The following is a 56335-nucleotide window of genomic DNA, read 5'->3' on the forward strand; positions in this document are numbered from 1 at the left end:
CGGCGGCGGCAGCGGCAACCGTGGCCGGTGTGGCCGCGGCAGCAGCCGGCATTGCAGCGCCCGCCGCAGCGGCCGTGCCGACCGGGATCGCCTCCGCGGCCCACGGCCTCGGGGCGCATGACGCCAGTGCGCCGCTCACCGGCGATCCGGCGCCGGTGTACGACGACAACGCACCGATCGTGCTCGACGCGTTCAATCCGACAGCCCCCGCTGTTCATGCACCGGTCGCCGATACGGGCGCCGTGACGCTCGACGCCGCCGCACCGCCTGCGTTGTCGAATACCGGCATCGACGATGCCGCGTTCCCGCATCACGCCAATGACGAGATCCGGCACACCGACGATGCCGCTGCCGCACCGGCATCGGGCATCTCGCCCGCGCCGGCGTTCGACGCGCCCATCGACCTCGCGCCGTGGGAGGACCTCGCCAGCCAACCGGTTCCCGCGTTCGACGCATCCGCCTGGAACCCGGTCGCCGAGTCATCGACCGATGTGACGGGATCGGAACCGGCCCATGCCGCCTTCGCGCAACCGAGGAGCGAGGCGGTTCACGACCTCGCCGCGAGCAACCCGCCGGCACCCATCGATGTCGACGACAAGTACGCCGCACAACCGGCTCCTGCAATCGATCGCACGGCATCGGCCAGCGTGCCGCAGGGCATCGCCGACGTGAAGCCCGCCGGGAACATCGCGCCGTTCGCGGCCCTCCCCTCTTCGCCGACCGCCGAAACGACGCCGCGCGCAAGTGCCGAAAGCAGGCCGTTTGCGGCGGCGGCACCGGCACCGGCCGCATCGGGAGCCGCCAAGCCAGACACGATGGAACCTGCGGCACCGGCGACAGCATGGACGTGGACGCCTTCGACGGCGCAACCGGCCACGACGAATACGCCTGTCACCGCGGAGTTGCCGAAATCGCCGGTCGCCGCTCAACCGTTTGCCGCCGCGCAAACGACTTCGGCAAGCACTGCGTCGCCGCTCGTCGGCGCCGCGCGCGGTTCGACCGTGCAAGCGCCTGCATCCGCCTCGGGCATTGCGCCTGTCGCCGTTACCGCCTCGTCAGAGGGTGTGATCAACACGGCATCCGGTTCGCTGGCTCGACCGGCTGCGTCGACCGTTGCAGCCGTTCCGTCGGCATCTCCGATCGACATAACCGGCACTGCGTCGACCTCGCTTTCGCAGCCGCTCGCTTCGACATCGAACGCTGCATCCGTCGCGTCGGCATCCCCGATCGGCGTGACCGGCGCTACGTCGGCCTCGATTTCGCTGCCGGCCACGTCGGCATCGAACGCCGAATCCGTCGCACCGGCATCCACCGTCGGCATGACCGGCGCCACGTCGGCTCCGCTTTCGCAGCCCGCCGCTTCGACATCGAACGCTGCATCCGTCGCGCCGGCATCTCCGATCGGCGTGACCGGCGCTACGTCGACCTCGATTTCGCAGCCAGCCACGTCGGCATCGACCGTTGCGGACACGACTTACGGTTCGTTCCCCCGCGCATCAACACCCGCATCGCCCGTTGCGCCCGTTGCGCCCGTTGCGCCCGCCGTGACACCGTCGACGGCCAGCCCGACGGCCTCGGCATCCGGTTCGAGCGCGCCGGCGATCGCTACCACGACGCCTGTGAATATCGTGTCCGGCTCGGTCGCTGCTCCGTCCGCCGCGCCTGCCCCGACGCATCCGACCACCCCATCAGCCTCGTCGACCGGTACGACGTTCGGCACTTTCGCCCCCTCCGGCACAATCGCATCGCAGCCGGCCGCAGGCCTGCCCGTGCCGCCGGCCCCTGCCGCCACGACGGCAACGTCCTCCGGCGCAGCCGCCCCGATCACCGCCGCCGCGGCGCATCCCGCGCAACCGATCTCCGGCTCGCCCGTCGCTCCGGCCGGCTCGCTGACGTCCTTCGGCGCAACCACCGCGGCGCTGGCTCCGTCGATCGCTTCCGCACCTGCGGCCATCGAAGCCACGACGTTCGCCCCCCCGGCCACCCCAGCCTCGTCGCCGGCAAGCTGGCCCGTGTCGAATGTCTCTGCGGCACCGTCAGCCGCATCACCCGTGGCACCGCCGCAACCCGCAGCAACGATCCCCGGCGCGAGCCTGTCCGCACCGGCGGCAGTCACGACCGTACCGGCGATCCCCACTGCCCCGGCAACCGAACCGGCCGCACCTGCCGCAGCCGGCTCCCCGGCCCCCGACACCCCCGCGCGGCAGCCGCGCCCGAACGCATTCGAATTCCACGCACCCGCGTCGTTCAGCGTCGAACTGCCGACGCTCGACCTGCTCGAGCCCGCGTCCGCGTCCGGCGACATCGAAACGATCACCGACGAACACCTCGCGCAAACAGCGCAGGTGATCGAACAGCGGCTGCAGGAATTCAAGGTGCCGGTGACGGTGGTCGGCGCGTCCGCCGGCCCCGTGATCACGCGCTTCGAGATCGAACCCGCGCTCGGCGTGCGCGGCAGCCAGATCGTCGGGCTGATGAAGGACCTGTCGCGCGGCCTCGGCCTCACGTCGATCCGCGTCGTCGAAACGATTCCCGGCAAGACCTGCATGGGCCTCGAACTGCCGAACGCAAAGCGCCAGATGATCCGCCTGTCGGAAATCCTCGAGTCGCGCCAGTACCAGCACTCGGCGTCGCAACTGACGATCGCGATGGGCAAGGACATCACCGGCCACCCGGTCGTCACCGATCTCGCGAAGGCGCCGCACATGCTCGTCGCGGGTACGACAGGCTCGGGCAAGTCGGTCGCGATCAACGCGATGATCCTGTCGCTGCTGTACAAGGCGACACCCGAGGACGTGCGGCTGATCATGATCGACCCGAAGATGCTGGAGCTGTCGGTCTACGAAGGGATCCCGCACCTGCTCGCGCCGGTCGTCACCGACATGAAGCTCGCGGCGAACGCACTGAACTGGTGCGTCGGCGAGATGGAAAAACGCTATCGGCTGATGTCGGCCGTCGGCGTGCGCAACCTCGCGGGCTTCAACCAGAAGATCCGCGACGCGGAAGCGAAGGAAAAGAAGATCGGCAACCCGTTCTCGCTGACGCCCGAGGATCCGGAGCCGCTGTCGACGCTGCCGCTGATCGTCGTCGTGATCGACGAGCTGGCCGACCTGATGATGGTCGCCGGCAAGAAGATCGAGGAACTGATCGCCCGCCTCGCGCAGAAGGCGCGTGCGGCCGGCATCCACCTGATCCTCGCGACGCAGCGTCCGTCCGTCGACGTGATCACGGGCCTGATCAAGGCGAACATCCCGACGCGCGTCGCGTTCCAGGTGTCATCGAAGATCGACTCGCGCACGATTCTCGACCAGATGGGCGCCGAATCGCTGCTCGGGATGGGCGACATGCTGTTCCTGCCACCGGGCACCGGTTACCCGCAGCGCGTGCACGGCGCGTTCGTCGCGGACGAAGAAGTGCACCGTGTCGTCGAGTACCTGAAGCAGTTCGGCGAGCCGCAGTACGAGGAAGGGATCCTCGACGGCCCGGCCGCCGACGGCACGACGCAGGACCTGTTCGGCGATGCGCCCGACGCGGAAGCCGATCCGCTGTACGACGAAGCCGTCGCGTTCGTCGTGCGCACGCGGCGCGCGTCGATCTCGTCGGTGCAGCGGCAGTTGCGCATCGGCTACAACCGCGCCGCGCGCCTCGTCGAGCAGATGGAGGCGGCCGGGCTCGTGTCGGCGATGGGCATCAACGGCAGCCGCGAGGTGCTCGTGCCGGCCGCGGCCGACTGAACGCGGCGGCCGGGCGGCCGCCGTCAACCGATACGGGCGCGCCGGGAAACCGGCCGCCCCGAAAAACGAAGGGCGCTGCATCGGCAGCGCCCTTTTTCATTTACAGCGCCGGCACCAGCTTGAAGTCGACCGGCTTGCCGACCGCCACCTTCTGCGGATTCGGGCCGAGCTGCCCCGTTTCGACATTGCGGCTGAACACGTAGAACGTGTCGCTGTCCTGGTTGCCGACGATCAGCCACTTGCCGGTCGGATCGATCAGGAACTCGCGCGGCGTCTTGCCGAGGCTCGACTGGCGGCCGACCTGCTTCAACCGGCCGTCGGCCTGGTTCACCGCGTAGATCACCAGGTCGTTCGCGTCGCCGCGGTTGCTCACGTACAGGAAACGGCCGTCCGGCGACAGGTGGATCGCGCCGCCGCCGACCTTGCCCTTGAAGCCCGGCACGGTCATCGGCACGGTCTCGACCGGCGTCAGCTTGCCGTCGTGGTAGCCGAACACCTCGACCGACGCGTTGAGCTCGCTCGTCACGTACGCGTACCGGCCGTCGGCGCCGAACACCATGTGACGCGGGCCCGAGCCCGCCTTCACCGGCGTGTAGCGCGTGTCGGTCGGGCTGATCAGCCCGCGGCTGCCGTCCACCGTGTAGCGGTAGCCGTAGATCTTGTCCGCGCCGAGATCCTGCACGAACAGGTAACGGCCGTCCGGCGAAAACACCGTCGAATGCACGTGCGCACCGTCCTGGCGGCCCTTCACGGGCCCCGTGCCTTCATGGTGCACGGTCAGCGCGGCCTGGCCGACCGCGCCGTCGTCGCGCAGCGGAAACACCGCGAAGCTGCCGCCCGGATCCTTCGCGACCGAGTAGTTGGCGGTCACGAGGTACTTGCCGTCGGGCGACAGCGCGAGATAGCAAGGATCGTTCCCTTCCGCCGACACGCGGTCGATGAAGCTCAGCGCGCCCGTCTTCGCGTCGAAGCGGAATGCGCTGATGCCGCCGCGCGTCGTCGCCGGCCCGTCGTCGCCGGGCAGTTCGTTGACCGCGTAGACGGTGCGACCGTCGCGGCTTGGCAACAGGTACGACGGATTCACGGTCTTCGCCGACGACACGGGCGCGACGCTGCCGGTTTTCGTATCGAAGCGGTAAACATAGATGCCGTCGCTGCCGCCCCCCGTATAGGTGCCGACGAGCAGGTTGTAGACGCCGTCGGCCGGGGCGGGCGATTGCTGCGCAAATGCGTGGGTCGCGGAAAGGGAGAGCACGATCGCGAAACCTTTCATCCAGTGAGCGAGCCTAAGCGGGAACCCTCGTGTCGAAGCGCGTGCGTCACGCTCGCGTAAACGGTTGGGCATTGAATCCTCCTTGCATCGAGTCGCTTCAAGTGTTGAGATAGGACGAAACGCCGGCCGTTCATGCGCTCCGCCGCCCGGCCGAGTATACGGGGCGCGGTGCCAGCGCGTGAAGCCTTGGCCGGCGCCGTCCGCATTGTGAACTCGAATACCCAAGGATCGCCTGCCCATGCCTGCCCTGATCGAAGACTACGCCCTCGTCGGCGACGGCCACACCGCCGCGCTGATCGCTAAAGACGGCTCCGTCGACTGGCTGTGCTGGCCCCGCTTCGATTCGGGCGCCTGTTTCGCGGCGCTACTCGGCACCCCCGAGCACGGCCGCTGGCTGCTCGCGCCGGCCGCCGACGCCGCGATCACGCACACGACGCGCCGCTATCGCGGCGACACGCTGATTCTCGAAACCGACTACGAAAGCGCCGACGGCGCCGTCACCGTGGTCGACTTCATGCCGCCCGGCAACGGCTGGTCCGAACTGGTGCGGATCGTGGTCGGCCGCCACGGCACGATGAAGATGCGCATGGAGCTCGTGTTGCGCTTCGACTACGGCTTCTCGATCCCTTGGGTCACGCAGTTGACCCGCGAGGACGGCATGAAGGCGATCGCGGGCCCCGACACCGTCGTGCTGCGCACGCCGGTGCCGCTCACCGGCCAAAATCTTCATACGCTCGCGGAATTCACGGTGAGCGCGGACGAACGCGTGCCGTTCTCGCTCAGCTATGCGGCATCGCACCTGCGGCTGCCGCCCGCGCGCGATCCGCTGTCGATGCTCGCGCGCACCGAGAACTACTGGCTCGAATGGTCGGGCCGCTGCCAGGTGCAGGGCCGCTACGCGGCCGCCGTGCGCCGCTCGCTGATCACGCTGAAGGCGCTCGCATACGAGCCGACCGGCGGCATCGTCGCCGCGCCGACCACGTCGCTGCCCGAGAAGATCGGCGGCAACCGCAACTGGGACTACCGCTACTGCTGGCTGCGCGACGCGACGATCACGCTGCTCGCGCTGATGCGCGGCGGCTACTACGACGAGGCGCGCGCGTGGCGCACGTGGCTGGGCCGCGTGATGGCCGGCTCGCCCGAGCAGATCCAGATCATGTACGGGATCGCCGGCGAACGCCGGCTGCCGGAAATGGAGCTCGACTGGCTGCCCGGCTACCAGGACTCGCAGCCGGTGCGCATCGGCAACGGCGCCGCGAACCAGCTCCAGCTCGACGTGTTCGGCGAGGTGATGGCCGCGCTGCACCTCGCGCGGGTGGGCGGCCTGCAGGCCGACGACACGGTCTGGTCCGTGCAGTGCGCGCTGCTCGACCATCTCGAGAAGATCTGGCAGGAACCCGACGAAGGCATCTGGGAAACGCGCGGCGGCCGCCGCCATTTCACGTTCTCGAAGGTGATGGCGTGGGTCGCGTTCGACCGCGCGATCAAGTCGGCGGAAATGTTCCGGCTGCCCGGCTCGCTCGACCGCTGGCGCGCGCTGCGCGACCAGATCCATGCCGACGTGTGCACCAACGCGTGGCATGAAAGCAAACAGGCGTTTGCACAGAGCTACGGCAGCGACGAGCTCGACGCCAGCGTGCTGCTGATGCCGCTGCTCGGCTTCCTGCCGCCGGAAGATCCGCGCATCGTCGGCACGGTCGAGGCGATCGAGCGGGAATTGCTGCACGACGGGCTCGTGATGCGCTACCGCACGACCGACTACGACGACGGCCTGCCGCCCGGCGAAGGCACGTTTCTCGCATGCAGCTTCTGGCTGGTCGACAACTATGCGCTGCTTGGCCGGATCGACGACGCGCATCGCCTGTTCAGCCGGCTGCTCGCGCTGTCGAACGACCTCGGGCTGCTCGCGGAGGAGTACGATCCGGTGGACGGGCGGCTCGTCGGCAACTTCCCGCAGGCGTTCTCGCACGTGGCGCTCGTGCATACCGCGATGAACCTGATGCACCACGAGGACGCGATGGCGCGCGCCGCCGGCCAGCCCGCGCCGGCCGTGGCGACGGGGCGCTGAACGGGGGCGCGAGCGGCTAGGTCAGAGAACGTCAAATCGCAAAACTTTGATGAAAAATCGGGGAAATGTTGCATTGCACCACCCATCGTTGTCCGATATGATCGACGCGATTGTCCGGCTGCAATGCAACATGGCCGGTCGCTGACCCACACGGCACGCCGCGACGCCCCACGCCGCCCTTGCGCACCGTCCCCCACGCGGGAGTAGTCTGCATGCTTTACCAACTGCACGAATTCCAGCGGGCCATGCTGAGCCCGCTCACGGCCTGGGCCCAGGCCGCTTCCAAGTCGTTCGCCAACCCGTCCAGTCCGTTCTCGCTGATGCCCGGTGCGCCGCGGATGGCCGCCGCGTACGAACTGATGTACCGGCTCGGCAAGGATTACGAGAAGCCCGAATTCAACCTTCATCAGATCGTCAAGGACGGCCACAACATCCCGATCGTCGAGCAGACGATCATCGAGAAGCCGTTCTGCCGGCTGCTGCGCTTCAAGCGCTATTCGGACGATGCCGATGCCGTCACGCAGCTGAAGGACGAGCCGGTCGTGCTGGTCTGCGCGCCGCTGTCGGGCCACCACTCGACGCTGCTGCGCGACACCGTGCGCACGCTGCTGCAGGATCACAAGGTCTACATCACCGACTGGATCGACGCGCGGATGGTGCCGGTCGAGACCGGCCCGTTCCACCTGCACGACTACATCGCGTACATCCAGGAATTCATCCGCCATATCGGTGCGCGCAACCTGCACGTGATCTCGGTATGCCAGCCGACGGTGCCGGTGCTCGCGGCGATCTCGCTGATGGCGAGCCGCGGCGAGGACACGCCGCTCACGATGACGATGATGGGCGGCCCGATCGACGCGCGCCGCAGCCCGACGTCGGTGAATTCGCTCGCGACGCAGCACTCGACCGCGTGGTTCGAGAACAACGTGATCCACACGGTGCCCGCGAACTATCCGGGCGAAGGCCGCCAGGTGTATCCGGGCTTCCTGCAGCACACGGGCTTCGTCGCGATGAACCCGGAGCGGCACGCGCAATCGCACTGGGATTTCTACCAGAGCCTGCTGCGCGGCGACGAGGACGACGCCGAAGCGCACCGCCGCTTCTATGACGAATACAACGCGGTGCTCGACATGGCCGCCGAGTATTACCTCGAGACGATCCGCGTCGTGTTCCAGGAATTCCGCCTGGCGGAAGGCACGTGGGATGTCGAAGGCGAGCGCGTGCGCCCGCAGGACATCCAGCACACCGCGCTGATGACGATCGAGGGCGAACTCGACGACATCTCGGGCAGCGGCCAGACGCACGTCGCGCACGAGCTGTGCACGGGCATCCCGCAGGACCAGCGCCGCAGCCTGACCGCCGAGAAGTGCGGTCACTACGGGATTTTCTCGGGCCGCCGCTGGCGCACGATCATCTATCCGCAGCTGCGCGATTTCATCCGCGAGCATGCACCGGAGCCGAAGCACGGTGCGACGAAGGATGTCCCGGAAGCGCCGGCCACCAAGACGCTCTCCGCCGTGCCGGCCGCCGACGCACCGGCCGAAACGACGCGCGCCACGACAGCGAAGCGCGCGAAGGCGCCGGCGAAGGCCGCCGCCCCCGCCAAGGCCGCACCGGCCGCGAAACGCGCCGCCGCCAGCCCGCGCGCAAAAGCCGTGCGCACGCGCAAGGCCGCCTGACGCACCGCGTTCCGACGAAAAAACGCCGCCGTTGCCTGCGCACGGCGGCGTTTTTACATCGGGCGCCCGCTTCGGCGCGGTCAGCGCATCAGCGCCGCAGCAGATACGCGAGCAGCACCTCGGTGTTCATCCGGACCATCTCCGCGCGCTCGTCGGCGTCGGTGAAATCGCGGCCGAGTGTCGCGGCGAGCGTGAAGCGGTTCGACACGATGTAGTAGCCGAGCCCCGACAGCGTCACGTAGAAGCGCAGCGGATCGACGTCGGTGCGGAACAGCCCGGCCTTCTGGCCGCGCGTCAGCACGTTGCCGAGCTTCGCGACGATCGGCGACATCATCTCGCGGATCCGCGTCGACTTGTGCAGGTAGCGCGCTTCGTGCAGGTTCTCGTTGTTAATGAGCCTGAGCAGTTCCGGATGGTCGCGGTAGTAGTCCCAAACGAAATGCGCGAGCCGCGTGACGGCTTCGACCGGCGCGACGCCGTCGAGATCGAGCTCGCGCTCGACCTCGGTCAACGCGGAGAACGCGTGTTCGAGCACCGCCGTGAACAGCTGTTCCTTGCTGCCGAAATAGTAATAGAGCATGCGCTCGTTGGTTTCGGCCCGGCGCGCGATCTGGTCGACGCGCGCGCCGAACAGCCCTCCACTCGCGAACTCTTCGGCTGCCGCCATCAGGATGCGGCGGCGCGTACCTTCAGGATCTCTTTTGATTTTTGGCTGATTCATGGTGGCGTTTTGCTATGTGAGCCGCTTGATCCGGACCGGCACCCCCACCGCCTTGGCGCCGGCCGCCCTGGAACGGGCGCGCCGCGGGCGGCCGCCCTCCTGCTGAGCCCCTGCAAAAAAGCGGTTCGATTATGCGCACAGACGGCGTCCAGCGCAATGCGGGAAATCGGCGATAATCGAGCTTTGGCAAACCTTTCCGGCCGCGCCCGACGCGGCCGAGAGCCATTCGGCGCCGCTGCGCCCGTTGTCACCGTGACCGATTCCAAAACACTCGCAGATCGCATCGAAGATCTGCTTCCCCAGACGCAATGCACGAAGTGCGGCTATAACGGCTGTCGCCCGTACGCCGAGGCGATCGCCGCCGGCGACGCGAACTACAACCAGTGCCCGCCCGGCGGCGCCGAAGGCATCGTGCGCCTGTCGAGCCTGCTCGGCAAACCGGTGATTCCGCTGAACCCCGTCAACGGCAGCGAGCATCCGCGCGCGGTCGCCTTCATCGACGAAAACCTGTGCATCGGCTGCACGCTGTGCATGCAGGCGTGCCCGGTCGACGCGATCGTCGGCGCGCCGAAGCAGATGCACACGATCATCGAGTCGCAGTGCACCGGTTGCGATCTGTGCGTGCCGCCCTGCCCGGTCGACTGTATCGCGATGCTGCCGGTGACCGGCGAACGCACCGGCTGGGACGCGTGGTCGCAGGAGCAGGCCGACGCCGCACGCGAGCACCATGACCTGCGGCTCGCGCGCCAGCGCCGCGAACGCGAGGCCGCCGAAGCGCGCGCGGCCGCACGCCGCGCGGCCAGTGCCGCGAAACCGGCTGCGGCACAAGCGGAAACGCCATCCTCCGCACCGGCCGCCGCACCTGCGGACGACGCCGAAGCGAAGAAGCGCGCGATCATCGCCGCCGCGCTCGAACGGGCGCGCAAGAAGAAGGAAGAGCTGTCCGGGCAAGGCGCCGGGCCGAAAAACACCGAAGGCGTGAGCGCGGCCGTCCAGGCGCAGATCGACGCGGCCGAGGCACGCCGCAAGCGGCTCGCCGAACAGCAGGCCCAACGCGACGCCGAGGCGGCCGCCGCGAGCGGCAACGACGAAGAGAACGACGCAGGCAACGACGGCCCGCCCGCACCGCCCGACCAGAACGCTCCATGAACGCCAGCAAACGACGCGCGATCTACGAAACGCTGCAGAGCCTCAATCCGCATCCGACCACCGAGCTCGAATACTCGACGCCGTTCGAGTTGCTGATCGCCGTGATGCTGTCCGCGCAGGCGACCGACGTGTCGGTCAACAAGGCAATGCGGAAGATGTTTCCGGTCGCGAACACCCCGCGGCAAATCGTCGCACTCGGCGAAGAAGGCGTCACCGAGTACATCAAAACGATCGGCCTGTACCGGACCAAGGCGAAGAACGTGGTCGCGACGTGCCGGATCCTGCTGGACCGCTACGACGGCGAGGTGCCGGCCGATCGCGAAGCGCTCGAAGGGCTGCCGGGTGTGGGCCGCAAGACCGCGAACGTCGTGCTGAACACTGCGTTCGGCCAGCCGACGATCGCGGTCGACACGCATATCTTCCGCGTCGCGAACCGCACCGGGCTCGCGCCGGGCAAGGACGTGCGCGCCGTCGAGGCCGCGCTCGAGAAGTTCACGCCGAAGGAATTCCTGCAGGATGCGCATCACTGGCTGATCCTGCACGGGCGCTACGTGTGCAAGGCCCGCAGGCCCGAATGCTGGCACTGCGCAATCGAACCGCTGTGCGAATTCCGGCCGAAGACGCCCCCGCCGAACGAGTGACGCGCCACCGCGGCCGGGCGGCCGGGCGGCCGGGCGCACGATGCACGCCGCGCCCGCCGTTGGTCGGCCGTCTAACCGCAGCCGCAGCCACAATAGCGCGTCGCCACCCGCGCCATCGCCCCGTTTTCCCCTTCCCGACTACGCGTTGGACGTCGCCGTCGCGTCGTCTGCCGCCGCGCCGCCCGCGCGTACCAGCGCCAGTACGGCAGCCAGAATCGCGACGCCGCCCGCCCACTGCAGCGGCGACAGCGCTTCGCCGAACAGCAGCGCCGCAAGCGCGACCGTCACGACCGGTTCGAGCGTCGACAGCATCGACGTGCGCGCGGCCCCGAGCCGTTCGAGCCCGGCAAAGAACGCGAGCATCGCCGCCACCGTCGACACCAGCGCGATCGCGAGCATCGACGCCCAGCCGCCGGCCGTCGCGGGCCAGCGCGGCGGCGCGCCGAACGCGGCGGTCCGCACGACGGCGATCGCCACGAGCGTCGCGGTTGCCGACAGGCAGATGATCGCGGTGGTCGCGAGCGGATCGACGCCGCGCGTCGCCTTCGTGCCGCCGACGATGTACAGCGAATAGATCACCGCGGCGGCCAGCGCGAGCGCGATCCCGAGCGGCTCGCCATGCCCGCCGCCGACCATCAGCGCCGAACCCGCGACGCACAGCACGAGCGCGACGGCCTTCGCGCGCGTGAGGCGCTCGCCGAGCCACCACGCGGCCAGCAGCGTGACGAAGGCCGGATACAGGTACAGCAGCAGCGCGACGAGGCTCGCCTGCGCGTGCTGCAGCGCGCTGAAATAGCAGAACGACTGCCCGACGTAGCCGAGCGCGCCCATCGCCACGAGCGGCGCGAGCGCGCGCCCGCGCGGCCACGCGACACGGCGATGCCGTGCGATTGCGGCGAGCACCGCGCCGCCGATCGCGAAGCGTACGATCAACAGCCCGAGCACGTCGACGCCGGCCGCATACGCGTAGCGGCCGAAGATCGCCATCGCGCCGAACGCGGCGGCGGACAGCGCGACATAGAGCGTGCCCTGCAGGGCGGCGGACGACGTGTGGGTGGTGGCGGTCATGATGGAACGGGGACGATCGGCGTGGCGCCGGAAATCGTCGGAGTGTAACGGCGCGGCGGCGGCGAGCCTAGCCCGCGCTTACCCGTTCCCGGTTGTAGGCTCAGGGTTCGGGCAACCGGCCGCCGTGCGGCTGCGCATCTGCTCGCCCGGCGGGCCGCCGCGCAACCCGCTCCCGCCCGCCGCCAGCGCCGTCCGCCGACCCGGCGTACAATGCGCGACGCGGCATCACGCCGTCCGAATCACGACGTTTCCCCACCATGTTCAATCCAAGCCGCGACGAAGTGCGTCGCTTTTTCACCGAGACCTGGCGCAAGCAGCGCGCCGGCGAGATCCTGACGCCGCTGGAAGCGATCGCAGCCGACTGGATCGTCGAGCATCCCGAATACCACGACGAACTCGCCGACGCCGATGGCGCGACCGCGCGCGAGTACACGCCCGAGGAAGGCCGCACGAACCCGTTCCTGCACCTGTCGATGCATCTCGCGATCAGCGAGCAGTTGTCGATCGACCAGCCGCCCGGCATCCGCGCCGCGCACGACAAGCTCGCGGCCAAGCTCGACTCGACCCACGACGCGCAGCACGTGATCATGGAATGCCTCGGCGAGACGATCTGGGAAGCCCAGCGCACGAACACGCCGCCCGATACCGACGCGTACCTGCAGCGCATCCTGCGTCGCGCATCGCGCGATTGAGCGCCGCGGCGCCGGCCCTTGGGCGCCGGCGCGCGGACAAAAAAATACCCCGCCTCGGCGGGGTATTTTTGCTGCGCGAGCCCGTCGGGCCCGTCGCGCTTACTTCTTGAACACGAGATCGGTTTCTTTCAGCGACTCGATGTAGGCCGCGATGTCCTTCATGTCGCTGACCGACAGGCTCTGCACCTGCGCCTGCATGATCGCGTTGTTGCGACCGAGCAGCGGATTCGTCAGGCCCATCTGGTACTGGCGCATCGCCCACACGAGGTAGTCGGCGTGCTGGCCGGCGAGGCGCGGATATTCGGCGTTGATCGGCTTGTTCATCTGCGCGCCGTGGCAGGCGGCGCAGTTGTGCGATTCGACCAGTTCCTTGCCCTTCGTGATGTCCGCCGCGTGCGCGGTACCGATCGCGAGGCCGGCCGCCAGTGCAACCGCCGCCGTCTTGAATGCGTTGTTCATGAATGCTCCTGTCCCGCCGGTCAGATCGGCGGCGCGCGCTTTACTTGTAGGGATTGTCCTTCGTGTCGGCCTTCTGGACGGCGTAGTACGCCGCCAGATCCGCGATGTCCTGGTCCGTCAGCGAACCGGCGATCGCATTCATCGACGGGAAGTGACGATCCTTCTTGCGATAGGCCTTCAGCGCGTTCTCGAGATATTGCTGGTTCTGGCCGCCGAGGACAGGCACCCGGTAGACCTCCGGGTACGCCGCGCGGTAGTCCTGGATGCCGTGGCAACCGATGCACATGGCGGCCTTGCTCGCCCCGTCCTTCGGGTTGCCGACCACACCGGCCGCCTGCGCGCTGCCCGCGAGCGCCACGAGCGCTGCGACAACGACGTGTTTGCCGACGAATTTGTTCATAGCTCTTGTAACCTAGCTTGAGGGGAAACTGGCGCCGAAGCGGCAACGGCCCGCGCCGTTATGCTTATCAGGTCGCCACGCAGGCCAAAAAAAACGGCCAGATTGTACCGCGTCGGCGGGGAACGCGTCCACAAGGCACCCCGGTTCTCCCCGCCACAGCCCCGCAACGATACGCGGGCGTGGCCCAACCGGACAGCCCTTCTGACTTATACTGGGTTTTTTTCCCCGATTGAGAAGAGCGCCGCCATGCGTTTCGAAGGGTCCTCGCACTACGTCGCCACCGACGATCTGAAGCTCGCGGTCAATGCCGCGCTGACGCTGCAACGCCCGCTGCTGATCAAGGGCGAGCCCGGCACCGGCAAGACCATGCTCGCCGAGGAAGTGGCCGCCGCGCTCGACATGCCGCTGCTGCAATGGCACATCAAGTCGACCACGAAGGCGCAGCAGGGCCTGTACGAATACGACGCCGTGTCGCGGCTGCGCGATTCGCAGCTCGGCGACGAGCGCGTGAAGGACATCTCGAACTACATCGTCAAGGGCGTGCTGTGGCAGGCGTTCGATGCCGAGCACCCGAGCGTGCTGCTGATCGACGAGATCGACAAGGCCGACATCGAATTCCCGAACGACCTGCTGCGCGAGCTCGACCGGATGGAATTCCACGTGTATGAAACACGGGAAACGGTCCGCGCGAAGCACCGCCCGCTCGTCATCATCACGTCGAACAACGAGAAGGAGCTGCCCGACGCGTTCCTGCGCCGCTGCTTCTTCCACTACATCCAGTTTCCCGACCCGGCGACGATGCAGAAGATCGTCGCGGTCCATTTCCCGGACATCCGCGAGGAGCTGCTGCGCGCGGCGCTCGAGAGCTTCTTCGAATTGCGCGGCGTGTCGGGCCTGAAGAAGAAGCCGTCGACGTCCGAGCTGCTCGACTGGCTGAAGCTGCTGCTCGCGGAGAACATCCCGGCCGACCAGCTGCGCGGCGTGGATGCGAAGCAGATCGTCCCGCCGCTCGCGGGCGCGCTGCTGAAGAACGAGCAGGACCTGAGCCTGCTCGAACGGCTCGTCTACATGAACCGGCACAACCGGTAATCCTCTCTCACCCGCGAAGGCCCGGCCATGCTGCTCAATTTCTTCTACGCGCTGCGCGCAGCCAAGCTGCCCGTCTCGGTGAAGGAATACCTGACGCTGCTCGAATCGCTGAAGGCCGGGCTGATCTCGCCGTCGATCGACGCGTTCTACTTCCTCGCGCGGATGACGCTCGTCAAGGACGAGCAGTACTTCGACAAGTTCGACCAGGCGTTCGGCGCGTATTTCCACGGCGTGTCCGCGCTGCCGTCCGAAGCGTTCGACATTCCGCTCGACTGGCTCGAGAAGCGCCTCGAGCGCGAGCTGTCGCCCGAGGAAAAGGCGCAGATCGAGGCGATGGGCGGCCTCGACAAGCTGATGGAGCGCCTGAAGGCACTGCTCGACGAGCAGAAGGAGCGCCACGAAGGCGGCAACAAGTGGATCGGCACCGGCGGCACGTCGCCGTTCGGGCACGGCGGCTACAACCCGGAAGGCGTGCGCATCGGCGGCCCGTCGAACGGCAACCGCACCGCGGTGAAGGTGTGGGAAGCACGCGCGTATCGCGACTACGACGATTCCGTCGAGATCGGCACGCGCAACATCAAGGTCGCGCTGCGGCGGCTGCGCCGCTTCGCGCGCGAAGGCGCCGCCGAGGAGCTCGACCTGCCCGGCACGATCCGCAGCACCGCCGCGAACGCGGGCTGGCTCGACCTGCGGATGGTGCCCGAGCGCCACAACAACGTGAAGGTGCTGATGCTGCTCGACGTCGGCGGCTCGATGGATGATCACATCAAGCGCACCGAAGAGCTGTTCTCCGCCGCGAAGGCCGAATTCAAGCACCTGGAGTTCTTCTACTTCCACAACTGCGTGTACGACCACCTGTGGAAGAACAACCGCCGCCGCCACTCGGAACGCACCGCGACGTGGGACGTGCTGCACAAGTTCACGCCCGACTACAAGCTGATCTTCGTCGGCGATGCAACGATGAGCCCATACGAAGTGCTGCAGCCTGGCGGCTCGGTCGAATACAACAACCCGGAAGCCGGCGCCGTATGGCTGCGCCGCCTCGCCGACCAGTTCCCCCATCATGCATGGCTGAACCCCGAGCCCGAGCGGCTATGGGAGTATCGCCAGTCCGTCTCGATCATTCGCGACGTGCTAGGCCATCGCATGTATCCGCTCACGCTCGCGGGCCTCGAAACCGCGATGCGCGCACTCAGCAAGTAACGACACCCACCAAGACACGAAGGCCGCGTCCGAGCGGCCTCCCCCCCGGAGATAGCATGAACCCCTCGCCCACCGCGAGCGCCAGCCGCGCCGGCGGCCGCCGCTTCTTTGCCGATACGTCCGTGTCCGCGCTCGTCGCCGGCTTCGTCGCGATGATGACCGGCTATACGAGCTCGCTCGTGCTGATGTTCCAGGCCGGCCGCGCCGCCCACCTCACCGACGCGCAGATCTCGTCGTGGATCTGGGCGCTGTCGATCGGCATGGCGCTGACGACGATCGGCCTGTCGCTGCGCTTTCGCGCGCCCGTCGTCGTCGCGTGGTCGACGCCCGGCGCCGCGCTGCTGATCGCATCGCTGCCCGGCGTGCCCTACCCCGAGGCGATCGGTGCGTTCGTCGTCTGCGCGGTGCTGCTGACGGCCGTCGGCGTGAGCGGCCTGTTCGACACGCTGATGCGCAAGATTCCGGCCGGCATCGCAGCCGCGTTGCTCGCGGGCATCCTGTTCGAGATCGGCATCGAGATCTTCCGCGCCGCGCAGTTCCAGACGGCGCTCGTGCTCGCGATGTTCTTCACGTACCTGATCGTCAAGCGGCTCGCGCCGCGCTATGCGATCGTCACGACGCTGATCGTCGGCACGGTAGTCGCCGGCGGTCTCGGCCTGCTCGACTTCAGCGGCTTTCACATCGCGTTCGCGAAGCCCGTATTCACGATGCCCGCGTTCTCGATCGCGTCGATCGTCAGCATCGGCATTCCGCTGTTCGTCGTCGCGATGGCGTCGCAGAACGTGCCGGGCATCGCGGTGCTGCGCGCGGACGGCTATCAGACCCCGTCGTCGCCGCTGATCTCGACCACCGGCCTCGCGTCGCTGCTGCTCGCGCCGTTCGGCTCGCACGGCGTCAACCTCGCGGCAATCACGGCCGCGATCTGCACCGGCCCGGAAGCGCACGAGGATCGCGCGAAGCGCTACACGGCCGCCGTGTGGTGCGGCACGTTCTATCTGGTCGCGGGGATCTTCGGCGCGACGATCGCCGCGCTGTTCGCGGCGCTGCCGAAGGCGCTCGTCGTGTCGGTCGCCGCGCTCGCGCTGTTCGGCTCGATCATGAGCGGCCTCGCGAACGCGATGCAGGACGTGAAGCAGCGCGAAGCCGCGCTCGTCACGTTCATGGTCACCGCGTCGGGCCTCACGCTGCTGTCGATCGGCTCGGCATTCTGGGGGCTCGTCGCGGGGATCGTCACGCAGGTGATCCTGAACGCGCGCCGCCCCGCGTGACGCGGCGCGGCCCCCGCCGCCGCGGCGCTCGGACACGCCAGAACGTGCCCGACACGAATCGGGCCTAGAATAGCGGATCGGAGGCGGTGCCCGGCGCCGCCTCGCTTCGCCGCCGCGTTCGCGCGGCCCGTGAGAACCCGGCGCCTTGCGCCCTTCTTCCGAATCGCCATGACTACCGCACTCGACCAGCTGAAGCAGTACACGACCGTCGTCGCCGACACGGGCGATTTCCAGCAGCTTGCGCAATACCAGCCGCAGGACGCGACCACGAACCCGTCGCTGATCCTGAAGGCCGTCCAGAAGGATGCGTACAAGCCGATCCTCGAGAAAACCGTCCGCGATCATCGCAACGAAAGTACCGATTTCATCATCGACCGCCTGCTGATCGCATTCGGCACCGAGATCCTGAAGCTGATCCCGGGCCGCGTGTCGACCGAGGTCGACGCACGCCTGTCGTTCGACACGCAGCGCTCGATCGACAAGGGCCGCGAGCTCATCAAGCTGTACGAAGCAGCCGGCATCGGCCGCGAGCGCATCCTGATCAAGCTCGCATCGACGTGGGAAGGCATCCGCGCGGCCGAAGTGCTGCAGAAGGAAGGGATCAAGTGCAACATGACCCTGCTTTTCTCGCTCGTGCAGGCCGCCGCATGCGCGGAAGCCGGCGCGCAGCTGATCTCGCCGTTCGTCGGCCGCATCTACGACTGGTACAAGAAGCAGGCCGGCGCGGAGTGGAATGAAGAGAAGGACGGTGGCGCGAACGATCCGGGCGTGCAGTCGGTGCGCCGCATCTACACGTACTACAAGACGTTCGGCTACACGACCGAAGTGATGGGCGCGAGCTTCCGCACGACCAGCCAGATCACCGAACTCGCCGGCTGCGACCTGCTGACGATCAGTCCCGATTTGCTGCAGAAGCTGCAGGACAGCAACGAGACGGTCACGCGCAAGCTGTCGCCGGAAGCGCTGCAGGACAAGCCCGCCGCGCGTGTCGCAATCGACGAGGCCGCATTCCGCTTCCAGCTGAACGACGACGCGATGGCGACCGAAAAGCTCGCCGAAGGCATCCGCGTATTCGCCGCCGATGCGGTGAAGCTCGAGAAGCTGATCGACTCGCTGCGCTGAGCCGCTGAGCCGCTGAGCCGCAACAAGCGTCAGCGGCTGTCAGCAACACTGGCAACAGCCGTCAGCACGCACGCCGCATACGGCCGCGAACGTCATGTTCGCGGCCGTTTTTATTTTTCATTCCATCGTCAAGCACGCGCACTACAATCCACGTCACGGGTGCGTCGGCCGCCTCCCGAGGCCCCCTTTCCCAGTCAGTCTCGCACGACGCCGAACCCGCGCGAATGCGCAGGCCGGCTCCCCACTCCAGGAGACAACGATGCAAGTCCAACCGTACCTGACGTTCTACGGTCGCGCCGACGAAGCCCTTCAGTTCTACGAAAAGGCACTCGGTGCGAAGACGATGTTCAAGATGCACTTCAAGGACGCGCCGCCGAATCCCGACTATCCGATGACGCCGGAGATGGCCGACAAGGTGATGCACGCGAGCTTCACGATCGGCGACTCGATGATCATGTGCTCGGACGGCGACTGCAGCCAGCCGGCCGGCGCGGCGCACGCCGGCTATTCGCTGTCGCTGAACCCGGCAACCGTCGAAGAGGGCCAGAAGCTGTTCAATGCGCTCGCCGACGGCGGCGAAGTGACGATGCCGTTCGGCAAGACGTTCTGGGCGCTCGGCTTCGGGATGGCGAAGGATCGTTTCGGCGTGCACTGGATGGTCAACGTCGAAGACCTGTCGCAACGCGAGGACCTCGCGAAACGCGCGCAGGGATGACACGAAAGACAAAGCCCGCCACCTTGCCGGTGGCGGGCTTTTTCATTGCGTGGCCATGCAGGCAGCGTCAGCCTTCCACCACGTCGAGATAGTCCTCCGGCCGCGTGCGATCCTCCGCATGCGCCATGCCCATCACGCGCACCAGCACGCTCACCACCACCGCCACCACCAGGTTCACGACCAGCGACCACACGGCCGCGTAGCCGGGAATCGCGAGGCCGAACAGGTGGATCGTGAAGATCGAGCTGGCGAGCTTCAGCGAGATCGCCATCCACGTGCCGCACACGATGCCGGCGGCCCAGCCGGCTAGCAGGCCGCGATGGTCGAGCACGCGCGTGTACAGGCCGAGCACGATCGCCGGCAGCGTCTGGATGATCCAGATCCCGCCGAGCAACTGCAGCTGGATCGCATAGGTCAGCGGCAACCCCAGGATGAACGCGACCGCGCCGACCTTCACGATCAGCGACACGAGCTTCGCCACGTGCGTTTCCTGATCATGCGACATGTTGCGGTTCACGAACTCGCGGTGAATGTTGCGCGTGTACAGGTTCGCGGCCGCGATCGACATGATGGCCGCCGGCACCAGCGCGCCGATGCCGATCGCCGCGAACGCGACGCCGACGAACCACGACGGGAAATACTCGAGGAACAGCGCGGGCACCGCGAAGTTCGGGCCGAATGCCTTGAAGTACGGCGCGTACTGCGGCATGTCCTTCACGCCCGCTGCGAGCGCCATGTAGCCGAGCAGCGCGAGCAGGCCGAGCACGAACGAATACGCGGGCAGCATCGCCATGTTGCGGCGGATCGAGTTGCCGGACGACGACGACAGGATCGCCGTCACCGAGTGCGGATACAGGAACAGCGCAAGCGCCGAGCCGATCGCGAGCGTCGCGTACGCGCTGTAGCCGTTCAGGCTCATCGCGTCGGGCGCTTTCAGCAGCAGCTTCGCGGGCGGCACGCTCGCGAAGATGTGTCCGAAGCCGCCGAGCTTCGCGGGGATCACGATGACCGCCGCGGCGATCGTGATGTAGATCAGGATGTCCTTGACGATCGCGATCATCGCGGGCGCGCGCAGGCCCGACGTATACGTATATGCGGCGAGGATCGCGAACGCGATGATCAGCGGCAGGTCGCCGACGAAGCCGGTCGTGTCGAAGCCGAGCGCGCCGATCACCACTTCGATGCCGACGAGCTGCAGCGCGATATACGGCATCGTCGCGACGATGCCCGTCACCGCGATCGCGAGCGCGAGCATCCGGCTGCCGTAGCGCGCGTTGACGAAGTCGGCGGCCGTCACGTAGCCGTGCCGCTTCGCGATGCTCCACAGCTTCGGGAACACGACGAACGCGAACGGGTAGATCAGGATCGTATAAGGCAGCGCGAAGAAGCCCATCGCGCCGGCACCGAACACGAGCGCGGGCACCGCGACGAACGTATAGGCCGTGTAGAGGTCGCCGCCGAGCAGGAACCACGTGACGATCGTGCCGAAGCGGCGGCCGCCGAGGCCCCATTCGTCGAGATGGGCGAGATCGCCGCGCCGCCAGTTCGCGGCCAGGAAACCGATGATCGTGACGCCGATGAACAGCAGCACGAAGACGAAGGTTGCGCCGAGATTCATCGCGCACCTCCCTGCGGGCCGCTCGCCTTCCACGCGTTCTTGGTCTTGAAGTACACGAACGCGGTGATCACTGCGCTAATGAAGACCCAAAGCAGCTGATACCAGTAGAAAAACGGAAAACCCAACCATTGCGGTTCGATCTTGCTGTACGACGGTACCCAGACCATCGCAATCAGCGGCAGTACCAGCAGCCAGAGCCAGCGCTTGGCGGCCCGGTTGGCGTCGGCATCGTGAGCCATGACGTCTCCTCATCTTTCCCGGTTATCGATCTTGTTGAGCGGGTACGGCGCCGAGAGGAGCGCAAAACGGGTAGGCTGCGGCTCCCCTGGCTTCGCGCCAGTATAGGAGCCGCCAGCACGCGGTCAAGCAGGGGCGAACCCGAGGTGATCCGCCCCTTGACGCGTGGTTGCACCGGCATGCCGCCGGTGCATGAAGCGTCAGATCGCGAACGCGGTGTCGCGTGCGCCGGTCGTTTCTTTCAAAGCTTTCACCCACTTGCGTGCGGGCAGCTTCAGCGTGTCCTCGATCAGCTTCGCCCGTTCGTCGAGCTGCGCGAACGACACGTCGAGCGCGGGGCCCGAGAACGCGATCGCGATCCGGTTGCCGTCATGCACTTCCGGCAGCGCGATCACGCGGTGATCGAACGCCGCGTTCAGGTGCTTCATGTTGCGCACGAAGCTCGGATGATCGCCGAACAGGTTGATCGTCGCGATGCCCGCGTCGGCGAGGCAGCCGCGCACCGCCCGGTAGAACGCGACGCTGTCGAGCACCGGGCCGCGCGCGGTCGCGTCGTACAGGTCGATCTGGATCGCGCCCGTCGTGCCGCGGTTGGCCGGATCGTTGACGAAATCCCAGGCGTCGGCTTCGTGCACGGCGAGACGTGCATCGTCGGGCGGCAGCGCGAACATCGTGCGCGCGGCGACGATCACCGCCGGGTTCAGCTCGACGGCCTCGACCTTCGCGTGCGGCAGGAAGCGGTGCGAGAACTTGGTCAGCGCGCCGGTGCCGAGCCCGAGCTGGACGACCCGCTCGGGCGTTTCGAGGAACAGCAGCCACGCCATCATCTGCTGCGCGTATTCGAGCTCGATATGCAGCGGCTTCGAGATCCGCATCGCGCCCTGCACCCATTCGGTGCCGAAGTGCAGGAAGCGCACGCCGCCTTCTTCGGAGAACGTAACGGGCGCGAAGCGCGGCTTGCGCGGCGCTTCGAGCACGGGCACGTCGTCGTGCTCGTCGATGTCCGGGCGGCGCTTCACGCGCGGCGGCTGGAGCTTTTCGGAGCCGTTGTAGGCGGACGGCTTGCTGCGCTTGGACGCGCGCGCCTCGGCGGACGCGCGCTTGATCAGTCGGGTCATGTGTGAATCTCGCTGGGTGAAGCTGGTTTTAGCGGACGAGAGGATAGCATTGGTGCGTGGTGACGGCCGCGACGAGCGCCCGACCATGCATGACATCGAATCCCGTTGGCGCTACGCTGCCTCACCGATCGAAGGAAAACATATGAACTCGACCGACAAGAAGATCTGGTTTCCGGCGAAGCGCTACGGCTGGGGATGGGGGTTGCCGGTCGCGTGGCAAGGCTGGGTCGTCCTGCTGCTCTTTGCCATAGGGATCGTGGCGGTCACGACACGCGTCTCGCCCGCCCAGTCACCACTAGCGTTCGCGGCTTGCATCGTGGTGCTGGTGGCCGCGCTCACGATCGTGTGCTGGCTGAAAGGCGAAAAGCCGAAATGGCGCTGGGGCAAGGACGAATAAGCGACGATCCGTCGAATCGTCAGGCACGAATCCCGTGCCACTGCGCGAGCTTCTGCTCGAACGTCAGCATCGCATTCGCCGGGCTCGACGAAGGCAGCACGAGCGTGTCGTACCCCGCCGCGCCGATCACCTCCGCAAACCGGCCCGCCGTCTTGCCGTTGAAACACACGCGCTTGAGCAACGGCGCATGCTCGCGCAACGACGCGAAATCGTTCGGCTTCGCATGCCGGATCGCCGAATCGAGGCTGCCCTCGCGATGGCACGCGGCCAATACATCCCAGATACCAATCCCGTGCGACAGCACGCGCTCGAGCCGCGCGTCGTACGCGAGCTCGTGCAGCCCGTGCTCGCCGAGCACCGTGCCGAGCAGGCGCCAGAACTGGTTACGCGGATGCGCGTAATACTGCGCGGCGTCGAGCGACGCCTCGCCCGGAAAACTACCGAGGATCATCGTATGCGTATGCGCCGCGACGACCGGCGGAAAACCCCGCAACATCACGCGCCTCCGCCCGGCCCGCCCGAGCGCGGCCCGTCGCCGTGCGCATCGAGATGGCGCCACAGCGCCGGCAGCATGCACTCGGTGACCATCAGCGGCTTGCCGTGACGCTGGAACACCGAGCGCCGCGCGGCGAACGAATGCGGTGCACGCACCCCGCCAAGCGCATGCGTCGCCAGCGCATACAGCGGATGGCCGGCGATCACGCGCCGGCTGACGAGCGCCGAACGCTCGACCTGCGGATCGCTGTACAGCAGCTCCGCCAGCGGCCGCGTGCGCAGCCGCCGCATCGCCTGCCACACGCCCTTGCTGGCCGCGAGCGGCGCGATGCTGTGCGCGGCGACGAACGGCGTGCCGTCGACCGACAGGATCACCTCGCGCACCCACATCGGTGCGCGCGGCGCACTGGCGAGCGCGTCCGGCTCGTCGAACCACGGGCAGTCGACGGCCTCGCGCGTCACGCGCACGTTCACGCGGCCGAGCCGCGCGAGGTGCGCGGTCAGCGATCCGCCGCGCGTCAGCCAGTCACGCTGGTCGAGCGTGCAGCCAGGCCGCGGCGTCTCGCGCCAGCCGGCCTGACCGCCGTCGAATCGCATGCGTGCGTTCACGCGGCGCGCGACAGCAGCAGCGCGTTGGTCCGCTTCACGAAGCTTGCCGGATCGTCGAGCATGCCGCCTTCGGCGAGCAGTGCCTGATCGAACAGCAGATGGCACCAGTCGCCAAAATCGGCGCTGTCGGCATTCAGCTGCTTCACGAGCGCGTGCTCGGGATTGATCTCGAGGATCGGCTGCATCGCCGGCGCGTTCTGGCCGGCCGCCTTCAGCATGCGCTGCAGGTAGCCGCTCATGTCGTTGTCGTCGGCAACGAGGCACGACGGCGAATCGGTCAGGCGGAACGTGACGCGCACTTCCTTCACCTTGTCGCCGAGCGCTTCCTTCATCTTCTCGACGACCGGCTTGATCGCCTCGCCCGCCTGCTCCTGCGCCTTCTTCTCCTCGTCGTTCAGCTCGCCGAGATCGAGATCGCCGCGCGCCACGCTCGCGAGCGGCTTGCCGTCGAATTCGTGCAGGAACGACAGCATCCATTCGTCGACACGGTCGGTCAGCAGCAGCACCTCGACGCCCTTCTTGCGGAACACTTCCAGATGCGGGCTGTTCTTCGCGGCCTGCCACGTATCGGCGGTCACGTAGTAGATCTTGCTCTGCTCGGGCTTCATGCGCGACACGTAATCGGCGAGCGACACGTCCTGCGCGTCGGTGTCGCCGTGCGTCGATGCGAAGCGCAGCAGTTTCGCGATGCGCTCGCGGTTCGCGTGATCCTCGCCGAGGCCTTCCTTCAGCACCTGGCCGAACGCGCCCCAGAACGTCTTGTACTTCTCCTTGCCGGCCTCCTCTTCCGCGTTCGCGAGCTCTTCGAGCATCGACAGCGCACGCTTCGTCACGCCTTCGCGGATCGCCTTCACGTCGCGGCTTTCCTGCAGGATTTCACGCGACACGTTCAGCGGCAGGTCGGCCGAATCGACGACGCCCTTCACGAAACGCAGGTATTGCGGCAGCAGCTGCTCGGCGTCGTCCATGATGAACACGCGCTTCACGTACAGCTTCAGGCCGCCGCGATAGTCGCGGTTCCACAGGTCGAACGGCGCGTGCGACGGCACGAACAGCAGTTGCGTGTATTCGCTGCGGCCCTCGACGCGGTTATGCGTCCACGTGAGCGGATCCTGGTGGTCGTGCGCGATGTGCTGGTAGAACTGCGTGTACTGCTCGTCGGTGACGTCGCTCTTCGAGCGCGTCCACAGCGCGCTCGCCTGGTTGACGGTCTCGTCCTCGTCCTTCAGGACCATCTCGCCCTTTTCCTGATCCCATTCTTCCTTCTGCATCAGGATCGGCAGCGCGATATGGTCGGAATACTTCTGGATGATCGACTTCAGGCGGTGCGACGACAGCAGGTCGTCCTCGCCTTCGCGCAGGTGCAGCGTGATCGTCGTGCCGCGCTGCGCGCGCTCGATCGCGTCGATCGTGAAATCGCCCTCGCCCGCGCTTTCCCAGCGCACGGCCTCGTTCGCCGGCAGGCCCGCGCGACGCGTCTCGACGGTGATCTTGTCGGCGACGATGAAGCCCGAGTAGAAACCGACGCCGAACTGGCCGATCAGCGCCGCGTCCTTCTGCTGGTCGCCGGACAGCTTCGTGAAGAACTCCTTGGTGCCCGAACGCGCGATCGTGCCGAGGTTCGCGATCGCTTCATCGCGGCTCATGCCGATGCCGTTGTCGTCGATCGTGATCGTGCGCGCGGCCTTGTCGTAGCCGATGCGGATGCGCAGGTTCGGATCGTTCTCGTACAGCGCGTTGTCCGCGAGCCCTTCGAAACGCAGCTTGTCGGCCGCGTCGGACGCATTCGACACCAGTTCGCGCAGGAAGATTTCCTTGTTGCTGTAGAGCGAATGGATCATCAGGTGGAGGAGTTGCTTGACCTCTGCCTGAAAGCTCATCGTTTCGTGTGCCATGGATGCTGTTTCCTCTTACTTGAACTTGAATGGTATGGCGCGACCGCCCGGCGCGCGATGCCGGCCGGCCCGTAACAGACAACCGCCCGGCGCATGCGGTTTGCGCGCGTATCTGGAGGCGGCACACCCGATTTCAAGGGCGGGCGTGCCGCGCCGCGTCATGATGCGCGGCGCACGGCCGAATCGATATAGCGCGACAGCAGCGCCGGCAGCGCCGGATCGCCGCAGTTCGCGACGTTGAAGCGCATCCACGTGGACGGCGATTGCTGCGGCGAGAACAGGCTGCCCGGCGTCAGCAAAAAGCCGGCCTCGTGCGCGACCGCCGCGAGCGCGTCCGAGTCGACACCCGTGTCGGCCCACAGGAACATCCCGGCCGCCGGCATCGTGAAGAGGCCGAGCCCCGTGCGCTCGAGCATCCGCGCGGTCTTGTCGCGCACCCCGTCGAGCCGCGCGCGCAACCGCTCGACGTGGCGCCGGTAATGCCCTTCGGTCAGGATCTTGTACAGCACGCGCTCGTTGAGCTCGGGCGTCGTCATCCCGACCAGCATCTTCTGGTCGGTGACCGCCTTCGCGATCTCCGGCGCGCAGGCCACGTAGCCGACCCGCAGGTTCGCCGCGAGCGTCTTCGAATAGCTGCCGAGGTAGATCACGCGCTTCAACTGATCGAGGCTCGCGAGGCGCGTGGCCGGATAGCTCGGCGGGCACAGGTCGCCGTACACGTCGTCCTCGACGACGAGGAAGTCGTATGCCTCCGCGAGCTTCAGGATCCGGAACGCCTGTGCGGCCGACAGCGACGTGCCGGTCGGGTTCTGCAGCACCGAATTGATCACCAGCATCTTCGGCCGCCACATCTGCACGAGCGTCTCGAGCGCGTCGAGATCGGGGCCGTCCGGCGTGTACGGCATCCCGACGAGCTGCGCGCCCTGCGCCGCAAAGCGGCCGAACATCTGGAACCAGGCCGGATCGCCGACGATCACCGCATCGCCGGGCTTCACGTAGATCCGCGAGATCAGGTCGATCGCCTGCGTGATCCCCGACACCAGCACGATCTGTTCGGGCTTCGCGCCGATTTCCACTTCGGCGAGGCGCGTCTGCAGTTGCTGGCGCAGCGGAAGGAAGCCCTGCGCGGTGCCGAAGCCGAGCATCTGCGCGCCGGACTGGCGCCCGAGCGCACGCAGCGCACCGGTGATCAGTTCGCCGTCGAGCCAGCGGCCCGGCAAATAGCCGAGACCCGGCCCCTTTTCCGGGCTGACGGTGTGCAGCATGTTGCGCAGCAGCCAGACGACGTCGATCGTGTTGTGCACCGGCGCGGCCTCGGCCACGCGCGCAACGCTGTCGGCCGGCTGCGGGCCGGCAGCCGTGCGCTCGCGCACGTAGAAGCCCGAGCCGCGCCGCGAGTCGAGGTAACCCTGCGCGACGAGGCGCTCGTACGCCTCGACGACGGTGAAGCGCGACACGCTCTTGTCGAGCGCGAGCTTGCGGATCGACGGCATCCGCATGCCGGGCCGGAACACGCGTTCGTCGATGCGCCGTCGCGCCCACTGGACAAGCTGGTCGACGAGCGTGAGCGTGGCCGTGTCGTGCGGCACGGGAATCTGGGCGAGTGGGACGGTGGACATGGGCGGCAGCTCCAACTGTACCGAAGGCTATCGCGCCGATTGTACCGTTACTGTGCCGGTAGCGACGATTACAGTTGACCGGAATGGCGACCGTGCGGCCACCGTTCCGGCCCCGCCGCACCTGGCGCCGCGCCCACCGGCCCGCATCGCGGCCGGTACGCCGGCCGGTCCGGCCACCGCCCGGCGCATCGCCTGCCCACCATGACACTTTCGCTTCCCGACCGACGTTCATGCCAGCCCGCTCCCTGACACTCGACCATCTCGTGATCGCCGCGCGCACGCTCGACGAAGGCGTCCGCCATGTCGCCGACGCGCTCGGCATCGAACCGGCCGGTGGCGGCCGCCACCCGCTGATGCGGACCCACAATGCGCTGTTCGGCGCGTGGGGCGGGCTCTATCTCGAAGTGATCGCGATCGATCCCGATGCGCCTGCGCCGAACGCCGGCGCCGAGCCGCCGCGCGCGCGGCTGTTCGGGCTCGACGATCCGGCCATGCACGCGCGGCTTGCGCAAGGCCCGTTTCTCGCGCACTGGGTCGCACGCGTCGAGCGTCCGCGCCAGCTCGCGCTGTGGCAGAGCCAGTACCCGGCGCGCATCCCGCCGGTCGTCGCGATGCGGCGCGGCGACCTGAGCTGGGGCCTCACCGTGCCCGACGACGGCACGTTCCCCGCGTGGCAAGGCGCGGGCGACGGCCTCCTGCCGTCGCTGATCCAGTGGGACAGTGCGCGCCACCCGGCCGAATCGCTGCCGGGCGACGGCGTCGCGCTGAAGGCGCTCAAGGGCACCCACCCGCGTGCGGACACGATCCGCGAGCAGCTTGACTGGCTCGGCGCCGCCCACCTGCTCGATCTCGAAGCCGCCGACGGCCCGCCCGCGCTGGTCGCCGAATTCGACACGCCGCAGGGTGCGCGCACGCTGCGCTGAGCGCCCCGCCGCCCCCGATTACATCTAACACTGGCAACACGGAGACACCCACTTCATGAATTCGCGCGAAACCCGGGGCATGCTGCTCGGCCTCATCGGCGTGATGATTTTCAGCCTGACGCTGCCGATGACGCGCATCGTCGTCGCCGAACTCCACCCGCTGCTCAACGGGCTCGGCCGCGCGCTCGCCGCCGCGATACCGGCCGGCCTGTTGCTGTGGTGGCGCCGCGAGCCGCTGCCGACCCGCGCGCAGCTGAAAAGCCTCGCGATCACATCGCTCGGCGTGATCATCGCGTACCCGGTGTTCTCCGCATGGGCGATGAAATCGGTACCGGCCTCGCACGGCGCGGTGGTCAACGGCCTGCAGCCGCTGTTCGTCGCGCTGTATGCGGCGTGGCTGTCGCACGAGCGGCCGTCGAAGGCGTTCTGGGCCAGCGCGGTGGCCGGCAGCGCGCTCGTGATCGCGTTCGCGCTGCGCGACGGCGGCGGCACCGTGCAGGCCGGCGACGCGCTGATGCTCGTCGCGGTCGGCATCGGCGCGCTCGGCTATGCGGAAGGCGCGCGCCTCGCGCGCCAGATCGGCGGCTGGCAGGTGATCTGCTGGGCGCTCGTCGTGTCCGCGCCGTTCCTCGTGCTGCCGGTCGGCTGGCTCGCGTGGATGCAGCATGCCGCGCATCCGGGCCCGCTCGCGCTGCGCACGTGGCTCGCCTTCGGCTATGTGACCCTCTTTTCGCAATTCATCGGCTTTTTCGCGTGGTATGCGGGGCTCGCGATGGGCGGCATCGCGCGCGTCGGCCAGGTGCAATTGCTGCAGATTTTCTTCACGATTGCCTTTTCCGCGCTGCTGTTCGGCGAAACGGTGACGCCGTCGACATGGCTGTTCGCGGCCGCGGTGATCGCCACCGTGGTGCTCGGGCGCCGCTCGGCGGTCGCCACCGCCGCGCAACCGGCTCGCGCCGGCTGAACAGCTGCGCCATAATCGACGTTTTGCCTGATCGGTTTGCCCACCCGGCCGCGAAGGCTCGATCGCGCTCGTGCCCGCCCACCCGGCGGCGTCGAAGCGATGCGCCCGAACGACCTTTCTTGACTGACCACGATATCCGAACGAGGAGACTATGAATCCGAGCGACCTGCATCCGCCGCACTGGCAGCTTTCCGAACGCGCACGCAAGCTGACGAGCTCTGCCATCCGCGAAATCCTGAAGGTCACGGAACGCCCCGAGGTCATCTCGTTCGCCGGCGGCCTGCCCGCCCCTGCCACGTTCCCGGCCGAACGCATGCGCGCCGCCGCCGATCGCGTGCTGCGCGACGCGCCGGCCGCCGCGCTCCAGTACAGCGCGACCGAAGGCTACCTGCCGCTGCGCGAATGGATCGCCGAACGCTACAGCGTGCGCGTGTCGCAGGTGCTGATCACGACCGGCTCGCAGCAGGCGCTCGACCTGCTCGGCAAGGCGCTCGTCGATCCGGGCAGCCCGATCCTCGTCGAAACCCCGACCTACCTCGGCGCGCTGCAGTCGTTCTCGCTGTACGAGCCGCGCTACGTGCAGGTGCCGACCGACGAGCAGGGCCTGCTGCCGGACGGCCTCACGCCCGCACTCACGCAAGGCGCGCGCCTGCTGTACGCGCAGCCGAACTTCCAGAACCCGACCGGCCGCCGCCTGCCCGTCGAGCGCCGCCGCGCGCTCGCCGCGTTCGCGCAGTCGAGCCCGTTCCCGGTGCTGGAAGACGATCCGTACGGCGCGCTGAACTACCGCGGCGAGCCGCTGCCGACGATGCTGTCGATGGCGCCCGATCACATCGTGCACCTCGGCACGTTCTCGAAGGTGCTCGCACCGGGCCTGCGGATCGGCTACATCATTGCGCCCGAGGAACTCCACTTCAAGCTCGTGCAGGCCAAGCAGGCCACCGACCTGCACACGCCGACGCTCACGCAGCGCATCGCGCACGAAGTGATCAAGGACGGCTTCCTCGACGAGCACATCCCGACGATCCGCGAGCTGTACAGCGCGCAGTGCGACGCGATGCTCGGCGCGCTCGAGCGCCACATGCCGGAAGGCGTCACGTGGAACCGCCCGGAAGGCGGGATGTTCATCTGGGTGAACCTGCCCGCGCAGATCGACAGCATGAAGCTGCTCGCCACGGCCGTCGACAATCACGTCGCGTTCGTGCCGGGCGCGCCGTTCTTCGCGGACAACGCGCAACAGAACACGCTGCGCCTGTCGTTCGTGACGGTGCCGCCCGAGAAGATCGAGGAAGGCGTCGCGCGCCTCGGCAAGCTGCTGCGCGAGCGTCTCTGATCCCCTTTTTCCTGTCACGACTCTCTACGAGGAATCGAATCCATGGCTAACGTCTACGACAAGCTGAAGTCGCTCGGCATCGAGCTCCCGACCGCCGGCGCACCGGCCGCCGCCTACGTGATGAGCGCGCAAACCGGCAACACGGTCTTCCTGTCGGGCCACATCGCGAAGAAGGACGGCAAGGTCTGGGCCGGCAAGCTCGGCGCGGATCTGCAGACGGAAGACGGCAAGGCCGCCGCCCGCTCGATCGCGATCGACCTGCTCGCGACGCTGCACGCACACACCGGCGACCTGAACAAGGTCACGCGCATCGTCAAGCTGATGAGCCTCGTCAACTCGACGCTCGACTTCACCGAACAGCACGTCGTGACGAACGGCGCGTCGGAACTGATCGCGGAAGTGTTCGGCGACGCCGGCAAGCACGCGCGCTCGGCATTCGGCGTGGCGCAGATCCCGCTCGGCGCGTGCGTCGAGATCGAGCTGATCGCCGAAGTTGCGTAACGAACGCAGCACGATGCCCGGCCGTCTCGTCCGTTTCAAGCAGGTCGACGTGTTCACGTCGGTGCCGTTCAAGGGCAACGCGCTCGCCGTGGTGTTCGACGCCGATTCGCTCGGCGACGACGACATGCTGGCGATCGCCCGCTGGACAAACCTGTCGGAAACGACGTTCCTCTGCACGCCGACCGATCCGGAAGCCGACTACCGCGTCCGGATCTTCACAACGGAGGGCGAACTGCCGTTCGCCGGCCACCCGACGCTGGGCACCGCGCATGCGTTCCTGGAAAGCGGCGCGCGGCCGCGCATGCCGGGCCGGCTGATCCAGCAGTGCGGGGTCGGCCGGGTCGCGCTGCGCGAGCAGGCCGACGGCTGGGCGTTCGCCGCGCCGCCGGCACGCGTCACGCCGCTCGACCGTTCGGACTACGCGGCGCTGGCTGCCGCGCTGCGCAGCGACGCGGTCGATCTGGATGCCGAGCCGTGCGCGGTCGACAACGGCGCGCCGTGGCTGGTCGTGCGGCTGAAATCGGCCGATGCCTGCATCGGCCTGACGCCCGATCCGGCCGCGCTGACGGCGCTCACGCACCGCTACGGCACGGACGGCCTCGCGGTCTACGCGCCGCACGCCGAAGGCGGCCCCGCGACGTTCGAAATCCGCTGCCTGATGACGGGCGGCAATTTCGGCTTCGGCGAGGATCCCGTCACCGGCAGCGCCAACGCCGCGCTCGCCGGGCTGCTGACGCGGCAGGAACGCCGCCCCGGCCAGTCGTATACGGCCCGCCAGGGTACGGCGATCGGCCGCGACGGCCGTATCTTCGTCAGCTATGACGAAGACGGCACCACGTGGATCGGCGGCCATGTCGTCACCGTCGTCGACGGCACCTTCCTGTCACCCGCCTGACATTTCGCGATGTGCGATGGCGCCGGCCCGCCCGGCGCCCCCCCTCCGATTCGCCCAACTATCGCAAAAACGTTCCAACCAGTAATATCGGGCCTAATCCGTTGTTTCGGAGGTCTGTCCATGGTTGCGTGTCCCGCGAACGAACAGACGTCGGGACAATCCCAACCCATAGTCAGCCATCCAGACGGGTGGCGCACGCGAGCAGGACGCCACCCTCTTCGATGAGCTCCGCCCGGTCCAACCACACGCCGCCGACCCGGCCGCTACGCGCGCCGCGCAAATCGCGCCGGCGTGCGCTCTTTGCGATCCCGCTGCTCGGGATGCTGGCGCTCGCGCTGCTGTGGGCCGTGATCATCGCGCGTCTGTCGGTGGAGAAGGACAGCGCGTACAAGGAAGCGGCGGCTTCCGCCGCGATCCTGTCCTCCGCGCTCGAGCAGCATACGGTCAAGGCGATCCACCAGGTCGACCAGATCACCCGCTTCGTCAAGTTCGAATTCGAGAAATCGCCCGCCCGCTTCAACCTCGCCAGCGCCGTCGAGAAAGGCGTCGTGCCGAGCGACACGCTGATCCAGGTGTCGCTCGTCAACGCGAAGGGCATCCTGTTCGCGAACACGGCCGAGCTGCATCCGCAGCCGATCAACCTGGCCGACCGCGAGCACTTCAAGGTCCACCTCGCGCACAACGACGACCGCCTGTTCATCAGCAAGCCCGTACTCGGCCGCGTGTCGAGCCACTGGACGCTGCAGATGACCCGGCGCCTGAACAACCCGGACGGCAGCTTCGCGGGCATCGTCGTCGTGTCGGAAGACCCGAGCTACTTCACCAACGACTTCTACAACAACGCGGCGATCGGCAAGGAAGGCGTGATCGCGGTGGTGTCAGATACGGGCGCGGTGCTCGCGCGGCGCACGGGCTCGGTCAGCAACGCGCCCGGCGCGTTTTCCGCGTCGGGTGTTTACCCGATCGCCGAGCGCGTGACGGGCACGATCATCGACCCGATCGACGGCGTGACGCGCATCGTGTCGTACCGCCACCTCGACGGCTACCCGCTCGCGGTGATGGTCGGGCTGTCGCAAACCGAGGAATTCGCGGACTACTACCACACGCGCAACGTCTACCTGCTGATGACGAGCTTCATCACGCTCGCGATGCTCGCGTTCTTCGGCGTCGCGACGGGCCTGATCGGGAAGCTGCTCGGCCGTGAGCGCGAAATGACGCAGCTCGCCGAATACGACCTGCTCACCGGCCTCGCGAACCGCTATGCGACGCTGCGCGGGCTGCGCAACGACGTGTCGATGCCGGCGAGCCTGTCGCGGCTCGGGCTGCTGTTCATCGATCTCGACAACTTCAAGACCGTCAACGATACGCTCGGCCACAACGCCGGCGACATCGTGCTGCAGATGACCGCGTCGCGCCTGGCCGATGCGGTCGGCGACGAAGGCTCGCTCGCGCGCATCGGCGGCGACGAATTCGTCGTGGTGATGAAGGGCGACGACGTCGAGCGGCGCGCGGTGCGGCTCGCGGAAGCGATCATCCGGATGTTCGGCGAACCGTTCGACGTGCGCGGCAGCTCGTTCGTGCTGCATGCGAGCATCGGCATCGCGCTGCACACGGTGGCGAACGAAAGCGAGATCGACCTGCTGAAGAAGGCCGACCTCGCGATGTACAGCGCGAAGGACGCCGGCAAGAACTGCTACCAGTTCTATGCGCCGCACCTGTCGCACCGCGCCGACCACCTGATGCGCTGGGAACAGCAACTGCGCGTCGCGCTAGCCGAGGGGCAGCTGTTCCTCGCGTACCAGCCGAAGATCGACCTCACGCACCGCCACATCACCGGCTTCGAGGCGCTCGCGCGCTGGGATCATCCGGAGCACGGCGTCATCTCCGCGAACGAATTCATTTCGATTGCCGAATCGACCGGCCTGATCGTGCCGATCGGCGACTTCGTGATCCGCACCGCGTGCGAACAGATCGCGCGCTGGCGCGACGACGGCCACGACACGCTGACACTCGCGGTCAACATTTCGCCCGTGCAGTTCTGGCGCGGCGACCTGATCGAGACGATCTCGCAGGCGATACAGGACACCGGCATCGACGCGAACCGGCTCGAGATCGAGATCACCGAGACCGCGATGATGGAATATCCGGAGCTCGTGTCCGAGAAGATCGTCGCGTTGAAGAAGCTCGGCATCCGGATCGCGCTCGACGATTTCGGCACCGGCTATTCGTCGCTGTCGTACCTGCACCGCTTCTCCGTCGACACGCTGAAGGTCGACCGCTCGTTCGTGCAGGCCATCCCGAACGATCGCAGCGTGTGCGTGATGGTGTCGTCGATCGTGCATCTCGCGCGCTCGCTCGGCCTGACCGTCGTCGTCGAAGGCACGGAAACCGAGGAGCAGATCACGTGGCTGGCCGCGCTCGGCGAGATCGAGGCGCAAGGCTTCCTGTTCTCGCGACCGGTGCCGGCCGACGCGATTCCCGCGCTGATCGCACGCTTCGGCGTGCGCGGCGAACATCCGAACGTCGTCGCGCATCGCGCGACCGGCAGCACCGGCGCCTGAGCGCCGCACCGCTGCAGCCTTGGCGTGCATTGCGCACTGCCGCAATTATTTCGTTTTCCGATCGAATCGGTTGGTTCATTAACTAGCGTTTTCGCGCATGGCAGTGTCATGATGTGCGGTGGACAATCGGGAGGGCCGACGTGTCGGCGGGCCGCCGGCATGGTCACATACGAGAGATTTGGCGCTGCGCCATCCACACAATCATGACAACCGTCGAAGTCGAAGCGACCGCTCGTGTCGAAGAGGCACCGGCATCCCTATGGACCTTGTTCAAGGTCGTCGCCAGCATTTCGGCCGTCTCGTGGGGCGGGCTTTCGATGATGGCGCAACTCGAACGCCATTACGTGGAGCGGCTGCGGCGCATCGAGCCGCACGTCTTCGGCGATCTCGTCGCGCTCGCGTGGCTCGTGCCGGGCCCCGTCGGCTGCAACGTCGCGGTGCAGGTCGGCCAGACGCTGCACGGCCGAGCCGGTGCATGGGTCGCCGGCATTGCGAGCGTGCTGCCGTTCTCGATCCTGATGACGCTGTTCGCGATCTTCTATCAGACGCCGCTCGTGCGCTCGCTTGCCGCACCGGTGCTGATCAATCACTTCGGGATGGTGCTCGCCGCGCTGATCGGCGTCACGTGGGTCAAGCAGTTGCGCTCGCTCGCGCGCACGCGGCTCGAACAACTGATCGCCGCGCTGTCGACGATTCTGCTCGGTTTCGCCCATAATCCGGCCGCCTTCGTCGGGATTCTCTTCGCTGCGTTCGCGGCCGGCTGGCTGACGGGGCCGCCGCAACGCGACGCGGTCGATTTCACGTTGTCGACCCGCGACCGCAACCTGCTCGTGCTGCTCGGCGTACTCGTCACGCTGTTCGCGGTGCCGCTGCCCGGCGATTACCAGGCAACGCTGCTGTGGCCGCGTCTCGCCGGCGCCGGCATGACGCTGTTCGGCGGCGGATTTTCCGCGCTGCCCGTGCTCAAGACGCTGTTCGTCACGCCCGCAACGGGCATCTCCGATCACGACTTTACGCTGGCGTTCGCGCTGTCGCCTGTCGCGCCGGGGCCGCTGCTGAACGTCGTCCCGTTTCTCGGCTACCTGACCGACGGCTGGGTCGGCGCGCTGCTCGCCACGGCCGCGCTGTTCATTCCGTCGGGGTGCCTCGTCGTGTTTGCGCAGAACCACCTGTTCCGGCTCAAGCGCCATTCGCGCTTCGAGCACGGGATGCGCCTGCTGCGCGCGGCGACGACGGGCTTTCTCGTCGTCGCCGTCGTGAAGATCCTGCATCGCGAACCGGCCGACCCGGTTTACTGGCTGACGGGCGCCTTCGCGACGCTGTGCTTTGCGCGCTTCAAGGTGCCCGTCTATGCCGTGTACGGCACGGTCGCGGTTGCTTGCGGCGTGTGGCTGCTGGCCGCCGCGCGCTGACAGGCGGCGGCCGCCCTCCCCGGCGCGCTACCGGCAGTCGCCCCGCTCGCCCGCCCTGCCCGTCCTCAACCTGCCTGCACCGCGACCCGGCGTGCCATCCAGCGGGCGCGCAACGCGTCGTAAGCGAGGTTGAAGCAGAACGTGTAAGGCAGGAAGAACAGCACGATGCCGAGGTCGAGCAGCAGCGCCTCGACGAGGCTCACGTTCAGCCACCACGCGGCGACCGGCACCACCATCACGACGAGGCCGAGCTCGAACGTGACCGCATGCGCGATCCGCATGCCGAGCGTGCGGGTCAGCCCCGCGCGACGCTCGAAGCGGTCGAACAGCGTATTGAACGCCATGTTCCACGCCATTGCGATCAGCGACACCATCACCGTCAGCACGCCGACGTGCGACACCGGCATGTCGAGCAGCCACGCGCCGATCGGCGCGCACAGCGCGATCGCGACCAGCTCGAACGTCAGGGCATGCAGCAGCCGTTCCGTCACCGTTTTGTTGATCTGTTTCATGATTCCCTCCGATTCGCCTACTTCGTTCATGGCCGCCATTTTGATCGGCGAAACCGGGTGAATCCAGTTTGATATCATCGGTTTTACCGATATGTCGTACTCAGGAGCACCGCATGCGCCACGCCCCCGAAGCCCTGCTCGCCTTTGCCGAAGCCGCGTTGCTCGGCTCGTTCACGGCCGCCGCGCGCAAGCTCGGCAAGCGCCAGTCGACCGTGTCGGAAGCGATCGCGAATCTCGAGATCGATCTCGGCGTGCAGTTGTTCGACCGCTCGACGCGCGCACCGACGCTGACCAATGCAGGGCGCGCGCTGCTGCCGCAAGTCCAGCGCGCGCTCGAGGCCGGCGCGGCGATCGACCGCACGGCCGCGCGGCTCGCGCGTGGCGAGGAAGCGCGGCTGACGCTCGTCGTGTCCGATACGTACCAGTCGAAGCGCTATGAGGAAACGTTGATGGCGCTCGAACGGCGCTTCCCGGCGCTCGAGCTCGAATGCCAGATCGCCGAGCACGAAGACGTGCTCGACCTGATCCAGCAGGGCCGCGCGCAGCTCGGGCTGATGGCCGCGCGCGCGGCCTACCCGGCCGACATCGGCGCGGCGACGATCGCGGAGGAGTCGGAAATCGGGCTGTTCGTCGGCCGCACGCACGCGCTCGCCGAATACGGCGACGCCGACGTGCCGCACGCCGCGCTGCGCGACGTGCGCGAACTGCGCCTCAATACCTACGTGAAAACGGAAGGACGCGGCGCCGACGACCGGATCGTCGTCGGCACGCAGCACTGGCTGGCACCGAGCTACCTGATGCTGCTGGAGATGGCCGTGCTGGGGTTCGGCTGGGCCGAACTGCCGCGCTGGATGGTCGACCACTTCGCGCGCGATCGCCTGTGCGAACTGCGTGCGCGCGGCTGGCCGCGCCGTGTGCGGGTCGATGCGGTCTGGTCGCGCAACCGGCCGCTCGGCCCGGTCGGCTCATGGCTGCTCGATGCGATGCTGGCCGCGTAGCGGCGCTTGCCGGCCCACCCGTGACTGCGCGCGGGCTAGCCGGCTCCGGTCAATCAGAAACCGCGCGACAACACCGCCGCGCCGATCGTGACGATGCCAAGCACGAGGTTCACGAGGACGAGCAGGCGCACCGTATTTACCGCGCGTGCGCCGTCCGGCCACTTCTGCGCCTGCACCGCACGGCGGATGCGCGGGAACAGCGCGAACCGAATATGCCCGAAGATCAGCATCATCACGACGCCGAGCCCGGCCATCGCGTGCAGCGACCACGTCGCGTGCGCGCCGCCGAATTGCACAAGCAGGAAGCCGCCGGTCAGCAGGATCACGATCACGGAACCCGATACCCAGTTGAAGAAGCGGCCGAACACGCCCTCGATCAGCGGCAACCGAAGCTGCGGCGACAGGTCGGACAGCGCCGGACGCAGGCAGAAGTTGGCGAAGACCATCCCGCCCACCCACACGGCGACGGCCAGCAGATGAAGAAACAGCGCGACGGAGACAGCATGGGACATGACGGCAATCCTGTGAGGAGGTGGGTGCGGCGAACGGCCGCGTCGCACGCGGCATCGAGCGACGTTCGACCCGATTGTCGCTGCGCGGTTCAGACCCCAGGCGCGATTTCACACTATTTTGCAAGTTCCGCGTGACAGCGCCACGCTTGCTTACCCGAATCCCCCCTCCAAAAGAAAAAGCCGCACGTCCGCCGAAGCGGAGGTGCGGCCTTCGATCGCGACCGAGCCGGACGATCGAACGTGCGCAGCGTCAGCCGAGCAGCGGACGCAGTTCGCTGACGACCTTGAGCTTCGTGTCCGGCGCGCGGCCCTTGCGCGCGCGCTTGCCGACGTGCGGCGCCAGCCCCGCATACGACAGCGTCTCGTCCATCGCCTTGCCGCCGCGGCCGGTGCCGATCAGCACGACGCCGGCCGGATCGATCGCGAGCGCCTGCACGAGCGTTTCCTTGTCGTCGAGCGCCATCAGGATCACGCCGCGACCGCCGCCGGACAGCGTCTTCATCTCGTCCATCCCGAACACGAGCAGGCGGCCGCCGCTCGACAGGCACGCGACCAGCGTCGCGTTCGGCAGCACCGGCATCGGCGCGAGCGGCACCGCACCTGCATCGATCGTCATGAACGCCTTGCCGGCCTTCACACGGCTCACCATGTCGCCGACCTTCGCGAGGAAGCCGAAGCCGTTGCTCGACGCGAGCAGCAGTTGCTGGTCGGCCGGCGCCGCGAAGTAGTGCATCAGGTGCGAGCCCGATTCGAGCTCGATCAGCGACGTGACGGGCACGCCGTCGCCGCGCCCGCCCGGCAGTATCGACACGTCCACCGAGTACACGCGGCCGCTGCTGCCCCATGCGATCAGGCGATCCGGCGTGCGGCACTGGAACGCCGCGTACAGGTGGTCGCCCGCCTTGAACGTGAAGCCGGCCGGGTCGAGCCCGTGGCCCTTCAGCGCGCGCACCCAGCCCTTCTGCGACACGACCACCGTCACCGGCTCGTCGACCACCTTCGCCTCGAACGTCGCGCGCTTTTCCTGCTGGATCAGCGTGCGGCGATCGTCGCCGTACTGCTTCGCATCGGCCTCGATCTCCTTGATCATCAGCCGCTTCATCGCGCTTTCGTTCGCGAGCAGTTCCTCGAGCTTCGCCTTTTCGTCGCGCAACGCTTCGAGTTCCTTCTCGATCTTGATCTTCTCGAGCCGCGCGAGCTGGCGCAGCCGGATTTCGAGAATGTCTTCCGCCTGCCGATCGCTGAGGCCGAACGCGCTCATCAGCGCCGCCTTTGGTTCGTCCGACTCGCGGATGATGCGGATCACCTCGTCAATGTTCAGGAAGACGATCATCCGCCCTTCGAGGATGTGGATGCGGTCGTCGACCTTCGCGAGACGATGGCGGCACCGGCGCGTCATCGTCAGCTGGCGGAACTTCACCCATTCGTCGAGGATCGTCAGCAGGCCCTTCTGGCCCGGCCGGCCGTCGGCGCCGATCATCACGAGGTTCAGCGTCGCATTCGATTCGAGGCTCGTGTACGCGAGCAGCGTGTTCACGAATTCCGTCTGGTCGATCGTGCGCGACTTCGGCTCGAACACGAGCCGCACCGCCGCTTCCTTGCCCGACTCGTCGCGCACCGCGTCGAGCAGGTCGAGCATCGCCTTCTTCGTGTTGAGCTGTTCGGGCGTCAGCGTCTTCTTGCCGAGCTTGATCTTCGGGTTCGTCAGCTCCTCGATTTCCTCGAGCACCTTCTGGCCCGACGTGCTCGGCGGCAGCTCGGTCACGACGAGCTGCCACTGGCCGCGCGCGAGATCCTCGATCTTCCAGCGCGCGCGCACCTTCAGGCTGCCGCGGCCGGTTTCATAGGCCGCCGCGATTTCGGCGTCGCTCGAGATGATCTGGCCGCCGCCCGGGAAATCCGGGCCGGGAATCAGGTTCATCAGCTCCGCGTGCGAGAGCTTCGGATTGCGGATCAGCGCGACCGCCGCGGCCGCGACTTCACGCAGGTTATGCGACGGGATTTCGGTCGCGAGACCGACCGCGATGCCCGACGCGCCGTTCAGCAGCACGAACGGCATGCGGCTCGGCAGCGTCTTCGGCTCCTCGAACGAGCCGTCGTAGTTCGGCATGAAGTCGACCGTGCCCTGGTCGATCTCGTCGAGCAGCAGCTTCGCGATCGGCGTGAGGCGGGCTTCGGTGTACCGCATCGCCGCCGCGCCGTCGCCATCGCGCGAGCCGAAGTTGCCCTGCCCGTCGATCAACGGGTAGCGCAGCGAGAAGTCCTGCGCGAGACGCACCAGTGCGTCGTATGCCGACTGGTCGCCGTGCGGGTGGTATTTACCGAGCACGTCGCCGACCACGCGCGCCGACTTCACCGGCTTCGCGTCCGGGCCGAGGCCCATTTCGTTCATCGCGAACAGGATCCGGCGCTGCACCGGCTTCTGGCCGTCGCACACGTCGGGCAGCGCGCGGCTCTTCACGACGCTGACCGCGTAGCTGAGATACGCCTGCTCCGCGTAGTTGCCGAGCGTCAGCGCGTCGGAGTCCGGTGCATCGGAGCTGGCGAAGAGATCGGAAGTGTTGTCGTCCATCTGAATTCCGTATTCGTAAGTGGCGTGAGGCCGCGCCGGGCGTCGTGCCCGGCCGCGCAGGTGTTCGGCTTAGATGTCCGCTTCGACGTCGTTGCCCTTTTCCTCGAGCCATCCGCGTCGCGCGGCTGCCTCGCCCTTGCCCATCAGCATCGTCATGCGTGCGACGGTCGCCTCGTAGTCGAGCTCGCCGAGCTTCACCGGCATCAGGCGGCGCGTATCGGGGTTCATCGTCGTATCCCACAGCTGCTCGGCGCTCATTTCGCCGAGACCCTTGAAGCGGCTGATGCTCCATTGCGTCTCGCGCACGCCGTCCTTGCGCAGCTTGTCGAGGATCGCCTCGAGTTCGCCGTCATCCAGCGCATAGAGCTTCTGCGCGGCCTTCTTGCCGCGCGCGGGCGCGTCGACGCGGAACAGCGGCGGGCGCGCGACGCACACATGGCCGCGCTCGATCAGTTGCGGGAAATGCTTGAAGAACAGCGTGAGCAGCAGCACCTGGATGTGCGAGCCGTCGACGTCCGCGTCCGACAGGATGCAGATCTTGCCGTAGCGCAGGTTCGACAGGTCGACGCTTTCATCCGGGCTGTGCGGATCGACGCCGATCGCGACCGAGATGTCGTGCACCTCGTTGTTCGCGAACAGGCGGTCGCGCTCGGTTTCCCACGTGTTCAGCACCTTGCCGCGCAGCGGCAGGATCGCCTGGTACTCCTTGTCGCGGCCCATCTTCGCGGAGCCGCCTGCCGAGTCGCCCTCGACCAGGAACAGCTCGTTGCGCGCGATATCTTCCGTCTCGCAATCGGTCAGCTTGCCGGGCAGCACCGCGACGCCCGAGCTCTTGCGCTTCTCGACCTTCTGGCCCGCGCGCGTGCGCGCCTGCGCCTGCTTGATCACGAGTTCGGCGAGCTTCTTGCCGTGCTCGACGTGCTGGTTCAGCCACAGCTCCAGCGCCGGGCGCGAGAACGACGAGACGAGCTTCACCGCGTCGCGGCTGTTCAGGCGTTCCTTGATCTGCCCCTGGAACTGCGGATCGAGCACCTTCGCGGACAACACGAACGACACGCGCGCGAACACGTCTTCCGCGAGCAGCTTTACGCCCTTCGGCTGCAGATTGTGCAGTTCGACGAAGCTTTTCACGGCCTGGTAGAGACCGTCGCGCAGGCCGGATTCGTGCGTGCCGCCGGCCGGCGTCGGGATCAGGTTCACGTACGACTCGCGCACGAGCGAGCCTTCCTCGCTCCATGCGACGACCCACGACGCGCCCTCGCCTTCGGCGAAGGTGTCGTCGCCCGAACGCGAATCGGCAAAGCGCTCGCCTTCGAACAGCGGGATCAGCAGCTCGCTGCCGTTCATTTCGTCGAGCAGGTAGCCGCGCAGGCCGTCTTCATATTTCCACGTCTGGCGCTCGCCCGACTTCTCGTTGACGAGCACGACCTCGACGCCCGGCAGCAGCACGGCCTTCGAGCGCAGCAGGCGCTGCAGTTCGCCAAGCGGCAGGTTCGGCGAATCGAAATACTTCGGATTCGGCCACACCTGCACGCGCGTACCGGATTTCTTCTCGCCGCGACCTGCGGCCTGCGTCGCGAGCGGTTTCACGACATCGCCTTCGGCGAAGCCGAGCTCCGCGATCTTGCCGTCGCGCCAGACCGTCACGTCGAGGCGCGTCGCCAGCGCGTTCGTCACCGACACGCCGACGCCGTGCAGGCCGCCCGAGAACGTGTAGGCGCCGCCCGCGGCCTTGTCGAACTTGCCGCCCGCGTGCAGGCGCGTGAATACGATCTCGACGACCGGCACGCCCTCTTCCGGGTGCATGCCGAACGGGATGCCGCGGCCGTCGTCCTCAACCGATACCGACTGGTCGGCGTGCAGCGTGACCGTGATCTGCTTGCCGTAGCCGCCGAGCGCCTCGTCGGACGCGTTGTCGATGACTTCCTGGATGATGTGCAGCGGATTCTCGGTACGGGTGTACATGCCGGGCCGCTGCTTGACCGGCTCGAGACCCTTGAGCACCTTGATCGATGCTTCGCTATAGGCCGCGCTGGGTTTCTTCGTTGACATAGGCGCTGAATTTCGTCATTCATCGGGACGTTGTCCACACCTCGTGTGGATAACGTCGTGGACAAAACGTTGAGTTCCGTAAAAAAGCGAATCGAAACAACGGTGTGCTTGGACTGCTCCGAAAGCGGGCGCGCGGCGTGCGCTGCGCTGCCCGGGACGCGCGGTATTTTACTGGTTCCGCGTGGCACGCCAATCGCGGAATCGCGCGCAGCGGCCGCCGGCCGCGCGGCGCGTCTGCGTTTTACGCGGGCTTGCGCTTCGCCTCGAGCGTTTCCCACCGTTCGAGCGCTTCGAGCAATTCGTCGTCGATCGCCGCGAACCGCTCGGTCAGGCGCGTGCCTTCCTGCGGATCCTTCGCGAAAATCGAGCCGTCTTCGAGACGCGCATTGATCGTCTTCTGCTCCTCTTCGAGCGCCGCGATCTTCTCCGGCAGCGCATCGAGCTCGCGCTGCTCGTTGAACGACAGCTTCACCGTGCGTTGCGTGTTGCGGCCCGCGGCGCTTTTCGCCGCCTCTTCCTTGACCGGCGCGGCTTCCTTGACCGCACGCTTCGCGGCTTCCTGCTGCGCGAGCTGATCCGCGCGCGCGCTCTGGATCTGCCAGTCGCTGAAGCCGCCGACGTATTCGCGCCACTTGCCGTCACCTTCGGCCGCGATCACCGACGTCACGACGTTGTCGAGGAACGCGCGATCGTGGCTGACGAGCAGCACCGTGCCGTCGTAGTCGGCCAGCAGTTCCTCGAGCAGCTCGAGCGTCTGGATGTCGAGGTCGTTGGTCGGTTCGTCGAGCACCAGCACGTTGGCCGGACGCGCGAACAGGCGCGCGAGCAGCAGCCGGTTGCGCTCGCCGCCCGACAGCGACTTCACCGGCGAACGCGCGCGTTCCGGCGCGAACAGGAAATCGCCGAGATAGCTCATCACGTGCTTGCGCACGCCGCCGATCTCGACCCATTCGCTGCCGGGGCTGATCGTATCCGCCAGGCTCTTGTCCTGGTCGAGCTGTGCACGCATCTGGTCGAAATAGGCGACCTGCAGGTTGGTGCCGATGCGCACCGTGCCTTCGTCGGGCTTCAGTTCGCCGAGAATCAGCTTGAGCAGCGTCGTCTTGCCGGCGCCGTTCGGGCCGATGAAGCCGATCTTGTCACCACGCATCACCGTCGTCGAGAAACGATCGACGACCGCGCGGCCGCCGTAGCGCTTCGTCACGTCGGTCAGTTCCGCGACGATCTTGCCGGACTTCTCGCCCTGCGCGACATCCAGCTTCACGTTGCCCAGCGTGTTGCGGCGCTCCGCGCGCTCGTTGCGCATCTGCACGAGCCGCGCGATGCGGCCGACGCTGCGCGTGCGGCGCGCTTCGACACCCTTGCGGATCCACACTTCTTCCTGCGCGAGCAGCTTGTCGAACTTCTCGTTTTCCACGCGCTCGATTTCGAGCTGCTGTGCCTTGCGCGTCTGGTACGCGGAAAAATTGCCCGGGTACGACAGCAGCCGGCCGCGATCGAGATCGACGATGCGCGTCGCGACGCGGTCGAGGAACGCGCGATCGTGCGTGATGAACAGCAGGCCCGCGCGCTGCGCGACGAGCAGCTCTTCCAGCCAGCGGATGCCGTCGAAGTCGAGGTGGTTGGTCGGTTCGTCGAGCAGCAGCACGTCGGGCTGCAGCACCAGCGCGCGCGCCAGCGCGACGCGCTTCTGCATCCCGCCCGACAACGCATCGACGGGTGCATCGACGTCCGCCAGGCCAATCTGCGCGAGCGTCATCGACACGCGCGTGCGCCAGCTCCACGCGTCGTGCGCATCGAGCGACGACTGCAGCGCGTTCATCCGCGCGAGCAGCGCATCATGCTCGGCGCCTTCGGGGATATCCGCGAGGCGATGCGCGATCGAATCGTATTCTTCGAGCAGTTCGCGCGTGTGCGCGAGCCCCGATGCGACTGCATCGAACACCGTCGCGCCCGGCTCGAATTCGGGCTCCTGCGGCACGTAGACGGTCACGAGTTCCTGCTGGCGCGTGACCAGCCCGTCGTCGGGCTTCGCGAGCCCGGCGACGATCTTCAGCAGCGACGACTTGCCCGCGCCGTTGCGGCCGATCAGGCCGACGCGCTCGCCGGCTTCCAGCGAGAAATCCGCGTGATCGAGCAACGCGACGTGACCGAACGCGAGTTGCGCGCCGGAAATGGAATAGAGCGACATGGGGAGACGGCGAAGAGAGAAATCGGAAGCGCCCATTGTACCGGTCGCGGGCGGCGTCACCGGCATGGCCGGACGGATAAGGCCGACAAACGGGTTGGGAGGCGGGTTGGAACCTGCATTTGACGGCTGGCAGGCGGCCATCGACGCGCAGCGACGCGATGCGATGGCGCGCTGGGTGCGGCCGGCTTCCGGTAGCGGACGCCGGCCGCGAATTCCGAGCGAAAGGGCCAACGTGGGCCGGATGCCTGCAGCCGGCCGATCGCCCCTCCCGCGCCGGACGCCTCGGGCGCCCGTACGCGGCACACGCAGTTACTTCACGTTGACCGTGATCGTCGAGCTCAATTCGGGGCCGTACGAGCGGTGGATGCCGTCGCCCAACTGCAGCGTCAGCGTGTGCTGGCCGGGCGGCAGCTTGATGTCGGTTTCGGTCTGGGCCTTGCCGAAGTGCAGCGAACGCTCGCTCGCGGGAATCACGTCGCCCTTCGGAATCGGCCGGCCGTCGATCAGCAGGTGATGATGGCCACTGTTCGGCGTGTGGTCGCCGGCCGGTCGAAGCTCCATTCCTTCGAGCCCGAACTTCACATGCACCGGGTTCGACACCGTCGCGCCCTCGCTCGGCGCTTCGAAATACACACGCGCCTCGGCCCGTGCCATCGTCGACACGGCCATCGCCGCCACACATACCGCACCTGCGATCCACTTTCTGTTCAGCATCGCATTCTCCTTATGATTGGATAGCCCGCGAAGCATACACCGCACGCACGGGATATGTGTTTCGGTTGCGTTGTTCGCGATGCGTACGTTTAAAACGACGTTGCGGAGCCGTTCGACGAAATTCCGGTACCATTGCGCCTTTCGTCCGCCGGCCAGGCCGCGGACGGCATCACCGGATTTCCATTTTCCCGAGCGCTACATGAGTGAAGTAACCGAATACCAGAGCTGGGTCTGCCTGATTTGCGGGTGGGTCTACAACGAAGCGGAAGGGCTGCCCGACGAAGGCATCGCGCCCGGCACCCGCTTCGCCGACATTCCCGCCGACTGGCGCTGCCCGCTGTGCGATGTGGGCAAGGAAGATTTCGTCGTCGTCGATTTCTGATTCGCTGACACGCTGATTTCCGATCGCGGCTGATTGCGCGATCACGCGCGCCGGCATGCATTCCGCCCCGCCGACGCGCCGCGCGTTTGCTATACTCTGCGCGCTGTCCACACTGCCGTCCGGTTCGCGTTTTTTGCGTTTCCCCCGGACATGGCTCTCCCCGTAGTTCAATGGATAGAACAAGCGCCTCCTAAGCGCTAGATACAGGTTCGATTCCTGTCGGGGGGACCAGCCATCCTCATGGCCTCATCCACTTTCCCCACGACCAAGTACCGCAACGACGCCGACGAAAAGCGTCTGACGTCGAAGCAGATCGGGAAGCATCGGCAGGCAACCTGCACGCCGGATCGTCGCGCGCGGAGAAGGTGGGCCGCCGATTCCATTCGACGTAATTCACCAATCGATTGACTCTCCACATCAGCCCTAGTACACTTCGCGCCGCGGGGTGGAGCAGTCTGGCAGCTCGTCGGGCTCATAACCCGAAGGTCGTAGGTTCAAATCCTACCCCCGCAACCAATACCGAAGCCCGCTCTGCGAAAGCAAGCGGGCTTCTTGCTTTCCGCGTGCACTGCTGCGTGCTCAAAGCCTGCCAGCATCACATACGGATCGACGAGCATTCAGCCGCCGGCCTCCCCTGCGACACACGATCGCATCTCGCCCGATCGCCACGGCCCTGCGCCGCATATTGCGTAGAATTCCGAACCTTCTTCAGCCCCCGGACTCACGCAATGATTCGAGCGATCGCGGCACTCGCCGCGCTTTCAGCGATGACCGGCACGGCAAACGCCGCCGACACCCTTACCGCACCCGCGAAGCCGCGCTACGTCAGCCCCGGCATCGCCAACATCACGAACGCAGCAGCACCGCACGCGGAAAACCCCTCGCCCGACTCACGTTGCCGTGAACTGGCCGCCGGCATCGACGCCGTCACGCACGCCCCCGACCGCGGCCAGAAGGTCGTTCGCGGGATGGCCCCGGACGGCAAGCAACGCAACGAACTGCGCGCTTACGACAAGCGCGCCGATCTCGAAACCGAGCATCACCGGCTCGGCTGCCGATAACGAACGCAACACCGCCCGGTCGAAAACTCACGCCGGGCGTCGGCATTCACGCACTCACGCGTTCGCACCGCCATCGATCGTCAACCCGGTCCCGTTGATCGACCGCCCTTCCGGCCCGACCACGAACGCGACAAGCGCCGCCACGTCGTCGGCCTTGCCGTACTGCGGGATCGCCATCCGCGAACGCTGCGCACCGGCATGTTCGCCGTCGGCCGGGTTCATGTCGGTATCCGTCGACCCCGGATGCACGATATTGACCGTGACGCCGCGCGGGCCGAGATCGCGCGCAAGCCCCTGCGTCCAGCCGATCAGCGCGGCCTTGCTCGCCGCATAGAGGCTCATCCCCGCATCGGGCACGCGCGTGGCGAGGCAACTGCCGGTCGACACGATGCGCCCACCCTCGCCGAGATGCCGCGCCGCCGCCTGCGACGCGACGATCACCGCGCGCACGTTCACGTTCAACGTCGCGTCGATATCGTCGAGCGTGAGGTCGTCCAGCCCACCGGCCCGGAAAATCCCCGCGTTGTTGACGAGAATGTCTAGACCGCCGAACGCCTCCGCCGCACGATCGACCGCGTCGCGCACGGCCACCGGATCGGCGCTGTCCGCCTGGATCGCGACGGCGCGGCGGCCCAGCGCCTCGATGCCGGCGACGACGGCCTGCGCCCGCTCCGCCGATTTCTCGTAGGTAATCGCGACGTCCGCGCCATCGGCCGCCAGCCGTTTCGCGATCGCCGCACCGATGCCACGGCTGCCGCCCGTGATGAGCGCACGCTTGCCCTGAAGTCGGTTCATGTCGGTTCCTTTCCTCATTTATGTAACGACCGACACAGAATGTGGCAAGTTGCGCGACACAGTCAATTGATTTAATTTATCGATCGATACAGAAATCGACGAAGGGACGGACACAATGGCTGAACGGGGCCGACCGAGAAGCTTCGACAAGGAAGCGGCGCTGGATCGCGCGATGGAGGTGTTCTGGCGCCTCGGCTACGAAGGCGCGTCGATGGCCGACCTGACGGCCGCGATGGGCATCGCGTCGCCGAGCCTGTATGCGGCGTTCGGCAGCAAGGAAGCGTTGTTCCGGCAAGCGCTCGATCACTACGGCGCAACGGAGGGGCGGGAAATCTGGGGGGGCGTCGAACAGGCCGGCAGCGCGCACGACGCCGTACGGAACTACCTGATGGATACCGCACGCGTGTTCACGCGGCGGTCGAAGCCGGCGGGCTGCCTGATCGTGCTGTCAGCACTGCACCCGGCCGAGCGTTCCGATACGGTCCGGCAAACGCTGATCGCGATGCGCGAGCGCACGGTCGAGAACCTGCGCGAACGCCTCAGGCAAGGCGTCGCGACCGGCGAGATCGCGGCACACGCGAACCTCGACGCAATCGCGCGGTACTACGTGACGGTCCAGCAGGGGATGTCGATCCAGGCGCGCGACGGTGCGAGCCGTCGCGATCTGGAGGCCGTCGCACAAGCCGCGCTGGCCGCGTGGCCAGCGCTCGTCGGCACAGGCGGCGCGTAGCGGCAGGACGCCGCCACCACGCGCGGCCGCGCCGTGGCGTTACTGCTTCGCCGCGTGCTGCACGTCCTTCGACGCATGCCACACGCGATAGCGCACCTCGAAGCCGTCCGGCACATAGACGACGAGCGGCAGGCGGCTGTTGTAGCGCAGCAGCTGGCCGTCACCACGCACCTGCACGAATCGTTGCTGCGGCGCCTGCCCCGGGCATGCCATCAGCGTCGATGCCGGCCCCTTCACGTCGGTGAGCCGGTAGTACGTATAGCCCCAGCCCTTCACGTCCTCGGCGGTCAGCTCACCGCCGAACCACTGCTGGTTGCAGTCGGTCTGCAGCGTCTTGCCAATCATCAGCTCGACGCGCGCATCGCCTTCGCTCTCGAGCGCGGGCAGCGCGATCACGACGCGCTGCTGGCCGGCCGCTGCCTGCGGAAACATCTTGATCGACTCGGCCGTCACGGCGGGCGCCGAAGCGGGCCCCGCCACGCAGGCGGCGGCAGTCGTCACGCAGAAGGCGGCCAGTGCGGCCCGGATCGCGAATTTCATCGATGTACTCCTGAAAAACAAATGAGCCCCGGATGCTAACACTTTCGCCACAGGACCTTACGGCCTGTAATTTGAAGACACAATTGCAAACAGCTGGCAATTCCCTTGCGCGGTACTTATAGCGAATCAACGGAGAACATCATGCTGAAGCTCATTGCTGCCGCCGGCGTCGCGACCCTGCTGGCCGGCTGCGTCGTCGCCCCGGACGCCGGATACGGTTACGGGCAACCCTACTATTCCGATCCCGGCTACGGGTACGCGCCGTCGCCCGTGTACGGCACGGTCAATATCTGGGGCGGCGGTGGCGGCGGACGCGACTGGGATCGCGGCCGGCGCGATTACCATCGCTGGGACGGCGATCGTGGCAACCGTGGCGATCGCGGCAACCGCGGCAACGGCTGGGGGCACGGCGACGGGCGCCGCGGCGACTGGAACGATGGCGACGGTGGCGGCGGCCATCGCCACTGACGCATATTTGCAACCGTTTGTATCCGAGCACGGCCCGCCGACGGCCGACCCGTCACGCAGACGAACGGACGGCCGCGCAAAAGACCAAGGCCCTCGCATCAAGCGAGGGCCTTTTGTCGTCCACTGCGGCGAAGTGAACGTCGGCGGTGCCGGCCGTCCGGCGCCGACCGATTACACGTCGCGCGGCCGCCCCCTCACCAGCCTGCCGGCTGCGCGTAGCCACCCGACACGGGCGCGCCGCACACATACGCGCGCTGGTAGCGGTCGTAGCAATAGCTCGGGCCGTCGTCCTGGTACTGCGCCTGCTGGTAGGTCGGATACGCAGGCTGCTGGTACGCGGGCGCCTGGTAGTACGTCGGCGGCTGATAGGCCGGTGCCTGGTACGCAGGCGCCTGATACGCGACGGGCGGATTCATTGCGGACGTCACGATCGCGCCGAGCACCGCGCCGCCGATCAAGGCGCCGATGACGGCGCCACCGTCGCGGCCATGCGCGGACGCCGGGCCTGCCACGGCAAGCGAACCGGCGAGGACACACACTGCGGCAATTTTTTTCATGATGGACTCCCACGCGAAGTGGTACTGGATGCGATGCATTGTGGCGGCTCGCGGCCGTAATAGATGCAGCAAGTGGTAACGCGCGATTACCGGTATCACGCCCATCGCAATGCGCCGTCGCCGTGCTACGATTTTCGACATACAGGAGACGCCGTCATGCAGCCCGAAACCGCCCGCCGTTTCGATACGGAATTCGCCCCGCGCATCGCACAGGCAATCGCCGCCTTCTTCGCCGAACACGTGCTGACCGACGTCGTCCCGTATGGCGGACACGGGCACCCGACGCGCGTGCAGATCCGCAGCGCGCCGCACGAGCACGTAAGCGGCTTCGACCATCCGCTGAACCTCGAACTGACCTGGGACACCGACGAAATCGAGCGGCTGATGGAGTCGGACGGCCCGCAACGCTTCGAGCACTACCTCGCCGCGCTGCCGAAAAAGCTGGGTGCATGGCAGAGCGCGCGCGACATCGATCTCCTGTCGCGCACGCAGGCCGACCCGCTCGTGCGGCTCGGCGGCCTCGACTTCGAAGGCTGAGCGCCGGCGTCGCGCCATGCGGCCCGGTGATACACTCGACCGGCCCCGCTCCGGTGCAGTTGCGCCGGCCGGGCCGCTCATCGCCGCCTCCACCCTTGCACATGGTTGCGCACGCAACCGGCAACCGCGCGCGCGGACAACCACGCCTCTGCTCCCGCCATGAACGCCGATACCGGCCTGCCGCTTCCGCAACGCTACTGGGCGATCGTCTGCGTCGCACTGGGCATCACGCTCGCCGTGCTCGACGGCGCCATCGCGAACGTCGCGCTGCCGACGATCGCGCGCGACCTGCACGCATCCGACGCCGCCTCGATCTGGATCGTCAACGCGTACCAGCTCGCGGTCACGATCACGCTGCTGCCGCTTGCTTCGCTCGGCGAGCGCGTCGGCTACCGCCGCATCTACATCGCGGGGCTCGCGCTGTTCACCGCGGCGTCGCTCGGCTGCGCGCTCGCCGGCTCGCTGCCGATGCTGGCCGTGATGCGCGTGATCCAGGGCTTCGGCGCGGCCGGCATCATGAGCGTCAACGCCGCGCTCGTGCGGATGATCTACCCGTCGTCGATGCTCGGGCGCGGGCTGTCGATCAATGCGATGGTGGTGGCGCTGTCGTCGGCGATCGGGCCGACGGTCGCGTCCGCGATCCTGTCGTTCGCCTCGTGGCCGTGGCTGTTCGCGGTCAACGTGCCGATCGGCATTGCCGCGGTATTCGGCAGCCTGCGCGCGCTGCCGGCCAACCCGCTGCACGACGCGCCGTACGATTTCGCGAGCGCGCTGATGAACGCGTGCGTGTTCGGGCTGCTGATCACGGCCGTGGACGGGCTCGGCCACGGCGAAGGCCATGCGTACGTCGCGGCCGAGCTGGCCGTTGCATTCGTCGTCGGCTACTTCTTCGTGAAGCGCCAGCTGTCGCAGCCGGCGCCGCTGCTGCCGGTCGACCTGATGCGCATCCCGATGTTCGCGCTGTCGGTCTATACGTCGACAGCGTCGTTCACGTCGCAGATGCTCGCGTTCGTCGCGCTGCCGTTCTGGCTGCAGAATTCGCTCGGCTTCTCGCAGGTCGAGACGGGCCTGTACATGACGCCGTGGCCGCTCGTGATCATGTTCGCCGCGCCGCTCGCGGGCGTGCTGTCGGATCGCTATTCGGCCGGCATCCTCGGCGGAATCGGGCTCGCGCTGTTCGCGGCCGGGCTGCTGTCGCTCGCGACGATCGGTGCGCACCCGGGCACCGTCGACATCGTGTGGCGGATGGCGCTGTGCGGTGCGGGCTTCGGGTTGTTCCAGTCGCCGAACAACCGCGCGATGCTGTCGTCGGCGCCGCGCGAACGCAGCGGCGGCGCGGGCGGCATGCTGAGCACCGCGCGGCTGACCGGGCAGACACTCGGCGCCGCGCTCGTCGCATTGATTTTCGGGCTCGCGCCCGATCGCGGGCCGACGATTGCGCTCTATGTCGCCGCGGCATTCGCGGCGGTGGCCGCGATCGTCAGCATGCTGCGCATCACGTCGCCACGGCCGGACACGGCGACCTGACGCCACCGCGCACCGCCTGCGTGGCCGAGCGTCATGCCGCGTCGAGTGCGTCCAGCACGAAGCGCACGCGCGTCTTCACGCTCTCACGCGGCAATTCGATCAGCCGGTAGCCATATGACGTGTAGCAATCGACCATCGCGTCGTAGGTGCGCACGGCTTCCGCGAAGTCCTGCCTGCGTTCGGTGTCCTGCGCATAGATGTCCGGCCACGGCGGCGCGATGAACACGCGCCGGTGGTAGCGGAAACGGCGGGCCGCGGCTTCCGCATGCGCGGGCACCGCGAGCCCTGTCAGCCGTAGATAGCCGACCACGTCCGGCACGCCTCGATCGAAGAACACGGGCCCGCGCGCGTGGCGCGCGAGATCGTACGAGCGCATCTCCCAGCTCAGCATCAGCTCGGCGAACGCCGCCGGGTCACGCCACGGCAGCGCGTGACCGTCGATCGCCATCTGGTCGCGGATCACGCCGCGACCGGCTTCCTGCGACCGCGCGAAACCGGCGTGCTCGAGCGCGTCGAGCAACGTGCTCTTGCCCGAACCGGGGCCACCGGTGAGGATAAAGAAGCGGCGTGCGGCTTCTTCGCTCGCATCGTCGGCGGCGCCGGGCACGTGCACGACCTCACGCATGCGCAACGCGCCGGCCCGCGCGCCGCGTGACCGACGCGGCCGCCGCGACACTGCGCAAGTCGGCAACGAACGTATCGCGCCAGACCGACAGGTCGTTCGCACGCAGCCGCGCGAGGTTCTCCTCGTGACGCGCCTGCCGCTCCGCGAGCGGCATCGACAGCGCGCGCTCGAGCGCCTCGGCCATCTGCGACAGGTCGTACGGATTGACGAGGAGCGCGCCGGTCAGTTCGGCCGCCGCGCCCGCGAACTCCGACAGCACGAGCACGCCCGGATCGGCCGGATCCTGCGACGCAACGTACTCCTTCGCGACGAGATTCATCCCGTCGCGCAGCGGCGTCACGTAGCCCACCTGCGACATCCGGAAGAACGCCATCAGCAGGTTGCGCTCGTACTTGCGGTTCAGGTACTGGATCGGCGTCCAGTCGAGCTGCGAGAAGCGGCCGTTGATGCGGCCGGCCTCGCCCTCGAGCGTTTCACGGATGTCCTGATAGGTCTTCACGTCGGAACGCGTCGGCGGCGCGATCTGCAGGAGCGACACGCGCCCCTGCCAGCCCGGCGCGTTCGCGAGCATCCGCTCGAACGACTGGAAGCGCTCGACGAGCCCCTTCGAATAATCGAGGCGGTCGACGCTCATCACCAGCTTGCGCCCGTCGAGCGCCTCGCGCAGCCTCTTCACCGGCTTGCGCGTGCCGTACTGGACGGCCGCCTGCGCGATCGCGTCGGGATGCACGCCGATCGGATAGGCGGCGACCTTCACGACGCGGCCATGCGCGTGCAGCATCCCGTCGTCGCTCGCCGCGCCGATCCCGCGCCGCTCGATGTAGTCGGTAAACGCCTGCTTGTCGGATTCGGTCTGGAAGCCCGCGACGTCGTACGCGCACATGAACTTCACGAGCTCCTCGTGCGGCGGCACGAGACGCAGCATGTCGGGCGACGGAAACGGAATGTGCAGGAAGAAGCCGATCGGGTTCTTCACACCGAGTTCGCGCAGGTAATGCGCGAACGGCAACAGGTGATAGTCGTGCACCCAGATCAGGTCGTCGGGGCGCAGCAATGCGGCGAGCTGCTTCGCGAGCATCGCGTTCACGCGCAGATAGCCCGCGTACTCCTGGCGGTCGAAGCGCGCGAGATCGCCGCGGTAATGGAACACCGGCCACAGCGTCGCATTCGAGAAACCGCGGTAGTACTGGTCGTAGTCGCGCCGGGTCAGCCCGACCGTCGCGTAGGTGACGTTGCCGTCCCGCTGGATCGCAGGCGCGGTGTCGGGTGCGTCGACGATCTCGCCGTTCCAGCCGAACCAGACGCCGCCCGTTTCCTTCAGCGCGTCCATCACGCCGACCGCCAGGCCACCCGCGCTCGGGCGCGTGTCCTCACCGGCGGCGACACGGTTCGATACCACGATCAATCTGCTCATGCGGCTTCCCCTCCTCGATTCGATTGGCTGGCGCGCGGCGCGCGCCAAGGCGGACACGGCGGCCCGAAGGCGGCCGTGCGGCGATTCAGATGTGAGCAATGCAGGTGTGAATGACAGCGGCGGAATACGGCGGCAACGGCATCAGGCGTCCTGCTCCTGGCCGAGATCCCGCTGATAGTCGAGCCCTTCCGGGCGCGCGCCACCCTGGTTGTGATCGCCGTCGGCCGGCGTCTCGCCGGGCGCGCCGGCGGGCGGTGCCGGCGGCGCGTCGGTCGGCGGACGCGGGCGGTCCGTCTCCGGATGGCCGGTCCCGGCTTCGGGCGGCCGGGGCGAAAGCCGTTTCGAACGGCGCATGGCTGGGTGTCTCATGTGGGTCGCGGCCCGAGGCCGTCGTAGAAACATTCCATAACTCAAAAGTCTAGGTCGCTTCCTTGCATGCCGAGGTAACAATTGCCTTCAATTTGTAACGTTTCGACCCCTCTCGATTCATCTGTTCGACAATGGCCACGCGCGCACGCGCGCGGCCTGCCGTCCGGCGATTTGTCAAAGCTTTGCAGTTTTCCTATGACAATTGCGAAACAATGACGCGGCATGACGGCGTGCATGCGACGCCGCTCACCCAGACAGGACTTGCACTCAGGGATGAACATTCGTTTCGAATCGACGCGCCGGGCCATGCCGGCGCGCGTCGTGCTGGCCGCGTTCGCCACGGCCGCACTGCTGTCCGGCTGCAACTCGCTGTACAGCGAGGGCGCGACAGCCGGCGCCGGTATCGCGGGCGCCGCGATCGCCTCCAAGGTCACCAACAACGCCGCCGTCGCGACGGGCATCGGCCTCGGCGCCGTCGCCGGTGCGCGGGCGGGCGTCCAGTACTCGCAGCGGGTCGCACACCGTTACACCCAGGAACAGATCGCAAAGGCTGCGGGCCCGCTCGATGTGGGCGGCGTTGCGCCATGGTCGACGCACCACTCGTTCCCGATCGAGGACGACGAGCAGGGGCGTGTGACGGTCAGCCGGATGATCAGCATCGGTCCGCTCGACTGCAAGGAAATCGTGTTCGCGGTCGATACGCCCGCGAAACCCGACAAAGCCGCGCAATCGGCCTTCTACGTCGCCACGATCTGCCGCGACGGCCCCGTGTGGAAATGGGCATCGGCCGAACCGGCGACCGAACGCTGGGGCGCACTGCAATGAGCGTCGCGCTCCGTATCGCGGCCATCGGCGTGCTGTGCGCGGCGACGGCCACGCTGTCGGGCTGCGGGTCGGTCGGCGCGGCGAGCGGCGCCCTCGCCGGCGCGGCGACGGGCCTCGTCACCGCGAACCCGGCGGTCGGCGTCGGCGTCGGGATTGCCGTGCAGGCCGCGACCGACGAAGCCGTCAACCGGACGATGAAGCAGCTCCATCAGAACCAGCAGGACGCGATCGCGAAGACGGCCGGCAGCCTGGCCGTCGGCGAAGTGAAGCCGTGGAAGGTGAAGAACACGCTGCCGCTCGAAAACGGCGAAGGCGAAGTGCGCGTCACGCGCGCGTACGCGTCGGCGCTCGCGATCTGCAAGGAATTCGCGTTCTCGGTGAAGGATGGTGACAAGGCCGACTGGTATTTCGCGAATGCGTGCCAGCAAGGCGCGCACTGGAAGTGGGCGTCGGCGGAACCGGCGGTCGACCGGTGGGGGAACCTGCAGTAACCGCGCGATACGCCGCGCATGATGCGCGGCGCACACGCATGCCGGGCCGCACGGCCCGGCACGTCGATCAGGACTCGACGTCCTCGAGACTGAAGATCTCGGTCTGGTCGTTGTACGAGAAGATCTCGCCGTAACGGCCCCAGTCGATCACCGCATCGAGCGTCTCCTCGGCGGCGCCGTCCGACAGGAAATCCTCCAGTTCCTGCTCGAAGCGCACGCGCGGCGCACGATGGCCAGGGCGCTCGTTCAGCACCTTCTTGATCCGCGCGGCGAGCGGCACGTGCTTCAGCAGGTGATCCGCGAACATCAGCTTGCGCTCCTGCGTACCGAATTCCGCGAACACGCGCCCCGGCGGCGTCAGGAACACGTCCCCTTCCCGCACGTCCGCGAAGCCGAGGTACTGCAGCACTTCGGCGATCGGGAACAGATCGTCGACTTCCAGATGCAGCGTGCGCGCGATTTCCGGCATGTCCGCGCGGCCGTGGTACGGCGCCATCGCGAGCGTCTCGATCAGGCCGGCCATCAGGTTGGTCGACACCTGCGGCAGCCAGCTGCCGAGCTCCAGCCCCTTCTTCGTCGCCTCGCCGGTCTGGCGGGCCGTCATC

The 56335-nt window shown here is 67.4% G+C and carries 53 protein-coding genes and 2 tRNA genes (1 of these 55 cut by a window edge); 30 read left to right on the top strand and 25 right to left on the bottom strand.

Going from position 1 to position 56335, the window contains the following annotated elements:
* Positions 1-3734: DNA translocase FtsK (locus tag F3J15_RS13000; RefSeq protein WP_205190796.1), on the top strand; the 3734-nt coding region annotated here is incomplete at its 5' end.
* 100 nt (positions 3735-3834) lie between these two features.
* Here the strand turns inward: F3J15_RS13000 and F3J15_RS13005 are convergent.
* Positions 3835-5079 carry a lactonase family protein gene (locus tag F3J15_RS13005; protein WP_205190797.1) on the bottom strand — a complete coding sequence of 415 codons (1245 nt, stop codon included), beginning with the start codon at positions 5077-5079 and terminating at the stop codon, positions 3835-3837.
* A gap of 166 nt (positions 5080-5245) precedes the next feature.
* Here F3J15_RS13005 and F3J15_RS13015 point away from each other — a divergent pair, with 166 nt between their 5' ends.
* Positions 5246-7075 carry a glycoside hydrolase family 15 protein gene (locus tag F3J15_RS13015; RefSeq protein WP_166891516.1) on the top strand — a complete coding sequence of 610 codons (1830 nt, stop codon included), beginning with the start codon at positions 5246-5248 and terminating at the stop codon, positions 7073-7075.
* Between the two features lie 212 nt (positions 7076-7287).
* On the top strand, positions 7288-8754 hold the full coding sequence (gene phaZ, locus F3J15_RS13020) for a polyhydroxyalkanoate depolymerase (RefSeq protein ID WP_089484369.1): 1467 nt from the start codon (positions 7288-7290) through the stop codon (positions 8752-8754).
* Positions 8755-8842: 88 nt separating this feature from the next.
* On the opposite strand, the gene F3J15_RS13025 is transcribed toward phaZ, so the two are convergent.
* Complete coding sequence (locus F3J15_RS13025) at positions 8843-9475, bottom strand: TetR family transcriptional regulator (protein WP_069248530.1); 633 nt, start codon at positions 9473-9475, stop codon at positions 8843-8845.
* Positions 9476-9631: 156 nt separating this feature from the next.
* Between F3J15_RS13025 and rsxB the strand changes: the two genes are divergently transcribed.
* Positions 9632-10624 carry an electron transport complex subunit RsxB gene (gene rsxB, locus F3J15_RS13030; RefSeq protein WP_166891609.1) on the top strand — a complete coding sequence of 331 codons (993 nt, stop codon included), beginning with the start codon at positions 9632-9634 and terminating at the stop codon, positions 10622-10624.
* Positions 10621-11265, top strand: a complete 645-nt coding sequence (gene nth, locus F3J15_RS13035; protein WP_069248532.1) for an endonuclease III — start codon at positions 10621-10623, stop codon at positions 11263-11265. Before rsxB ends, nth begins: the two co-directional genes overlap by 4 nt.
* 138 nt (positions 11266-11403) lie before the next feature.
* Here the strand turns inward: nth and F3J15_RS13040 are convergent, their stop codons facing one another.
* The gene (locus F3J15_RS13040; RefSeq protein WP_089484371.1) at positions 11404-12333 is read right to left on the bottom strand and encodes a DMT family transporter; all 930 of its coding nucleotides are present in this window, start codon (positions 12331-12333) and stop codon (positions 11404-11406) included.
* 257 nt (positions 12334-12590) lie between these two features.
* Between F3J15_RS13040 and F3J15_RS13045 the strand changes: the two genes are divergently transcribed.
* Complete coding sequence (locus F3J15_RS13045; RefSeq protein ID WP_069248534.1) at positions 12591-13025, top strand: DUF1841 family protein; 435 nt, start codon at positions 12591-12593, stop codon at positions 13023-13025.
* Positions 13026-13124: 99 nt separating this feature from the next.
* On the opposite strand, the gene F3J15_RS13050 is transcribed toward F3J15_RS13045, so the two are convergent.
* Together F3J15_RS13050 and F3J15_RS13055 are read right to left on the bottom strand one after the other, a co-directional pair.
* Entirely contained in the window at positions 13125-13484 is a 360-nt protein-coding gene (locus F3J15_RS13050; protein WP_027786804.1) for a cytochrome c, read from the bottom strand.
* Between the two features lie 40 nt (positions 13485-13524).
* The gene (locus tag F3J15_RS13055; protein WP_011352793.1) at positions 13525-13884 is read right to left on the bottom strand and encodes a c-type cytochrome; all 360 of its coding nucleotides are present in this window, start codon (positions 13882-13884) and stop codon (positions 13525-13527) included.
* A gap of 246 nt (positions 13885-14130) precedes the next feature.
* On the opposite strand from F3J15_RS13055, the gene F3J15_RS13060 reads away from it, so the two are divergent.
* From F3J15_RS13060 to F3J15_RS13080, 5 genes are all read left to right on the top strand, one after another.
* A complete protein-coding gene (locus tag F3J15_RS13060; protein ID WP_011352794.1) occupies positions 14131-14973 on the top strand; it encodes a MoxR family ATPase in 843 nt (280 codons plus the stop codon).
* A gap of 27 nt (positions 14974-15000) precedes the next feature.
* Positions 15001-16176 (top strand): VWA domain-containing protein, encoded by a 1176-nt coding sequence (locus F3J15_RS13065; protein WP_089484372.1) that lies wholly within the window; start codon positions 15001-15003, stop codon positions 16174-16176.
* A gap of 56 nt (positions 16177-16232) precedes the next feature.
* Positions 16233-17444 carry a benzoate/H(+) symporter BenE family transporter gene (locus tag F3J15_RS13070; protein ID WP_069248536.1) on the top strand — a complete coding sequence of 404 codons (1212 nt, stop codon included), beginning with the start codon at positions 16233-16235 and terminating at the stop codon, positions 17442-17444.
* A 168-nt stretch (positions 17445-17612) separates the two neighbouring features.
* Complete coding sequence (gene tal / locus F3J15_RS13075) at positions 17613-18566, top strand: transaldolase (RefSeq protein ID WP_089473329.1); 954 nt, start codon at positions 17613-17615, stop codon at positions 18564-18566.
* A gap of 259 nt (positions 18567-18825) precedes the next feature.
* On the top strand, positions 18826-19281 hold the full coding sequence (locus F3J15_RS13080; protein ID WP_069248538.1) for a VOC family protein: 456 nt from the start codon (positions 18826-18828) through the stop codon (positions 19279-19281).
* 67 nt (positions 19282-19348) lie between these two features.
* On the opposite strand, the gene F3J15_RS13085 is transcribed toward F3J15_RS13080, so the two are convergent.
* The 3 genes from F3J15_RS13085 to F3J15_RS13095 form a co-directional block, all read right to left on the bottom strand.
* Complete coding sequence (locus tag F3J15_RS13085) at positions 19349-20899, bottom strand: sodium:solute symporter family protein (protein WP_069248539.1); 1551 nt, start codon at positions 20897-20899, stop codon at positions 19349-19351.
* Entirely contained in the window at positions 20896-21138 is a 243-nt protein-coding gene (locus tag F3J15_RS13090; protein WP_011352801.1) for a DUF3311 domain-containing protein, read from the bottom strand. Before F3J15_RS13090 ends, F3J15_RS13085 begins: the two co-directional genes overlap by 4 nt.
* A gap of 198 nt (positions 21139-21336) precedes the next feature.
* The gene (locus tag F3J15_RS13095; RefSeq protein ID WP_089446161.1) at positions 21337-22254 is read right to left on the bottom strand and encodes a spermidine synthase; all 918 of its coding nucleotides are present in this window, start codon (positions 22252-22254) and stop codon (positions 21337-21339) included.
* A 142-nt stretch (positions 22255-22396) separates the two neighbouring features.
* On the opposite strand from F3J15_RS13095, the gene F3J15_RS13100 reads away from it, so the two are divergent.
* Positions 22397-22651 (top strand): hypothetical protein, encoded by a 255-nt coding sequence (locus F3J15_RS13100; protein WP_166891611.1) that lies wholly within the window; start codon positions 22397-22399, stop codon positions 22649-22651.
* A gap of 19 nt (positions 22652-22670) precedes the next feature.
* Here the strand turns inward: F3J15_RS13100 and F3J15_RS13105 are convergent, their stop codons facing one another.
* From F3J15_RS13105 to F3J15_RS13120, 4 genes are all read right to left on the bottom strand, one after another.
* Positions 22671-23147 carry a DNA-deoxyinosine glycosylase gene (locus F3J15_RS13105; RefSeq protein ID WP_069249341.1) on the bottom strand — a complete coding sequence of 159 codons (477 nt, stop codon included), beginning with the start codon at positions 23145-23147 and terminating at the stop codon, positions 22671-22673.
* A complete protein-coding gene (locus F3J15_RS13110) occupies positions 23147-23743 on the bottom strand; it encodes a chorismate lyase (protein ID WP_166891519.1) in 597 nt (198 codons plus the stop codon). The genes F3J15_RS13105 and F3J15_RS13110 overlap by 1 nt, the downstream gene beginning before the upstream one ends.
* An 8-nt stretch (positions 23744-23751) precedes the next feature.
* Entirely contained in the window at positions 23752-25650 is a 1899-nt protein-coding gene (gene htpG / locus F3J15_RS13115; RefSeq protein ID WP_166891522.1) for a molecular chaperone HtpG, read from the bottom strand.
* Between the two features lie 158 nt (positions 25651-25808).
* On the bottom strand, positions 25809-27269 hold the full coding sequence (locus F3J15_RS13120) for a PLP-dependent aminotransferase family protein (protein ID WP_089446164.1): 1461 nt from the start codon (positions 27267-27269) through the stop codon (positions 25809-25811).
* A 230-nt stretch (positions 27270-27499) separates the two neighbouring features.
* Here F3J15_RS13120 and F3J15_RS13125 point away from each other — a divergent pair, with 230 nt between their 5' ends.
* From F3J15_RS13125 to F3J15_RS13155, 7 genes are all read left to right on the top strand, one after another.
* Positions 27500-28192 (top strand): VOC family protein, encoded by a 693-nt coding sequence (locus tag F3J15_RS13125; protein WP_166891525.1) that lies wholly within the window; start codon positions 27500-27502, stop codon positions 28190-28192.
* 55 nt (positions 28193-28247) lie between these two features.
* Positions 28248-29156, top strand: coding sequence for a DMT family transporter (locus F3J15_RS13130; RefSeq protein ID WP_089484381.1), 909 nt, complete (start codon positions 28248-28250; stop codon positions 29154-29156).
* Positions 29157-29307: 151 nt separating this feature from the next.
* Entirely contained in the window at positions 29308-30489 is a 1182-nt protein-coding gene (locus tag F3J15_RS13135) for a PLP-dependent aminotransferase family protein (RefSeq protein ID WP_089484382.1), read from the top strand.
* Between the two features lie 42 nt (positions 30490-30531).
* Positions 30532-30990 carry a RidA family protein gene (locus F3J15_RS13140; RefSeq protein WP_011352811.1) on the top strand — a complete coding sequence of 153 codons (459 nt, stop codon included), beginning with the start codon at positions 30532-30534 and terminating at the stop codon, positions 30988-30990.
* A gap of 13 nt (positions 30991-31003) precedes the next feature.
* Positions 31004-31885 (top strand): PhzF family phenazine biosynthesis protein, encoded by an 882-nt coding sequence (locus F3J15_RS13145; protein WP_166891528.1) that lies wholly within the window; start codon positions 31004-31006, stop codon positions 31883-31885.
* A 221-nt stretch (positions 31886-32106) separates the two neighbouring features.
* The gene (locus F3J15_RS13150) at positions 32107-34446 is read left to right on the top strand and encodes an EAL domain-containing protein (protein WP_069248548.1); all 2340 of its coding nucleotides are present in this window, start codon (positions 32107-32109) and stop codon (positions 34444-34446) included.
* 203 nt (positions 34447-34649) lie between these two features.
* The gene (locus F3J15_RS13155; RefSeq protein ID WP_166891531.1) at positions 34650-35858 is read left to right on the top strand and encodes a chromate transporter; all 1209 of its coding nucleotides are present in this window, start codon (positions 34650-34652) and stop codon (positions 35856-35858) included.
* Positions 35859-35923: 65 nt separating this feature from the next.
* Here F3J15_RS13155 and F3J15_RS13160 read toward each other — a convergent pair whose 3' ends face one another.
* Entirely contained in the window at positions 35924-36370 is a 447-nt protein-coding gene (locus F3J15_RS13160; RefSeq protein WP_166891534.1) for a multidrug/biocide efflux PACE transporter, read from the bottom strand.
* 113 nt (positions 36371-36483) lie between these two features.
* Here F3J15_RS13160 and F3J15_RS13165 point away from each other — a divergent pair, with 113 nt between their 5' ends.
* Positions 36484-37368: a LysR family transcriptional regulator gene (locus tag F3J15_RS13165; RefSeq protein ID WP_166891537.1), complete on the top strand. Its 885-nt coding sequence runs from the start codon at positions 36484-36486 to the stop codon at positions 37366-37368.
* A 53-nt stretch (positions 37369-37421) separates the two neighbouring features.
* On the opposite strand, the gene F3J15_RS13170 is transcribed toward F3J15_RS13165, so the two are convergent.
* From F3J15_RS13170 to F3J15_RS13190, 5 genes are all read right to left on the bottom strand, one after another.
* Complete coding sequence (locus F3J15_RS13170; protein ID WP_166891540.1) at positions 37422-37880, bottom strand: CopD family protein; 459 nt, start codon at positions 37878-37880, stop codon at positions 37422-37424.
* A 250-nt stretch (positions 37881-38130) separates the two neighbouring features.
* Positions 38131-40452, bottom strand: coding sequence for a DNA topoisomerase IV subunit A (parC, locus tag F3J15_RS13175; RefSeq protein ID WP_166891543.1), 2322 nt, complete (start codon positions 40450-40452; stop codon positions 38131-38133).
* A gap of 69 nt (positions 40453-40521) precedes the next feature.
* Entirely contained in the window at positions 40522-42504 is a 1983-nt protein-coding gene (locus F3J15_RS13180) for a DNA topoisomerase IV subunit B (protein WP_166891546.1), read from the bottom strand.
* A 241-nt stretch (positions 42505-42745) separates the two neighbouring features.
* Positions 42746-44731, bottom strand: a complete 1986-nt coding sequence (locus tag F3J15_RS13185) for an ATP-binding cassette domain-containing protein (protein WP_205190798.1) — start codon at positions 44729-44731, stop codon at positions 42746-42748.
* Between the two features lie 273 nt (positions 44732-45004).
* On the bottom strand, positions 45005-45409 hold the full coding sequence (locus tag F3J15_RS13190) for a DUF4399 domain-containing protein (RefSeq protein ID WP_089446172.1): 405 nt from the start codon (positions 45407-45409) through the stop codon (positions 45005-45007).
* A 199-nt stretch (positions 45410-45608) separates the two neighbouring features.
* Between F3J15_RS13190 and F3J15_RS13195 the strand changes: the two genes are divergently transcribed.
* The 4 genes from F3J15_RS13195 (at position 45609) to F3J15_RS13210 (ending at position 46852) form a co-directional block, all read left to right on the top strand.
* Positions 45609-45791, top strand: a complete 183-nt coding sequence (locus F3J15_RS13195) for a rubredoxin (RefSeq protein WP_006398668.1) — start codon at positions 45609-45611, stop codon at positions 45789-45791.
* Positions 45792-45947: 156 nt separating this feature from the next.
* Positions 45948-46022, top strand: a tRNA-Arg gene (locus F3J15_RS13200).
* 208 nt (positions 46023-46230) lie between these two features.
* A tRNA-Met gene (locus F3J15_RS13205) sits at positions 46231-46307 on the top strand.
* 212 nt (positions 46308-46519) lie between these two features.
* A complete protein-coding gene (locus tag F3J15_RS13210; RefSeq protein ID WP_166891552.1) occupies positions 46520-46852 on the top strand; it encodes a hypothetical protein in 333 nt (110 codons plus the stop codon).
* A gap of 54 nt (positions 46853-46906) precedes the next feature.
* Here F3J15_RS13210 and F3J15_RS13215 read toward each other — a convergent pair whose 3' ends face one another.
* Positions 46907-47647, bottom strand: a complete 741-nt coding sequence (locus tag F3J15_RS13215) for an SDR family NAD(P)-dependent oxidoreductase (protein WP_166891555.1) — start codon at positions 47645-47647, stop codon at positions 46907-46909.
* Positions 47648-47762: 115 nt separating this feature from the next.
* On the opposite strand from F3J15_RS13215, the gene F3J15_RS13220 reads away from it, so the two are divergent.
* Positions 47763-48377 carry a TetR/AcrR family transcriptional regulator gene (locus F3J15_RS13220; protein WP_089484389.1) on the top strand — a complete coding sequence of 205 codons (615 nt, stop codon included), beginning with the start codon at positions 47763-47765 and terminating at the stop codon, positions 48375-48377.
* Between the two features lie 39 nt (positions 48378-48416).
* On the opposite strand, the gene eco is transcribed toward F3J15_RS13220, so the two are convergent.
* Positions 48417-48917 (bottom strand): serine protease inhibitor ecotin, encoded by a 501-nt coding sequence (eco, locus tag F3J15_RS13225; protein WP_069248570.1) that lies wholly within the window; start codon positions 48915-48917, stop codon positions 48417-48419.
* Between the two features lie 141 nt (positions 48918-49058).
* Here eco and F3J15_RS13230 point away from each other — a divergent pair, with 141 nt between their 5' ends.
* Positions 49059-49385 carry a hypothetical protein gene (locus tag F3J15_RS13230; protein ID WP_089446185.1) on the top strand — a complete coding sequence of 109 codons (327 nt, stop codon included), beginning with the start codon at positions 49059-49061 and terminating at the stop codon, positions 49383-49385.
* A 194-nt stretch (positions 49386-49579) separates the two neighbouring features.
* Here F3J15_RS13230 and F3J15_RS13235 read toward each other — a convergent pair whose 3' ends face one another.
* Positions 49580-49981, bottom strand: coding sequence for a hypothetical protein (locus F3J15_RS13235; protein WP_166891558.1), 402 nt, complete (start codon positions 49979-49981; stop codon positions 49580-49582).
* Between the two features lie 117 nt (positions 49982-50098).
* Between F3J15_RS13235 and F3J15_RS13240 the strand changes: the two genes are divergently transcribed.
* Both F3J15_RS13240 and F3J15_RS13245 read left to right on the top strand, forming a co-directional pair.
* Positions 50099-50479 (top strand): DUF5594 family protein, encoded by a 381-nt coding sequence (locus F3J15_RS13240; protein WP_089446187.1) that lies wholly within the window; start codon positions 50099-50101, stop codon positions 50477-50479.
* 159 nt (positions 50480-50638) lie between these two features.
* Positions 50639-52006 (top strand): MFS transporter, encoded by a 1368-nt coding sequence (locus F3J15_RS13245; RefSeq protein WP_166891561.1) that lies wholly within the window; start codon positions 50639-50641, stop codon positions 52004-52006.
* Positions 52007-52037: 31 nt separating this feature from the next.
* On the opposite strand, the gene F3J15_RS13250 is transcribed toward F3J15_RS13245, so the two are convergent.
* The 3 genes from F3J15_RS13250 to F3J15_RS13260 form a co-directional block, all read right to left on the bottom strand.
* The gene (locus F3J15_RS13250) at positions 52038-52631 is read right to left on the bottom strand and encodes an AAA family ATPase (RefSeq protein ID WP_166891564.1); all 594 of its coding nucleotides are present in this window, start codon (positions 52629-52631) and stop codon (positions 52038-52040) included.
* A complete protein-coding gene (gene otsA / locus F3J15_RS13255) occupies positions 52624-54045 on the bottom strand; it encodes an alpha,alpha-trehalose-phosphate synthase (UDP-forming) (protein ID WP_089446189.1) in 1422 nt (473 codons plus the stop codon). The genes F3J15_RS13250 and otsA overlap by 8 nt, the downstream gene beginning before the upstream one ends.
* Positions 54046-54186: 141 nt before the next feature.
* Positions 54187-54399: a hypothetical protein gene (locus F3J15_RS13260; protein ID WP_069248575.1), complete on the bottom strand. Its 213-nt coding sequence runs from the start codon at positions 54397-54399 to the stop codon at positions 54187-54189.
* Between the two features lie 288 nt (positions 54400-54687).
* Between F3J15_RS13260 and F3J15_RS13265 the strand changes: the two genes are divergently transcribed.
* Both F3J15_RS13265 and F3J15_RS13270 read left to right on the top strand, forming a co-directional pair.
* A complete protein-coding gene (locus tag F3J15_RS13265) occupies positions 54688-55239 on the top strand; it encodes a hypothetical protein (protein ID WP_089446190.1) in 552 nt (183 codons plus the stop codon).
* Entirely contained in the window at positions 55236-55730 is a 495-nt protein-coding gene (locus tag F3J15_RS13270; protein WP_166891568.1) for a hypothetical protein, read from the top strand. Before F3J15_RS13265 ends, F3J15_RS13270 begins: the two co-directional genes overlap by 4 nt.
* A 67-nt stretch (positions 55731-55797) precedes the next feature.
* Here the strand turns inward: F3J15_RS13270 and F3J15_RS13275 are convergent, their stop codons facing one another.
* Positions 55798-56335 carry the end of a nitrate/sulfonate/bicarbonate ABC transporter ATP-binding protein gene (locus tag F3J15_RS13275; protein ID WP_011352844.1) on the bottom strand. 800 nt of this gene lie beyond the right edge of the window, so 538 of the gene's 1338 nt are visible here — the last part of the coding sequence; the start codon falls outside the window, past its right edge; the stop codon is at positions 55798-55800.

The sequence above is a fragment of the Burkholderia sp. Ap-955 genome (assembly GCF_011753045.1).
Classification (GTDB): Bacteria; Pseudomonadota; Gammaproteobacteria; order Burkholderiales; family Burkholderiaceae; genus Burkholderia; species Burkholderia lata_D.

Coding starts and splice junctions, on each gene's coding strand:
- F3J15_RS13005 (WP_205190797.1), bottom strand. CDS start 5,079: ATGCCCAACCGTTTACGCGAGCGTGACGCACGCGCTTCGACACGAGGG.
- F3J15_RS13015 (WP_166891516.1), top strand. CDS start 5,246: ATGCCTGCCCTGATCGAAGACTACGCCCTCGTCGGCGACGGCCACACC.
- phaZ (WP_089484369.1), top strand. CDS start 7,288: ATGCTTTACCAACTGCACGAATTCCAGCGGGCCATGCTGAGCCCGCTC.
- F3J15_RS13025 (WP_069248530.1), bottom strand. CDS start 9,475: ATGAATCAGCCAAAAATCAAAAGAGATCCTGAAGGTACGCGCCGCCGC.
- rsxB (WP_166891609.1), top strand. CDS start 9,632: ATGCGGGAAATCGGCGATAATCGAGCTTTGGCAAACCTTTCCGGCCGC.
- nth (WP_069248532.1), top strand. CDS start 10,621: ATGAACGCCAGCAAACGACGCGCGATCTACGAAACGCTGCAGAGCCTC.
- F3J15_RS13040 (WP_089484371.1), bottom strand. CDS start 12,333: ATGACCGCCACCACCCACACGTCGTCCGCCGCCCTGCAGGGCACGCTC.
- F3J15_RS13045 (WP_069248534.1), top strand. CDS start 12,591: ATGTTCAATCCAAGCCGCGACGAAGTGCGTCGCTTTTTCACCGAGACC.
- F3J15_RS13050 (WP_027786804.1), bottom strand. CDS start 13,484: ATGAACAACGCATTCAAGACGGCGGCGGTTGCACTGGCGGCCGGCCTC.
- F3J15_RS13055 (WP_011352793.1), bottom strand. CDS start 13,884: ATGAACAAATTCGTCGGCAAACACGTCGTTGTCGCAGCGCTCGTGGCG.
- F3J15_RS13060 (WP_011352794.1), top strand. CDS start 14,131: ATGCGTTTCGAAGGGTCCTCGCACTACGTCGCCACCGACGATCTGAAG.
- F3J15_RS13065 (WP_089484372.1), top strand. CDS start 15,001: ATGCTGCTCAATTTCTTCTACGCGCTGCGCGCAGCCAAGCTGCCCGTC.
- F3J15_RS13070 (WP_069248536.1), top strand. CDS start 16,233: ATGAACCCCTCGCCCACCGCGAGCGCCAGCCGCGCCGGCGGCCGCCGC.
- tal (WP_089473329.1), top strand. CDS start 17,613: ATGACTACCGCACTCGACCAGCTGAAGCAGTACACGACCGTCGTCGCC.
- F3J15_RS13080 (WP_069248538.1), top strand. CDS start 18,826: ATGCAAGTCCAACCGTACCTGACGTTCTACGGTCGCGCCGACGAAGCC.
- F3J15_RS13085 (WP_069248539.1), bottom strand. CDS start 20,899: ATGAATCTCGGCGCAACCTTCGTCTTCGTGCTGCTGTTCATCGGCGTC.
- F3J15_RS13090 (WP_011352801.1), bottom strand. CDS start 21,138: ATGGCTCACGATGCCGACGCCAACCGGGCCGCCAAGCGCTGGCTCTGG.
- F3J15_RS13095 (WP_089446161.1), bottom strand. CDS start 22,254: ATGACCCGACTGATCAAGCGCGCGTCCGCCGAGGCGCGCGCGTCCAAG.
- F3J15_RS13100 (WP_166891611.1), top strand. CDS start 22,397: ATGAACTCGACCGACAAGAAGATCTGGTTTCCGGCGAAGCGCTACGGC.
- F3J15_RS13105 (WP_069249341.1), bottom strand. CDS start 23,147: ATGTTGCGGGGTTTTCCGCCGGTCGTCGCGGCGCATACGCATACGATG.
- F3J15_RS13110 (WP_166891519.1), bottom strand. CDS start 23,743: ATGCGATTCGACGGCGGTCAGGCCGGCTGGCGCGAGACGCCGCGGCCT.
- htpG (WP_166891522.1), bottom strand. CDS start 25,650: ATGGCACACGAAACGATGAGCTTTCAGGCAGAGGTCAAGCAACTCCTC.
- F3J15_RS13120 (WP_089446164.1), bottom strand. CDS start 27,269: ATGTCCACCGTCCCACTCGCCCAGATTCCCGTGCCGCACGACACGGCC.
- F3J15_RS13125 (WP_166891525.1), top strand. CDS start 27,500: ATGCCAGCCCGCTCCCTGACACTCGACCATCTCGTGATCGCCGCGCGC.
- F3J15_RS13130 (WP_089484381.1), top strand. CDS start 28,248: ATGAATTCGCGCGAAACCCGGGGCATGCTGCTCGGCCTCATCGGCGTG.
- F3J15_RS13135 (WP_089484382.1), top strand. CDS start 29,308: ATGAATCCGAGCGACCTGCATCCGCCGCACTGGCAGCTTTCCGAACGC.
- F3J15_RS13140 (WP_011352811.1), top strand. CDS start 30,532: ATGGCTAACGTCTACGACAAGCTGAAGTCGCTCGGCATCGAGCTCCCG.
- F3J15_RS13145 (WP_166891528.1), top strand. CDS start 31,004: ATGCCCGGCCGTCTCGTCCGTTTCAAGCAGGTCGACGTGTTCACGTCG.
- F3J15_RS13150 (WP_069248548.1), top strand. CDS start 32,107: ATGAGCTCCGCCCGGTCCAACCACACGCCGCCGACCCGGCCGCTACGC.
- F3J15_RS13155 (WP_166891531.1), top strand. CDS start 34,650: ATGACAACCGTCGAAGTCGAAGCGACCGCTCGTGTCGAAGAGGCACCG.
- F3J15_RS13160 (WP_166891534.1), bottom strand. CDS start 36,370: ATGAAACAGATCAACAAAACGGTGACGGAACGGCTGCTGCATGCCCTG.
- F3J15_RS13165 (WP_166891537.1), top strand. CDS start 36,484: ATGCGCCACGCCCCCGAAGCCCTGCTCGCCTTTGCCGAAGCCGCGTTG.
- F3J15_RS13170 (WP_166891540.1), bottom strand. CDS start 37,880: ATGTCCCATGCTGTCTCCGTCGCGCTGTTTCTTCATCTGCTGGCCGTC.
- parC (WP_166891543.1), bottom strand. CDS start 40,452: ATGGACGACAACACTTCCGATCTCTTCGCCAGCTCCGATGCACCGGAC.
- F3J15_RS13180 (WP_166891546.1), bottom strand. CDS start 42,504: ATGTCAACGAAGAAACCCAGCGCGGCCTATAGCGAAGCATCGATCAAG.
- F3J15_RS13185 (WP_205190798.1), bottom strand. CDS start 44,731: ATGGGCGCTTCCGATTTCTCTCTTCGCCGTCTCCCCATGTCGCTCTAT.
- F3J15_RS13190 (WP_089446172.1), bottom strand. CDS start 45,409: ATGCTGAACAGAAAGTGGATCGCAGGTGCGGTATGTGTGGCGGCGATG.
- F3J15_RS13195 (WP_006398668.1), top strand. CDS start 45,609: ATGAGTGAAGTAACCGAATACCAGAGCTGGGTCTGCCTGATTTGCGGG.
- F3J15_RS13210 (WP_166891552.1), top strand. CDS start 46,520: ATGATTCGAGCGATCGCGGCACTCGCCGCGCTTTCAGCGATGACCGGC.
- F3J15_RS13215 (WP_166891555.1), bottom strand. CDS start 47,647: ATGAACCGACTTCAGGGCAAGCGTGCGCTCATCACGGGCGGCAGCCGT.
- F3J15_RS13220 (WP_089484389.1), top strand. CDS start 47,763: ATGGCTGAACGGGGCCGACCGAGAAGCTTCGACAAGGAAGCGGCGCTG.
- eco (WP_069248570.1), bottom strand. CDS start 48,917: ATGAAATTCGCGATCCGGGCCGCACTGGCCGCCTTCTGCGTGACGACT.
- F3J15_RS13230 (WP_089446185.1), top strand. CDS start 49,059: ATGCTGAAGCTCATTGCTGCCGCCGGCGTCGCGACCCTGCTGGCCGGC.
- F3J15_RS13235 (WP_166891558.1), bottom strand. CDS start 49,981: ATGCATCGCATCCAGTACCACTTCGCGTGGGAGTCCATCATGAAAAAA.
- F3J15_RS13240 (WP_089446187.1), top strand. CDS start 50,099: ATGCAGCCCGAAACCGCCCGCCGTTTCGATACGGAATTCGCCCCGCGC.
- F3J15_RS13245 (WP_166891561.1), top strand. CDS start 50,639: ATGAACGCCGATACCGGCCTGCCGCTTCCGCAACGCTACTGGGCGATC.
- F3J15_RS13250 (WP_166891564.1), bottom strand. CDS start 52,631: ATGCGTGAGGTCGTGCACGTGCCCGGCGCCGCCGACGATGCGAGCGAA.
- otsA (WP_089446189.1), bottom strand. CDS start 54,045: ATGAGCAGATTGATCGTGGTATCGAACCGTGTCGCCGCCGGTGAGGAC.
- F3J15_RS13260 (WP_069248575.1), bottom strand. CDS start 54,399: ATGCGCCGTTCGAAACGGCTTTCGCCCCGGCCGCCCGAAGCCGGGACC.
- F3J15_RS13265 (WP_089446190.1), top strand. CDS start 54,688: ATGAACATTCGTTTCGAATCGACGCGCCGGGCCATGCCGGCGCGCGTC.
- F3J15_RS13270 (WP_166891568.1), top strand. CDS start 55,236: ATGAGCGTCGCGCTCCGTATCGCGGCCATCGGCGTGCTGTGCGCGGCG.